Source organism: Kouleothrix sp. (assembly GCF_046328425.1).
Classification (GTDB): domain Bacteria; phylum Chloroflexota; class Chloroflexia; order Chloroflexales; family Roseiflexaceae; genus Kouleothrix.
In genome coordinates this window covers 54,449-112,119 of sequence record NZ_JAXLWP010000025.1, presented here as the reverse complement: position 1 = coordinate 112,119, position 57,671 = coordinate 54,449, and the positions used below count along the sequence as shown (strand labels likewise).

The window sequence follows — 57,671 nt, the reverse complement described above, 5'->3', positions numbered from 1 at the left end:
CCGCCGCCACTAGCGGGAACTGGCCGACCTGCTCGACCGGCGGGATCGCCAGCGCGCGGTTGTAGCCAAAGCCGGCCGCCAGCCCGGTGACGAAAAAGAATGACGGGCCGCCGATCGGGTAGTCGAGCAGCGCGTAGATAAACAGCGTTGGCGTTCCGCCGATCGGCGCGTACATGCCGTATGCCGCAAGCGCCAGCTGCTTGAGCTTGATGATCGCCGCGCCGTCGTACTCGTCGTAGGTTTCGCCGCCGGATGCGACGGTGGTGCGCAAAAACGCGCCGCCGATCTCGATCGCGCCGTTGCGGTAGTCGAGCCCGAGGCCGCGCAGATCGAAGCGCGGCGCGAAGTGATCGATCGGCGAGCCGACCGCCAGGCCCGCAAGCGCGAGCGACAGCCCGCCGATCGATAGCGAGGCGTCGAGCAGAAACCAGATCGCCTGGTTTTTGTACTGAAACCCAACACGGGCGAAGTGCACCGGGCCAAACGATTTCTGGATAGCGAACCACTTGGTGTCGTCGGCAACCACCACCGCCGTGTCGGCCGGCTGCGTGGCCGGCTGGGGCGCCGGGGTGTCGCCGCCCATCGGCAGCGCCAGCGGCTGGCGGCTCGGCCCCAGCTGCAGCGTCGCGCTGGCGTTCAGGCCGCGCTTGAGCACAACAGCCGCCGCGTCGCCGCTCGTGGCGCTGCCAGGCAGCCGCGCCACCTGAGCTGGCAGCTGCGCGTTGATCGCGGCGGCCTCGGCCTGCGATACCGCCCGTGAGGCCAGCACGATCTGCAGGTCGTCGACGGCCAGGCGCACGTCGGGCCCTAACTCCTGCCCGACCAGCGGCAGGTTTGCGAGGCTGATCGCCGCGCCGAGATCGACCCCAAACAGGCAGAGCGGGGTGTCGCCGGCACCGTATACAAACACCACGTCTTTGATGTCGATCTCGAACGTCGGCGGCACCAGCGCGGCGGCCTCGATCGACACCTCGGCGACCATGTCGTGCAGGCGAAAGGCGCGCGGGCCGCCGGCGTTGCTGAAGCAGGCGATCAGCCGCGAGGCGCTCTGGCCGTCGTGCTGCTCGCCGCTGAATGCCAGCACAAACGTATGCTTGCCGATCGCCAGCGTTCCGCCGACGCTGCGCGAGTAGCTGCCGGGGCCTTGGCTATGCAGCTCGATCACCAGCTCGGCGTCGAGCTGCCGCTCGGCCGAGAGCGGCAGGCGCGCCTTGCAGCTGAAGCGCAGATCGCTGGCCGGCTGGCCGCCGGTGGTGGTGCTGAACGTCAGGTCGATCCCCACGATCGCCAGCTCGCGCAGCACCGGCGGCAGGCCAAAGCCAAAGTGGCTGGCCAGGTCGTCGAGCGCTGCGCCGGCCGCCAGCAGGCCACCGCTGCTGCACGCAAAGCTCCAGCCGTCGCCGCGCTTTTCGGCGCTCAGCTCGAATACCAGCCCGCCGATCGCGATCTCGCCGCCGATCGTGCCGGTGATCGCGCGCCTGTTGGCGTCGAATGGGTGGGCGATCTGCACGGCCAGCGCCGGGTTGAGCAGCGCCAGCCCGGCCTTGCCGTCGTGGCCGGAGATGATGTCGCACTCCAGCTCGCTGCTGATGGCCAGCACTGCGCGCTCGATGCCCTCGCCCGGCCGGAACGTCAGCGTGAACTGGTCGAGATTCAGCTGCTTGAGCGTAAAAAAGCCGTCGGGCAGCCGGAGATCGCTTTTGGCCGATGCGTTGATCGGCAGGTTGTCGAGATGGTGCAGCGACTCAAACTGCGCCGAGCCGATCACGTCGATCTGCCAGGGCCCTTCGCCAACCACCGGGATCGCCACGGTAAGCCCGAGCTGGGTGGTCTGGCTGAAGCGCATGCGGCCAAACAGCGTCAGGCTGGCCGTGGCGGGGTCGCCAAGCATCGCCGCCAAGTTCAGGCCCACGCGCTCGATCGCGAGCTGCGTCGACGGCAGCGTGAACGGGTAGGCGCTCTCGATCGTGAACTCGATATACTCCGGCCGCACAGTGTCCGGGTCGAACTGCAGCTCGAAGTCGCGCAGAAACAGCGCCGGGATGGCGTCGTACAGCGCCTGCGGAAACACCGACTGCCAGCTGGCGATGCCAAGCTCGTGCGCGGCCTGGGTGCCCCCAAGAAACGCGACCATGTCGCGCAGGCCGTCGTTGAGCTGCAGCCCCGGTGCGCTGCGAAGCGCCCAGTAGCCGCCGGCGAGCGCGCCACCCAGCGGTATGTCGGTGATCGTTTCAACTGCGGTGCTGCCGAGCCTGGCAGTGGCGTGCAGCAAAAACGTGCCGGTGTTAAGCCGGTAGTGGCGCGCGAGCTCAAAGCCAACCCGCTCGAGCGCCAGCCCGGCCGGCTGGAGCATGTCGGCCTGGCGATCCGAGCGCAGCGCGCCAAAGTACAGCGTCTGGTCGTCGGAGTCGAACACCACCTCGACATGCGCGAACGGCTGGTCGAGCAGCGCGGCGAGCAGGCGCAGCCGGCCGGGTGGGAGGATCTGCCGGTCGATCAGGGTTTGCAGGCTCAGCGCAGCTATGCGGCCCGAGAACTGAAATTCGTAGGCGTCGTCGCTCGCCACGTCGAAAAACAGCTCCAGCTGCGTCACGGCCACGCCAAACAGCTCGGTGCTGCCAGTGACGAGGATGCTGCGCGAGTCGGCATCTTCGTAGGCGGCGGTCGCGCCGGCGATGCGCAGCTCGGCGGTGCCGAACAGCCCCAGCATCCGCGCGAACGCCGGCGCGTCGACCAGTGCGCTGCCGAGCGCCAGCTGGCCCTGCGGGTCGATCTTCAACTGCTCAAGCGTAGGCGCCTTCATAAGCCACCTGCCGATTCTACGATTCTTTCTTGATCACGCGGCGTTTCTTTTGCGGCCTGGCCTCGGCGGCGCGCCCATCGCCGGCGGGGTCGGGCGGATCTTCGGCTTTGCGCTTGCGCATGCAGTTGTACGGCAGGCTTTGCAATCGTAAACCAAGCACATTGCTGAGTGGCGTGTCGGGGTCGCGCGGCGGCGGGCCGAGGGTGTTGCGGATCAGGCCGGCGATCGTGTCGCGATCGTGAAAGCTGAGCCCGCTTGTCGAGGGCTGGTATGCCTGCGACGATGTGTCAAAGCCGCTATCGGGGTACGCCAGCCCAAAGATATCGCTCATCCACGATAATCGGCCAGGGTCGACGTGCGGGCCGCCGGCGGTGCTCTCGACTACCGACGGGTACTGCTGGCGAACAAACTCGATCCCCTTGGTTTCTTTCTTTTCCTCGTCGAGCTGCATCAAATTCTCGATCTCGGCCTGGCGTAGCTCGATTGCATTCTCGACTGCCGCTTTGAGATCGGTAGTAAGCTCTGGCAGCTGAGGAATGGCGGTGCTTTGCAGCTCTTCTTTGTGTGTTTTAGTGTTGTGGCTGACAAAGATCAGCCGGTGGCTGCCTTTATCGATCTCGGAGGTGTCCGCCGGCTTGGGCAAGATGGTGTCGGCGCCGCGCGACGGCACCACGACGACGATTGCGACCGGGCGCTCGCTGCCGGCTTTGAACACGTTTGAAAGCGCGCTGGTTTGCTCGGCCAGGTTGGTTTGCAAGGTTTTAGCGAGAAATGCGGTGAGATCGGCTTTTTTCGCCTTTTGCTTTTTTGCATACGATAGAGGTGGGTAGGCGCAGTAGTTGATAAACGCAACCGTCGTTAGCTTTTTGAGCTTGTCGATCTCGTCCTGAACCAGCTGGTGTTGCGCCGTGTTTGTTTGGGCGCCGCGCTTCGATTCCAGCGCGCTCAGCACCTGGCTGTATGGCTTGGTCTTCAGGTCGGCCAGCACGGTATCGCTGAGCTTCAGCGCGGTGTTGCGGTGCTGGCAGTACTCGCCGGCGCGCTGGAGAAACTCGGCGCCGGGCACGCCCTTCATCTGGTTGGCCGGCACAATGATCGTAGTTGGCTGAAGCTCGTCGAGAAAGCCAAGCCCGTTCTGGCTTTTGAACGGCTTCGTGTTTTTGCCGCTGGTTGTAGTGTCTTGATCCTCGCCTTTCGAACTGGTTTTTGCGACTTTGCGGCTCACCTCTTTTGGGTAGTTGTTGTGGTTGCTGCCGTGGTGTGTGGCTTTGAGCACGGTGATCGGCTTGCCGTTGGCGTTCAGGGTTTTGATCGTGTCGCGCAGGTAGCGCACCAGCGCTTCTTCGATATTGTAGTAGCGCATCAGGCTCAGGTCGCCGCTGAGGTCGCCGCAGCTGAAGTAGCGGAAATCGCCCCACTCGAGAATCATGCCGATCGACAGGTCGTTGGGGCTGACGTCCTGAAGCCACGTTTTTGTAAACTTCTCGAGATCGTGCTGCTCGGCGGTATTCAGCCCCGAGCCATCTTCGGGCTTGGCGTTCAAGCGCAAGATCCTGGTCTGGATGTTCTGGCGCAGCACGTTGGTGCCGTCGGCGAGAATGCCACTAGCGCAGTAGCAGGTGAGCCAGATGTTTGTGCCGGCGCCGAGCTCGATCTTCACCGGCCCTTTGCACGCGTCCTTTAGGCGCCCGGCCGCGTCGTAGTTCTCGTGCTTGATAAACGGCAGCTCGTGGCGCGAGGCTTTGCCCGCGATAACCTCGTTGTGAACGTACTGCTGGTATCGCGTGACCGAGGTGCTGTCTTGCGAGAGATCGCCCATTGGGTTGTAGGGATTGAACCAGTCAAGCCCGGCGGCATACCCGCCGATGTCGATAAACTTCTTGAACGTAATACCCGATTGCGCGAACCCGGCGATGTGGTCGTCGTGGTAGTGCGAGGCGATGATATAGTCGAACGAGCGATTGCCGAAAAAGCGCTTGAGGTATGGCCCGAGCCGGTACATCCCGCGGTCGTAATCTTCGCCCCCGGCGTCGATCAGCACCTTAAAGGTGATGTTCTCCCAGCCTTTGTCCGTCGGCTTGTCGAGGTCGCGCACGACGATTGCGGTTGAGTCGCCGCCGCTTATGCCGACGTGGTGGATCTCCAGGCTCAGGTTCATCGCGCGTGCTCCTCGCGTTGCTCACAGCTCCCAGGCCATCCAGTCGAGAAACAGCTCGCCGGGCAGGTTGGCGGTGCCGCTTACCAGCGCGACATTCACCGTCATGGCAGCTGGCGAGCAGGCCACAACGGTGGCGGCGTACACGCGGTTGCTGCGCGGCTGGTAGAGCGGGTTGTTGCCGGCCGCGTTGGCCGCGATATCGCGCGTGCCGACGACGGCCTGCGGCTCGTTGGTGAACGGCTCGGGAAAGGCGATCGACAGCGCGACGATGGCTTGCCCGGTTGCGCCGACGCGCACGCGGCCGCTCTGGATCTTTTTAAATGCTGCGCGGCTATTCACCGCGAGCGCGCTGGTTTTGAGCAGGCCGCCGACCTCAAGTGTGGCGCCCGGCGTGTCGGTGCCAATGCCCACCTGCCCACGGCTGTCGAGCACGAGCATCTTGGTGTTCCACGGCTCGCCGATGAAATACAGCTTGTTGCCGCTGGCATGGATGGCCCACTGCGCGCCATTCAGCGCCACAAAGTCGATCTGCGGCGCCGGCCCGCGCAGCGCCAGCAGGCCCGGCTGCTGCATGCGGTTGCCGGCGGCGCGCCCGCTGTTCGGCGCGGCTTCCACCACCAGCCGCTGGCCGGGCGCGTCGGTGCCGATGCCCACGCTATCGGCGCGGTAGAGCAGCGGCGACTTCTCGACGGTGCAGACAAGCTGGCCATTCCAGTAGCCGGGGATGTTGTGGTAGCGCACATACAGGTTGGCCGGGCCGCTGGGCAGCGACGAAACGATCGCGCTGAGCGACAGCTGGATCGCCTGGCCTGGCGCCAGCCCCTGCGCGCCCTGGCTGGTCACGACCCACTGGGGCGCGTCGGGCGCTTTGGCGACATTCCAGCCCGCACCGTCGGCGCTCGCGGCGACGGCCTGCGCCTGGCCGGCGGTGCTCAGGCCCCACTCGCGGTCGACGTCGAACGAGATCAGAAAGCGCGACTCGCGCGGGTGGCCCGCCGGATTCAGCGCCAGCGTTTCGTCGCCCGAGATGTTTGTGATGCGCAGGCGCAGGCTGTTGGCGGTGCGGCCGTCGTTCAGGATTGCGCTCGAGCCGACCAGGCCGGCGTGCAGCGGGATGCCGCGCTTGCTGCGCTGGCTGACGATCTCAAGGCTTTGCACGCGGCTGCCGCTAATCGCGAGCGACACGTCGCTCGCGTAGCGCAGCTGCTCGTAGCGCAGCTGCACGGTGGTGCCGCGCGAGCCGCCGCCGCCGTCGGCCCTGAGGTGCAGCAGCTGCAGGCGCAGCGGCTCGCGCGGCCTGAGCGTGAGCGCCGCCTGGCTCGAAAGATAAAACGACACGGTGCCGTCGGGCTGCGGCGTGGCCGGGCTGATCTGCCAGCCTGGTGTGGCCAGCGCGACCTGTGCGAGCGACGAGGGCGCCAGCACGCCGGGGCGAAACACCAGCTCGAAGTGGTGATCCGTGGCGGTGGCGCTGCCGAGCGCGCCCAGATCGAGCGCCAGGCGTGAAGCGTTGCTGATCTCGAGCCACAGGTCGTGGCCCGACGCTTCGTCGTCGACGTACAGCACCGGCTGGTCGTTTCCGTCGTATAAGCGCGTGTCGAGCGGGTAGCTCAGCCGGGCCTGTGCGAACGCGGCCCAGTCGCCACGCAGCTGAGCAGCCACTTCGTCGGCGGAAAGCGCGCGGCTGAAAATGCGCAGGTTCGCCACGCCCCCCTGGTAGCTGGCACGGGCATTCAGAAACGCGCTCACCGTGCGTGGCAGCGGCAGCATCTTGGCGGTGGCGCTATGCCAAAGCGTGCCGTTGCGGTAGATCTTCATTTCGCCGCGGCGCGCGTCTTTGGTAAAGGCCCAGTGCGTCCACGCGCCGCGGATCTCGTTTGGCTGGGCCGGCTTGGCGATCGTGTCGACGTTTCGCCCGTCGTTGCCGCACTCAAACACCACCGTGCCGTCGGCGCGCGGCAGCAAGATGTTCAGCGACGCCGGCCCGTACATGCTTTTGGCAAGGAATATATTCGCATCGCCCGCCAGGGCAGCGGCGCCGCGCGCCCATAGGCAGATCGAGATCTCGCCGCCCTCGGGCAGCGCCTGCGGCGGCATCTCGATATAGCCAGAGCCGGGCTGAAAAGCGGCGCACATCCCAAACACGTCGTCGGGCACCAGCGCGAAGGTGCCGCTGGCCAGCGCGTTGTTCGCGTTGCCGGATGTGTCGGGCAGCCTGCCGTCCTGGATCGTGTCGAAGCGCCAGTGCGCCCGCAGTGCCGGGTCGGCCGGCGAAGGGGTCGCTGCGGTCATGGGCTGCCCTCCTTGTCGGCCTGGCTGGTCTGAAGCTGCTCCTGGGCCTGCTGCTGGATCTTGCCGATCAGCTGGTAGACCTTGATATACGGCAGCTGGCCGAGCGCCTCGAGCACCATATTTGTTTCTTCGAGCGTCAGAGAAAGCTGAATTGGCTGCATCTGCGAACCCTTTACGCTTGTAGTTCCTAGCTTCCGCTTCGCGGCCATGCATGGCTTACGATTTGGTGGGGGTTTGGGGACGGCAAAGCCGCCCCGAATTTCTTTAGAGCCTGTTTGAAAAGGGGTGCGCGAGGGCTATGCCTCGCACCTTCTCTTCTGGCGGGTGGCGGCCACATTCGTGGCCGCCACCCGCCAGAAAAGGGAACTTGGAGGGACGAAGTCCCTCCAAACCACCCTTTTCAAACAGCTTCTTAGGAGTTACGCACTTGTGTACATCGGCTTCCTCACGGTACGCGATTGGGCCTTCGGCAGCATGGTACGTATTCATCTTCTGTGAGGGTTTTTCGCTCTGGGCGCGGAAAACCCTCACGATACGGAGCATAGTACCGCTCTGCCGAAGGCTGAGCACACCAACTGCGTAAGTCCTTTTCTGTTTTGTGTTGCACTGCGTGGCTTCACCACGCAGTGCAACGGCAGCCTCTGCAAAGAAGCGGCGCTAGTCCGCCTCGGGCGTGAGCTTGAGCCAGCCTTCGCGGATCTCCTGGCCGGCGCCAAAGCCGGCGCGCGCTCCGGCCGGCTCGATCTGCTCCTGGCCAAGGCCGAGTGCGAGCGCAATCGCGGGCTCGAGCCCGGCCAGCGGCCCGCTCAGCGTGCCGGCGCGCCGCTGATCGGCGGCCACAACCCAAGCGCGCGCCGGGTCGTGGCCGGCCGGGCGTAGCCATCCAACGTCGGCCTCAAGCAGGCCGCGCCAGACCTGCGCGGCCACGCCGGCCGCCAGCTCGTCGAGCAGCGCCTGCCGTGCGAGGGTCGCGACGCCGGGCCGCGCGAGGGCGGGCTCGATCAGCGGCTGCAGCGCCGCGAACTCCGCCCCGATCGCCGCGGCAGGCCGTCGGTCGGGCGCCACCACCCGCAGGCGTGCGGGGTCGCCAGGCACCGGCTCGAGCCAGCCAACCGTCGGCTGGAGCAAGCGCCGCACGATCTGCTCGGCCAGCAGCGCGCCAAAGCGCGCCAGCCGTATCGCCGGCGTGGTCGATACCTCCGCCCAGCCGCCCGGCACGGGCTGCAGCCACGACCAGGCGTAGCCCGGCTCCTGGGGCAGCGGCAGGCTGATCTTGCCGCGCTCGCTCAGGATCGGCGCGAACATAAATGTGGCCTCGATCGCCCGCAGCGCGGCGATGTACTGCTCGGGCGGGATGCCGATCGCCTTGGTGGGCACTACCCCGCTGGCGGCGTGAACCGCCGCGCGCGGGTCGACCAGCATCGCCAGCGTTTGCGGCGGCGCGGCCACCGCCTGGCACAGCGGGCCGCCGGCGTACGGCGTGATCTGCCCATAGGCATAGGGTGTGTGGAACTCATCGCCGTATGTGCCGCCGGCCTCTCGCCAGTAGCCGAGCAGGCCGTCGTTCAGCCGCCCCGCGTCGCCGAGACGGATCGGAAAGCGCACGTCGGTGAACGCGCCGGGGCCATCGTCAGTGTACTCAGGGCGCAGGCGATCCCAGCCCTGGTGCACCGCCGGCAGGCCGTGCAGCTCAAGCGCGAGCGACGCGCGTACCAGCGCGAACGGCCGCCCGACAAGCAGCGCCAGATCCAGGTGCTGCGCGTAGTTCTCAGGGTCGATCTGCGCGCTGGCCTCGTCGATCAGCGCCACGAAATCGGCCAGAAACGCCGCGCCGCGCCCGATCAGCCACTCGACCAGCTGGAGCAAATGCTGGTTCGAGATCGCCTCGTGGGCTGCCTTGGCGGGCGCGCCCGGCGCCGAGCGCCAGATTGCGCGCTGGTCTACGCGGCCCAGCGCCTGGCCGCTCGCGTCGTAGATCAGCAGGCTGCGGTCGAGCTCGTTGCCCAGCAGCCAGCCGCAGATCGGGCTGGTGGCCGGGTCGGCATTTGTTTCGCGCGTGGTGTCGTTTGCCGCCAGCCAGCGAAAATGCAGCAAGGCCGGCTGAGTCAGCCGCGGCGGCAGCCACACCAGCTGGTCGCTTCCCGGCGTGGTCAGGCGCTCGGCCGCCCGCACGACGCTGCAGTCGAGATCGCGGATCTGGCCGAACGTGTCGATCAGGCGCAGCCGCGTGAGCTTGAGCGCGCCATTGCGGATGGGGTGAAAGTTCTCGTAGGGCATTGGCGCGCTGCGGTTATGGTTGCCCACGCTTTCGCGCACCGCCTGCGTAAACGCCTGGTAATCGGCAAAGCCCAGCGGCTCGGCCGGGGCGAGCTGCATTGTCTGCTTGCGCATCAGCAGCGCGTCGTTGAAGCCGCTCAGCGATTGCGAAAGGCAGCCGAGCGTGCGCAGGTGCCGGTAGGCGCACAGCACGCTGTTTGTCGTGTCGGCAGCGCGCTCGGCCGGGGTGCCGTGCGGGGCGTGGTTTTCGTACCACTGTATCAGCGCGTCAATCTCGCGGTCGAGAAACGCTTCGACCTGCTCGTGCGGTGGTGGGGCGAGGTGATTGTCGGCACAGTACGCAGATACAATCGCGTCGCCGAGGTATGCTGCGAGCCGCTGGCCAAGCTGGAGGCTGGCGTGCGGCGTGAGGATGCTGGTGCCAAGGTAGGCGCTCGCGCCGCCGGCCAGCGCGCTGTGCTCGGGGCGAACCGCTAGGTCGGGGCCGTCGCCGGGGGGCGCGCAGATCTCGCAGACGAACTCGGGGTCGTAGCGGCCAGCCTCGGGCAGCAGCTTGCCGTTGCCGGCAAGCGGAAACACCATTGCCTCCCACTCGAGCAGCAGCGGGTTCCAGGGCTGGCAGCGGTAAACGTGAAAGCCGATCTGCTCGCCGCCGGCCGCGCCGATCTGGCCGATGCGCGTGCGCAGTGCGGCGATATCCCCCGGTATCAAGCTGTCGATGCTGGCATTCGCCAGGAGCTGGCATTCGAGCTGCCCGCCGGCGCGCAGGCGGCCATCCTGGCCGTGGCGCTTCGATGGCTGCGCCAGCGGGCCGCAGATCGTTACGGCCGGCTCACTTGGCTGCCAGTAGCGCGGTGCCGCCCTGGTCTTGAGCGCCAGCGCGGCCTGCGGCGAGGCGCTGGCATTGGCGCCGTCGAGCATGCGGATCAGCCCGTTCAGCCCGGTGGCCAGCTGCGCCGCCAGGCTGCTCGGCCGCGAAGCCGCTGCGTCGGCGGCGCGCAGCGCCCCGGCCTTGTCGAAGGCCAGCCGCAGCGTGCCGGCGCCGGCTAGCCTGGCGCGCAGCGCGGGGAGGTCGCGCGCTTCGATTCTATGCCGCAGGTCGTCGGCGTTGAGCGGGGCGGCGCCCTGCGAAGGGTAGGCGCACAGCATGTACTTGTACCAGTCGGCGAACAGCTGCTCGCGCATTGCCTCGATCTGGTCGATCGCGCGGTCGTAGGCGCCCTGGAGCCGGTTCAGCCCGTCGAGCCACTGGGCTGTGCCTTCGGGCAGGCGCACCCCAGCGCGCTCGCCCGCGTCGCTGGCTTTGGCCGCGCCGCTGGCGCTTTCGGCGCGCACGCTCCAAAGCGAGCCGCCGGGGATCGAGCGAAAGCCCTTCTCGTGGCGCGCCTCGCGAAACGTGTCGCCCACATCGAGGTGCTGGCCCTCGAAGTGCTGTATCATCTGCACAGCCTCGAGCTGGTCTTCGATGATCGACCTGTTGTCGGCGTCGATCATGCGCGCCAAGCAGGCCGCCAGCGCTTCGGTGCCGGTGTGCCCGACGGTAAGCATGGGATCGGGCTCGGCGAGAACAGGGTTGGGCGTGGCGGTGGCGCCAGGCGCGAAGCTCAAGCGCGCGTAGCACAGCATGCGTGTCGGAAAGCTTTGCCCCTTGGGGATCGCCACTGTCCACCCGGCCTGCTGCTGCAGCGCGTGTAGCAAGGCTTGGTCGCCGGGGGCGCGGTCGCCGTTGGCGCTCGTAGCCGCGGCGATCAGCCTGGCCAGCATATCCTGCGCGCCGTCGCTGTACCAGCCGACCACGTCGTACTGGAGGCCCGCCGCCGGGATCGTGGCCGCTTCGGCGTCGTAGAAGCCAAACACGCTGCGACAGCTTGGGTAAAACGCCGCAAATATCGGGTCGCCATACCCAACTGCGGTGAGCTTTGGCAGGAACTGCGCCTGCGGGTCGCGGGCGCGCCAGGCGTGCAGCGGCATCGCGCGGCCAAGCAAGCGAAACGGCCGCGCCTCGCCCTTGGCGCGGTTGGGGCTGGCCGGGAAGCTGACGCTGGCCGCGGCATCGCCTGCGCCGTCGGGGTACAGGTAGTCGCTCTCGACCACCCAGGCCTGCTCGATCGCCAGCCGGCTGTCGGGCGACGGGCTGCTTCTGATCACCAGCCAGCGATTAGGCACGGCCGGGAACTCCGTGCCTTCGGGCCGCTGCACGCCGCGAGTGAGCGCATCGGGCAGCGACCAGTGGAGGTGGACGCCGGCCTTGAGATACAGGCTCGGGCTTTGCAGCGGTTGCGCGCTGGCGGTTTCGCCGAGGTTGAGCGAGTCGGCATTCCAATCGCGCCGCTCGTCGGAAAACGGCAGACGCGAGAAGTCGGCGCGCGCGTCGGCCACCATGCGGTCGTGCTCGAGCAGCAGCGCGTCGAGGTGCACAGGCACAAGAAGCAGATTCGCCATGCAGTTGTAGCCGCGTATTTACTTTGGAAGTATCTTGAAAGAGCTTTACTATAGCATCGCGTATGGTGTGCGTCAAGCAGCAGCTGCGCCTGGCCAGGGCGCCGTCAAAGTTCGGCGTATGTTGCCTACCCCTGCCAGGGGAGGGGGCAAGCGGGTGGGGCCAAAGTACGTTGCACGTGCCCCGCAACCAGGGCCGGTGTATTTGCCCAAACCTGCGCGTAGCGGTAGTATAAGCGCGCCGGCCTGTAGATGCTCGACGGAGAGGCAGTATGCCCGACGCGTGGCTGCGTGACGCAATCGCGGCGATCAACGCCGACTTCACCCGCTCGGCCGATACGCACCTGGTGCCGGTGCCGCTGGCGGCGTTTCCCGGCATTCGGCTGTATATCAAAGACGAGTCGACCCACGTGACGGGCAGCCTGAAGCACCGGCTGGCGCGCTCGCTGTTTCTCTACGCTCTGTGCAACGGCTGGGTCACCCGCGATACGCCAATCATCGAGGCGTCGTCCGGCAGCACCGCGATCTCGGAAGCCTACTACGCGCGCCTGCTGGGCCTGCGCTTTATCGCCGTGGTGGCGCGCGCCACTTCGCCCGAGAAGCTGCGCCGCATCACCCAGTATGGCGGCGAGTGCGTGCTGGTGGACGACCCACGGCAGGATCGCGAGCGCGCGCGCGAGCTGGCCGCCGAGCTCGGCGGCCATTTCATGGATCAGTTTACGTTTGCCGAGCGCGCCACCGACTGGCGCGGCAACAATAATATTGCCGAGTCGGTGTTCAAGCAGCTTGCCGATGAGCCATTCCCCTGCCCAAGCTGGATCATCTGCGGCGCTGGCACTGGCGGCACCGCCGCTACGTTCGGGCGCTACATCCGCTACCGCAGCTATGCCACCCAGGTTTGCGTGGTCGATCCTGAGCGGTCGGTGTTTTTTTCATTCTTTCGCTCCCGCAGCTGCGGCCTGGCGGCGCCGGGCGGGTCGGGAGTCGAAGGCATTGGCCGCCCGCAGGTTGAGCCTTCGTTTTTGCCTGCGATCATCGACCACATGATCCGCGTGCCGAATGCCGCATCGTACGCCGCCATCCACGTGCTCGAAGCGCTCGTGGGCCGGCGCTACGGCGGCTCGACCGGCACGAACTTCTTTGGCGCGTGCTGCCTGATCGCCGACATGGCCGCGCGCGGCGAGCAGGGCGCGCTGGTGATGATCGGCTGCGACGCCGGCGAGCTTTACCGCGAAACCTACTACAGCGCCGAGTGGCTTGCCGGCCAGCAGATCGACATCGGCCCCTACTGCGAGCAGATGCGTACGCTACTTGGCCAGGGGCACTGGAATGTAGGCGCGATCGAGCGCGCGGCAGCTTCGGCACACAGATTGCCAGAGTAACGAGGTGACCATCCGAGTCGGAAACCGTCTACATTGGTGTATCAGCAAGCAGGAGGAACACAATGGCTCTCGATATGCTTCAGCAGTTTCTGGGCGGCAACCCGCAGCAGCAGCAGGATTACCTCGATTTTCTGAAGCGCTACCAGAACGACCCGAGCAGCGTCTCCGATGCCGAGGCGGCACGCCGCTACCGCGAGATGATGCAGCACGCCCCAGCCGGTGTCGCCGCCGATGCCCACGCTTCGGCGCTCGACCAGCTAACGCCCGACCAGCGCGCCAAGATGGCCGACCAGTATCAGCAGGCTCACAATGATCCCAACAGCCCGTTCGATGGCTACACCTACGCCGATTCATCCGACGCCGCCGACCCGGGCAACCTCGGCCGGATGGCGCACCAGGCCCAGCAGCAGGATCCGGATCTGTTCGACAAGATCTTCGGCCAGGGCTCGCCGATCGGCGGCACGCTTGGCAAGCTGGTGCTGGCCGGCGTGGCGGCCTACATGGCTAGCCGCGTGATGGGCGGCCAGAATCAGGGCCAGGGCTCGGCCGGCGGCGGGCTGGGCGGCCTGCTCGGCCAGCTTGGCGGCCAGGCCAACCCGCCGCAATCGAGCGCGCAGCCTGGCCTGCACGTGAAGGGCAATAAGTAGCGTCCTTGGCGCTACGAAGCCATGCGCCAGCGCGCTACACCCCTCGCCTATGCTGTCGGCGGCGCGCTGGCGCTGCTGGCGCTGGCGCTGCTGGCCGCCGCCGCGCTGCCGCAGCTGGCGCTGCCATATCGGCTCGCGCAGGCGCGCTGGCAGGCGCGCCGCCCGGCGCACTACCGCATCACCGTGAGCTGGAACGATCCTGTCGGCGCCCAGAGCCAGCTCAGCGCCGAGGTGCGCGACGGCCGGATTGTGGCGGTAGCCGATCGCGATGGCGCGCTGGTGCCGCTGGCTAGCCTTGGCGCCGACGCCGCTATGCTCAGCGTCGATCGGCTGTTCGAGGCGCTCGGCCGGCGCCTGGCCCCGGCGCCCGGTCTGCTGCAAGAGTTAGCGCGCTATCACCCGCTGATCGATCGCTGGCTGCAGCAGTGCGCCACGCGCCGGCCCGATGTCCAGTACGATCCGGCCTATGGCTACCCAGCGCTGATCCGCTATTACAGCAGCTCGTGCGAGGGCCGCCTGGCGTTTCGTACCGATACGCGCGTGCGCGTGCTCGAGTTTCGGCCGCTGCCCTGAGCGCGCCGGCCGAGTGTGGCTTATACGCTGTTCGCTTGATCACGTATAGATTGCATTGCACTACGTGGCGAAGCCACGTAGTGCAATGCAACACAATAAGAAATTTGTGTGCTGGGCAAGCACATGCTGCACATTGGTTATGGGGCGCGGCGAAGCCGCGCCGCACCATAACCAAGATTTCATGCGGGGCGGCGAAGCCGCCCCCGCGTCCCCACCATGCAGGGTGTATTTGCCCAATACAACAATAAGAATGGGGCGGCAAAGCCGCCCCCAAACCCCCACCCAAGTGTACGTAATCTAACGAATTTGGTATTACCCCGGAGATGCCATGAGCGACCTTTCCGCTGAGGCTATTCAGCGCGCCCTGCCGGCCCAGGTCGTCGGCCGCGCGGTGGAGTACTACCCGCAGCTCGGATCGACCAACGACCTGCTGCGGCAGCGTGCGCGCGCCGGCCAGCCCGAGGGGCTGCTGATCGTCGCCGACGAGCAGGTTGCCGGGCGCGGCCGGCTGGGGCGCGGCTGGGTCGCCCCGCCCGGCAGCAGCTTGCTGCTCTCGTTGCTGCTGCGCCCTGGCTGGCTGGCGCCGGCCGATGCCTTCGCGATCACGATGCTGGCTGGCGTGGCGCTGTGCGAAGCGATTGAGCAGGCCGTGCCGCTGCGCGCCGCGCTGAAATGGCCCAACGATCTGCTGCTGCCGGTTGGCGGCGCGCAGCACAAGGCCGCCGGCGTACTGAGCGAGATCGAGCTGCGCGATGGCGCGATCGACTGGGTGGTGCTTGGGATGGGGGTGAATGTCAACTGGGCGCCGCGCGGCGTTGTCGACGGGCGCGACCTTGGCGTGCTGGCCACCAGCGTTGGCGCGGCGCTTGGCCGGCCGGCCGACCGGCTGGCGCTGCTGCGCGCGCTGCTGTCGCGCCTCGATGCGCGCTACCTGGCGCTGCGCCAGGGCCAGCGCGCGGCGCTGTTCGCCGACTGGCGCGCCCGGCTCGCGACGCTTGGCCAGCCGGTGCAGGTGCGCCTGCCGCGCGGCGAGCTCAGCGGAGTCGCCGAGGATGTCGAGCCCACGGGCGCGCTGCGCGTGCGCGATGCAGCGGGCGCGCTGCATGTCGTGTTGGCCGGCGATGTCGGCGGCTAGCGCGCTCGCCGGCTACTTCAGCGCCTTTAGCGCCGCCTGCGCGTCGCTGCTGCCATTCTCGGCGGCCTGCTGGTACGCCTGGCGCGCGTCGTCGATCTTGCCAAGATCCTGCAGGGTGCGGCCAAGCCCGTAGTACGCGTCGGCGTAGCTGCTATCGAGCTCGATGGCGCGCTGGAACGCTGCCTCGGCGTCGTCGAGCCGCTTGAGCCAGTAGTAGCTCCAGCCCAGCCCATTGTGCGCCGATTCCTGCTCATCCTTGATCGCCAGCGACTCCTTCAACGTGTCGATCGACTCGTGGTACTTCTGCTGGTCGTCCAACACGTTCGCCTGGTCTTGCAGCACCCAGCCCAGCCCGGTCATCGCGTCGACGTAGCGGCCATTCAGCTCGAGCGCTTTGCGGAAGGCCTCCTCGGCCGCCGCGTAGGCGCGCTTCTGATCGTCGCTGCGCGAGGCCAGCGTGTTGGCGCGGCTGCGCTGCAGCCAGCCAAGCGTCGCAGCTACGCTGGGGCTGCGCGGCGCGGCCTCGGCGGCCTGGCTCAGTGCCGCAATCGCCTGGTTGTAGTCGGGCGGAGCCTGATGCTGGAACGCCCGGCTCTTGCCGATGTAGGCGTCGGCGTCGTCGGGGTTGAGCTTGATCGCCGCGTCGAACTCGTTCAGCGCGCCGCCGTAATCGCCGAGGTAGAACAGATTCCAGCCCAGGCCGGCGTGCGTATGGCCATACTGGTCGTCGGCGTCGAGCGCCTGCTCAAAAGCGGCTTTGGCGTCGTCGTGCTCGCCCTGCGCGTCGTACAGGTAGCCCAGGCTGGTGTGAAACAGCGCAATATGCCCTTGCAGCTCGGCCGCCTGCTTGAACTCGTCGACGCCGCTGTTGAGCTTGTCTTTGTCGCCAGTCAGCTCGAAGCTCTGGTAGTAGACATAACCGCGCGCGCTATGCGCCAGCGCCTGGATCAGCGGCTCTTCGGCTTTGGCCAGGTCGACGCTTTTATCGGCGTCGGTGTCGGCCTCTTCCAGCAGTGCAGTGTCGGTGCTGTCGTAGGCCATGTTTGCTTTGACGCCCGAGCGCGCGCCGTAGGCGAATGCCAGATCTTTGTTCAGCGACACTGCCTGGTTGGCGCTCTCGAGCGCCTCCTGGTACCGGCCCTGATTGCCCAGCGCCTCGGCCAGCAGCGCGTGCGCGAGCGCGGTGTTCGGTGCGCTCGCCAGCGCGGCGCGCGCCTCGGCCTCGGCCAGCTTGGGGTGGTCGCGCAGGGTGTAGATCAGCGAAAGCTGGTTGTGCGCCTGCAGATTGTTCGGGTCGGCATCGAGCACTTGCTTGTATGCTGCGATGGCAGCGTCGATGCCGCCTTTGCGCGCCAGCGCGGCCTGGCCGGCCTGCAATCCCTCGGCGATCTGCGGGTCGGGCCGGCGTAGCGCCGCCAAGCCGAAGGCCAGCGCGAGCGCCAGCACCAGCGCCAATGCGCCCAGCGCCACGAACAGCCCGCGCCGCGAGCGCTTACCGGCCGCGCCAGCGGCCGGCACTGGTGCGGCTGGCGTGGCGGGCAGGCTGCCAAACGCAGCCGGCTGCGGCGCTGGTGTTGCCGGCCGTGCCAGCACCACGGGCGGCGTGTTTCCGGCCGCCGGGCCAACCGGCTTGGCCGGGATGGTCGGCGCGCCATAATCGGGGCTGGTGGTCTGGGCCGGGGCAGTGGGCAAGCCCTGCGCTGGGCTGCTGGGCTGGGCCGGGGCGGCGGGCAAACCCTGCGGCGGGCTGGCCGGGCGCTGCTGGGGCGCGAATGTGCGCGTGCCCAGGCCAGCCGCAAGCTTCAGCGCCGCAACCATCTCGCCGGCGGTGGCATAGCGCGCCTCGGGGCGGCGCGCCAGCGCCCGCATGATCACATCCTCCACCGCCAGCGGCAAGTCGCCGCGGTAGTCGCGCGGCGGGCGCGGTGCATACTGCAGCCGCGCCACCAGCATGCCCATTGGCGTATCGGCCTGAAATGGCACTTTGCTGGTCAGCAGTTCGTACACCACCACGCCAAGCGCATAAATATCGGTGGCCGGGCCGATCGTCGGCAGCCCCTGGGCCTGCTCGGGCGACATATACTCAGGCGTGCCCATCACCGTGCCGGTCATCGTCAAGCCCTGCATGCCCTCGCCGCGCGCCAGGCCAAAATCGGTGAGGTACAGCCAGCCATTTGGCTCGGCCATCATATTCGAAGGCTTGATATCGCGGTGGATCAGGCCGTGGCTGTGCGCGTAGTCGAGCGCGTCGGCCACCTGCTCGATCAGCGCTACTGTCTGCGGCAGGCTGAGCGCGCCCGACCTCTGCGCCAGGTCTTTGAGCGTGAGGCCGGCGATGAACTTCATGGCGATGTAGTGAAAGCCACGCGCCTCGCCGATCGCGTAGATCGGCACAATATGCGGGTGCTCGAGCGCGGCGGCGCTGCGGGCCTCGTGCTGAAAGCGCTGCAGGTAGCTGGCGTCGCGCGAAAGCTCGGGCGGCAGGATCTTCAGCGCGACAATGCGCTGCAGGTCGGTCTGGCGGGCTTTGTACACGGTGGCCATCCCGCCGCGCCCCAGCTCCGAGATGATCTCGAACGCTCCGAGGGTTTGTCCGATCAGCTGCGATTCGGTCATGAGCTTCACCTGATGCGCTGAATGACACGAGTTACGCGGTCGCCTGCTCTATCGGCTTGTTCTGCCTGCGGCAGCATGGTACTTCGCTTTCGTTTGTGCTGAGATGTTGGCGCAAAGCGCCAACATCTCAGCACCATCCATGAAAAAGTACCGCTCTGCCGAAGGCAAAAAACGCGCACCGCGTAAGCCCTGTGAATGATTGCTAAACTATGGCCACGAGGTTAGGACGCGCCGCAAGACGGCGTGGTTCCGCACCGCGCATGAAATAAACGTTGCTCAGCGCATTGTATCGCAGATCGTTGCTGCCAGTGGCCGCGAAATACGGGCGGAAGCGGGCTAAAGCGCGCAGCGCGGGCTATGGTTCGTCGGCGGGGGTGGAGCCGGAGCGCATGATCTCGTAGCTGATGAACAGCATGCTGCTGCCAAGCAGGATCAGCAGCGCATAGCCGGCGAATGGCCGGATGATGCCGGCGGCCTCGCTCCAGAAGGGCTGGCTCTGCGGCACGGTGGCCGTGGTGGCTGGCCAGGTATCGGACTGCGCCACTGTGGAGGCGGCGATGGCCGGCCGGGGTGGCGTGGCCTGGCCTTCGGTGTAGCGCCATTGCAGCAGGTAGAGCCCGCAGCATACCAGAATCAGCAGCTGGCTGACGAAAAACACGGTCGTATTGCGCCAGATCGGGGCGTGAGTGTGCATGCCGGCCTCCTCTTCAGCACAGCCTACGCGGCTAGTGTAGCAAAAGGGCTACGCCAGCCGAATGATGCAAAGCTGAAAAGCAGGTGGTATGCGCCAACGCGGCGTGCGCGTTGTACCAATTTCGGTCTGCGGTACCTGCGCAGAAAAATGAAAATTTTGTTAATTTGTAGGAAGCGATGGGGCGGATCAGAGCGGGCCGCGTGGCGCAAATATAAAAAAAACGTCATCTTACTACTTGCACGCGTATGGTATCATAAAAGCCGTCAAGCCATGCCCGCATAAAACAAATATCTTCCCAGCCGCAATCGCACTTCGATCGCATCTGGCTATCGATGAGCGGTTGAGGCTGCTTTTTGCACGGTTGCGCATCGGCTGGGCAATCAGGCCGGGCGTGGCCGGAGCTTGCATCCGAAATGGCCGAACCACCCTGCCACGCCGCACGGGTTTAGAGAGAACGTTATGCGACGACGGATTACGCTTCTGATTACGTGTTTAAGCGTCGCGCTTGTGGCTGCCATATCGCCGCTGGCCCTGTTTGCCGAGCCAACGCCCCCGCCCGAAAGCTATACCGAACCAGCCGGGCTGCGCATGCCGCCTGGCCTTGCGCGCGCGTCGAGTGTCGTGTCGGTGATGCTCGAGCTCGACGAAGCGGCGCTCCCGCCTACCAGCGACCCTGCGCGTAGCCAGCGCGTCGCGGCCGCCCAACAGCAGCTGCTGGTGCAGCTGGCCGGGCTTGGCGCACAGGTGATGTTTCAAACCCGGCTGGTGCTGCCTGGCGTCGCGGTAACCATCCCGGCTGACCGGCTGAGCGCCCTGGAGGCCCTGCCCGGCGTGAAGGCGCGAGTTATTCCGCCAAAATCGTCGGCGGCGCCGGCTGCGCTTGGGCCAGATGCGCCGGCGATCGCCGGCGCGATCGCCGGAGCCACCGGCGCGGGCGTGCGGGTCGGCCTGATCGACCGTGGGATCGACTATACCCACGCCGATTTTGGCGGGCCTGGCACCGCTGCGGCCTATACGGCCAACAATCCCACCCTGATCGAGCCGGGCAGCTTCCCCACCGCAAAGGTGAGCGGCGGCTATGATTTTGCCGGCGACGCCTACGATGCCAGCAGCAGCGCCAGCGCAACCCCCAGCCCCGACGCCGACCCGCTTGAATGCAAGGCCGCGCCGGGTTTGAGCGCGCAGCCGCTGTACATGGGCCAGGGCACGCACGCCGCCGGCATGCTGGCCGGGTTTGGCGTCACCACCAGCGGCGCGACGTACTATGGGCCGTATACGCCTGCGCCCGATCCGCAGCTGATGAGCGTCAGCCCGGGCATCGCGCCCGAGGCCCAGCTGTATGCGCTCAAGGTGTTCGGCTGCTCTGGAACCACAACGCTGCTGATGGCTGCGCTCGAGCGCGCGCTCGACCCGAATGGCGACGGCAACCCCGCCGACCATCTCGATGTCGCGGTGATCATGCTCGGCACGCCCTTCGGCAGCCCCGACGACCCCGACGCGCTGGCGATTGATAATGCGGTGCGCGCCGGTATGGTGGTGGTGGTAGCCGCCGGCGATACGCTCAATACGTTCTATGCGGTCAACTCGCCGGCCAGCGCGCGCCTGGCGATCGCCGCCGGCGCCACCGACAACGGCGCTGGCGCGCTGGCTACCTCGTCGCGCGGGCCGGCGGTCGGCAACGCCGTGCTGAAGCCCGATATCGTCGCGCCTGGCGCGGCAATATCGTCGGCGGCGGTCGGCAGCGGCACTGGCGCGGTGGCGATGTCGGGCACGGTAGTGGCAGCGGCCCAGGTGGGCGGGGCGGCCGCGCTGCTGCGCCAGATGCACGCCGACTGGGCGCCTACGCAGATCAAGGCCGCGCTGCTGAGCAGCGCCACGCCGGGCAATCTGCCGCCCTCGCTGGCGGGCGCGGGCCGGCTCAACCTGAGCGGCCTTGGCACCTTGAGCATGCTGGCCTCGGGCAGCGATGGCGGCGGCTTGGTCTATGGCGCGCCCTGGGCGGCGGCCGGTGCTAGCGCGACGCGCACGCTTACCCTTGAAAATATGAGCGCCAGCGACCAGCTGGTGACACTGAGCGCCACAGCCGTTGCGACCGAGACGGGCGTGACCGTGCAGGTGCCCTCTGGCCAGCTGCGCGTCCCGGCGCACGGCAGCGCGCAGGCGACAATCGGGCTGGCGATCGATCCGCAGCGGCTCGACTTTTCGCCCGACCCGGCCACCGCCACGCAGCAGAACGGCCGCGCGCGCCACTACCTGGCCGAGCAGAGCGGCTATATCCAGGTGATCGGCGACCGTGGCGTGAATGGCGTGCGCGTGCGGCCGGCCCACGGCGCGCATTTCGACAGCGTCGATTTCTACCTCGACGACACCCTGCTCGACGGCAGCATCGACTCGCGTGAGGTGCAGGATTACATCACCGCCACCGCCGGGCTGCATCTTGTGAAGATCCGGCGCGTCGGCTCGTCGCCAAACTCGCGGCCGATCTTCAGCGCGCCGGTTGAGCTGCAGGACGGGCACGACTATACGCTCATCCTGGTGGGCCGGCCTGGCGCGCTCGGCGAGGTGACCGTCGACGAAACAGTGGCCTCGCCACCACCAGCCGGCCAGTCACTCATTCACTACGTCAATGCCAACCGCACCGAGCCAACTTGGAATATCGGCCCGCTCGACGTGTACCTCGACGGCGTGCTCCAGGTCGCGGCGCTGGCAGTTGGCCAGACCTCGGGGTATACGCCGATCGCCCCTGGGACGCATACCGTAGCGTTTTACCAGGCTGGCGCAAACCCGGCCGGGCCGGCGCATACGCGCAAAACGTTCACGATTGGCGCCGGCGAGGCGGTGCTGGCGGGCACTGGCCGCCACAACGACAACGACAACAACCTTAACGATTTCGAGCAGCGCGCCTTTGTCGGCCACAGCGCGCTGCGTATTGGCAATGCGCTGCTAGCGAGCGTGCCCTACGCGGTGTTCCCGACGGTCGCCGCGAGTAGCCACGCCGATAGCACCCTGCTGGTCGCTCCCGGCGCTGGCGCATTTACGCTGGCGCTGCACAACAGCGGCGCGCGCAACACTGGCCTGGTGAGCACGCCCGGCGCGCCTGGCACGCCCAAGACGCCGCTCGCTAGCGCGTTTGAGCTTGCGGCGGTAAGCCCGGCGATGCCCACGCTCGACCCAACGCTGCGGCCGGCCGACGTGCAGTACGTCGGCGTGACCAATAGCTACTCAATCACCCATAACCTCGACCAGTTTACGTATATCTACTTCGGCCTCAGCGCCTACGCGCCCTGGTCTACGCCTAACCAGGTTGAGTACCAGGTGTGGATCGACTCGAATCACGACGGGCGCGACGATTATGTGCTGGTGAATGGTAATCACGGCGAGCTGACCGGCGGCGCGGCCAGCGATGTGTTCATCAATGTGCTGTACCCGCTCAAAGCCGACGGCATCACGCCGATCGCGACCGACCAGTTCATCTTCTGGGGGTCGTTCGCCGCGCCGATCCAGTCGAGCATCGACCTGGCGCCGTTCAATAGCGCGGTGCTATTCCTGCGGGCGAAGGCTTCGGATCTGGCCCTGCCGCTGGACCCAGCCCGCCCGACCGGGCCGAAGGGGCCGACGCCGTCGAGCTTCTGCTACCACGTCGAGACGCGTGCGCGCGCGCTGAGCAATTTCCAGCAGCAGATCGACCGCGTGCCCGACGCCACGGCGGCGCCGCAGGCGGAGTGCGGCGGCCGCGCCGGCGTGCTGCTCTACGACATCACCAACCCCGCGATTGCGCCGATCAACACCAGTAACTTCATCTTCAGCGCGCCGATTGCGCCGCGCCCGATTTTCCTCGACACCGACGGCGGCGCGATCACCGGCCTGGCCCGCAGCGATGTGCTGGCCGCGCGCGGCGGCGCCAAGCTGCTGATCTTGCATCACCATAACGCGCCTTACCCCCAGGCTGAGCTTGTCGATGTGCGCCCGCTCGCGCTGGGATCGCCATAGGCGCTTTCTGCAAGGTTCACACCGCGGAAGACGAACGACCAACGGCGACCATGCTCGCGCTTGGTCGTTCGCTATTTCGACTCCCCTCCCTTTCTCTCGCACGCGGGAGAGCGGGCAGGTGGGCGAGGGCTTTGCCGCAACCCGTATAGCTACGCCGCGCATATGGTATACTCCTTGCTGCCATACGCCGCACCAGTGCCGTGCGCGCCCGCTGTGCCGGCACTGCAACCAGGCGAAGCCGTACATAATGCTGCCGAGAGGAGCAAACCGAATGGCGCTGACAGATCGCTCCCAATCCGCCGCCGGAACAGGCGGCCTGCGCCGGAATGTAGCCCTGGCGCTTGGCGACTTTCTGGCCTTCAATATCGTCACGACGATTGGGCTGATGAACCACGGCGAGCTGACCGGGCTCGACCGCGTAGTTGAGATTGTGATCATCGCCGCACCCTTTGCGGCCGGCTGGTTCGTAGTCTCGCCGGTGATGGGCACGTTCAAGCCCGCGATCGTGAGCCAGCCCAGGCAGATACTGCCGCGCACCGCGCTGGCCTGGCTGCTGGCGCTGCCGATCGGGCTGCTGCTCTGGTCGATCGTACGCCAGCGAACCGTGCAGCCGTCGTTCGCCGTCGTCACGTTTATTACCAACCTGGTAGTGCTGCTCGGCTGGCGTGGCGCATTTGCCTGGCTGGCGAGCCGCGGCCGGCGCTAGCGTACGCCGCCAGGCCCCGCGCCAGGGGCGCGGGGCATTGAGTGGCTAGGATGAGGGGCGAGTGGCCGAGCAGCACACACAGCCGATCGCGCTTGCGGTATACACCTTCGCCGACGACGACTTGTTCGCCGACCTGGCGCCCGATCAGCGCGCGCGGGTCGAGGAGCAGATCAGCTTCGCCAGCTATCCCTCCGGCACGATCTTCTATGCTCCCGAGGAGGAAGGCGACCGGCTGTACCTGCTGCGGCGCGGGCGCGTGCGCATCTACAAGCTTTCGCCCGAGGGCCGCGCGCTGACGCTGCTGATCCTCGAGCCCGAGTCGATCTTCGGCGAAATGGCGCTCAACGCCGACTCCGCGCACGATAGCTTCGCCGAAACCATGAGCGATGCGACGATCGGCGTGATCCGGCGCGACGAAATGCGCCGGATCTTGAACCGGCACCCGGTGGTCGCGCTGCGCTTCATGACGATCATCAGCCAGCGGCTGCGCGCGCTCGAGCGCAGGCTGGCCGATATCGCGTTTAAGAGCGTGCCGCAGCGCCTGGCCACCGTGCTGCTCAACCTGGCCCAGCACGACAGCGCCGCGCCCGATGGGCCGCCGCTGGTGACGCGCTACACCCACCAGCAGCTGGCCGAGATGATCGGCTCGTACCGCGAGACCGTCACCAAGGCGATCGGCGAGTTCCGCGAGGCCAGCCTTATCCGCGTTGAAGAAGATGCGATCTACCTGACGAACCTGCCGCGCCTGAATGATCTGATGAGCGGCAAGTCGTAAGGAGCTGCTTGAAAAAGGGAAGCGCAAATGGCATCGCTCTGCGCACTGCCCCGTTTCATGCAGGCTCGGAGATCGCGACGTAAGCGGTTGTTACGAAACCTGTAATACATTTTACTTGCACCGCCAAAGCCGGATAGTGTACAATGGCCGCGTGGAAGCCGCAAAACCGGCGGCGTCGATCAGTATGCGGCGGCTGGGATTAATATACACCGGCCTCGCACCAGATACCAACAACATGGCAACAATCGAAGCCGCCCCGCGGGTTGCGCCGCCCGCACAGAGCACGCCATTAACCGGGCGCCGCGCCCGCTTCGCACCAACATTCGAGCAGCTGGCCTATGCCGGTCTGCTCGTTTTCGCGCTGCTGACCCACCTGTGGGGTCTGGGCGACCGATCGCTGCACCACGACGAAACGCTGCACGCCGCGTACTCGTGGCGGCTGTACATGAACCAGGGCTTCATCCACGACCCGCTGCTGCACGGCCCGTTTCTGTACCATGCCGTCGCGCTGATGTATTTTCTGTTCGGCGATAGCGACTTTACGGCGCGGCTTAGCGTGGCGCTGTTCGGCACCGCGCTCGTGGCCATGCCCTACCTCATCCGGCGCGAGCTTGGCCGGCTGGCCGCGCTGCTGGCGGCGACGTACCTGGCGATCTCGCCGGCATTCCTGTATATCGGCCGCTTCATCCGCCACGATACCTACGGGGTGGTGTTCGAGCTGCTGACGATCATCAGCGTGGTGCGCTACGCCAGCACCCGCCGCGCGCGCTGGCTGTATATCGGCGCCGCGGCGCTTGGCTGCATGATCAGCAACATGGAGACGTTCTACCTGTTCCTGGCGATCGTCGGCTCGCTGCTCGTGTTGATCTTGCTCTGGCGGCTCTGGCGCCCGGGCCTGCTGCTCGCCGGGGCGGTGGGCATCCTGGTGGTGGCGTCGGTGTTTGTGCTGCCCGGCAAATCGCAGCCAGGTGTCGGCGAGGGCGCGCTGCGCGCGAATGGCCCGTATGTCTGCCCGGCCGCCGGGCAGCCGCTGCCGCCCGACAACCCGATGGTGTTCGCGCCTGGGCCGCTGTTTGGCTTCGCGCCGCTGGCCACCGCCGATAACGACTACGCGCTGTGTGTGCGCAACCAGTACGACGATAACCTGCCGATCTATTTTGTGAAGCTCGGCCAGTTCTTCGGCCACCCGGCAGTGCTGCTGGCGATTGCCAGCGGCCTGGGCGGCCTGGCCGCGCTGTACCTACTTATCGGGCGGCGGCGCGGCCGCGATGGCCTGACGCCGTGGCAACGCGCGCGCGCCAGCGGCGACGATTTCGTCGATATTTTCGCGAGCCTAGGCTCCGGGCGCCGGGTGTGGCTGGCGCTGGCGGTATTTCTGACGCCCTACACGCTGCTGTTTACCGCATTCTTCGGCCATCCCTCGGGCGTTGTCAGCGGCGCGGCCGGGTCGCTGCTCTACTGGCTGGCCCAGCACGGCGTACAGCGCGGCAGCCAGCCGGATTACTACTACCTGGTGCTGCTGATGGTCTACGAGCCGCTGGCGCTGCTGTGGGGGGCGCTGGGCCTGGGAATGACGGCGGCCCTGCTGGTGCGCCGGCTGACACGGCGCGGCTGGACGGCAGGGATCCTCGATTGGGAGCTGGCCATGCCGGTGCTGCTTAGCTGGTGGTCGATCACCACGCTGGTGCTGTACTCGTGGGCCGGCGAAAAGATGCCCTGGCTCACCGTGCATGTGGCGCTGCCGCTGGTGCTGCTGGGCGCCTGGGCGCTGGCGTGGGTGTTGCGCTGGTGGGCGCGCACCGCGTTCGAGCGCGAGCCGCAGGCCGAGGCTGCCGTGAATGGCGCTGGCACGCGCCCGCGGATCTGGGATGGCGCGCTGCGCCTGTACCTCGCGCTGTTCGGCGTGCTGGCCGGGCTGCTATTCCTGATGGTGGCGATCGTCAGCCAGGCCGCAGCTGGCCAGCAGTACTCCGCGCCGTTTATCTTCCCCGGCGCGCTGCTGCTGGTTGGCGCGCTGACGCTGTTTGCCGGGCTGACGCGCGGCTGGCGCTGGGCGCTGGGCGCGCTGGCGCTGGCGCTGGCGATCTATGGCTCGCTCTTTAGCATCCGCAATGCCTACCAGCTCAGCTACCGCTACGGCGACGACGCGCGCGAGCTGATGATCTTTGTGCAAACCTCGCCCGACGTGGCGCGGATTGTGCGCCAGCTCGAAGATGCCGCCACGCGCCGCAACGGCAACCTGAAGGTCTGGTACGACAACGAGACGATCTGGCAGTGGTACATGCGCAACTTCAAAGATGCCCAGCAGCAGCCGCCTGCGTTGCCGGCCCCCGGCGACGATGTGATGGCGGTGGTGCTGCTGCAAGAGAACATCGACGCTAACCCGCAGAACCTGCAGTCGCTGCAGGGCTTCCGCATCCAGCGCTACCCGCTGCGCTGGTGGAACCCCGAGTATGAGCTGTACCGGCTGCCGCCCGACTGGACCACCGCGCAGGTGACGCCGAACTCGGCGCTGCTCATGCGGCTGCTGCGCAACCCGCTCGACGGCCAGGCCGTGAGCCAGTTCTGGCAGTATATGCTATACCGCGAGCTGCCCGCGCCGCTCGGCTCGACCGATTTTGTGCTGGCGGTGCGCCCTGAGCTGGCCGACGAGATCGGCCTGGGCACTGGAACCGAGCAGAAATAGCTGAGCCAAAATGCCGCATTCGCGCGGTGTAGCGCGAAGCGCGCGGGCGCCGCTTGTGCTTTTTTAGTACCTTGAGGAATATATGGCCGCCATTCCGCGTGAGACGCACGACTACACCGCGCCCAAGCTGCTCGATCGCGCGATCGACTTTTCGTGGCTCAACCTCGAGTTGCTGGCGTTTGGCCTGCTGGTGCTGCTGAGCATTATTGCGCACCTGTGGGCGCTCGGCCACATGGCCATGCACCACGACGAGTCGGTGACGAGCTGGATGAGCTGGCGCTACTACACCGGCGCGAGCGGCTTTACCTGCGCCGGCGGGCGCGTGGCGCCAAGCTACTGCTACGACCCGGTGTACCACGGCCCGGCCTACTACGTGCTCTCGCTCGCCTCGTTCTTTCTGTTCGGCGACGGCGAGGCCCAGGCGCGGCTGCCCGAGGCGATTGCCGGTATTCTGCTGACTGCGTCGGCCTGGATGCTGCGGCCCTACCTGGGCCGGCGCGGCACGTTTGTGGCCGCCGCGCTGCTGGCCTTCTCGCCCGCGCTGCTGTACTTCACGCGCTTTTCGCGCCACGACGCCCTGATCGTGCTGTGGGCCTTCTGGATGGTGGCCGGCCTGTTCCGCTACGCCGACACCGGCCGCCCGCGCTACCTCTACCTGGCCAGCGCGGCGACTGCCCTGGCCATGGCCACTCACGAGCTGTACTACATTCTGTTCTTTCTGTTCGGCACCTTTGTGCTCGCGCGCATCGCCTACGAGCGCCTGCCGCGCCGCCAGGTGACGATCGGCATAGGCGTGGCGCTGCTGGTGGCGGTGGTGATGATGCTGCTCGACCCGCCGATCACCGCGCGGCTGCGCGGCGGCGGCATTGGCCTGCTGTTCAGCAGCGTGCTGGGGATGGCGCTGCTGCTGATGCGTGTGTGGCCGGAGGAGCCGCGCTTCAGCGATCGGGTGATTGCGCTCTGGCGCGACGAGCGGCCGGTGCTGTGGACGGCGCTGGGCATTCTGGCCGGCATCTTCGTGCTGCTCTTCAGCAACTTCTTCACCGATATGCGCGGCGTGCTGGATGGGCTGTACCAGGGCCTGGCCTACTGGCTTGGCTCGCAGCACGAGTACGCCCGTGGCAAGCAGCCCTGGTACTACTACCTGATGCTGCTGCCGGTGTACGAGCCGATCGCGCTGCTCGGCTCGTTTGGCGCGGCGTCGGTGCTGTTCGCCTGGGGCCGGCCGCGCCTGGCCGCGCTGGTGTGGATGCTAGTCGGCGCGCTGCTGATCTATGCCGCTGGCCTGTTTGGCACGGTTGGCCTGCTGCTGGGCGCGGCGCTGGTGGGCCTGGTGGCCTACCTGGCGCTCAGCGGGTGGTGGCGGGGCGAGCCTGCGCCGGAAATCACGCCAAACGCCGCCGCAGACGCTCTGCCGCTGGCGCCGATCGATGGCGCGGCCGCCGAGGATGCGAATGGTGTGGCAATCGCGGCCGCGCCAGCCGCCGAGGAGGCCACTGCCGCCGCGCGGCCCGTGCCCAACCCCGCGCCGCTGTTCCCGCTGTTTCTAACGTTCTGGTTCATCGGCGCGCTGGTGGCGTTCTCGTGGGCCGGCGAGAAGATGCCCTGGCTGGTGACGCACATCGCCTTGCCGGGCAATCTGCTGGCGGCCTGGGCGATCGGCCGCATGCTCGACGCGATCGAGTGGCGCAAGCTGCCCGACCGGCGCGCGGCGCTGATCCCCGTCGCGCTGGTGCTGGCGCTGGTGGCGATCAGCGTGGCGCTCTGGCGCTTCTCCACTGCCGGCGAGGGCCAGGCCGGCCAGTCGGCGATGCTTCAGGCGATCGTGCCGCTGGTGATCGCCGGCCTGCTGATCTTTGGCCTGCTGACCATCGGCCAGCGCGTGGGCCGCGCAGCAACCCTGGTGATCGTCGCGCTGACGCTCTTCGGCCTGCTGGCGGCCTACAGCGTGCGCGCCAGCTGGATGGTGGTGTACGATCACCCCGACACGCCGGTCGAGATGCTGATCTATGTGCAGAGCCCGCCCGACGTGCCGCTGATTGTGCGTGATATACGCACCCTGGCGATCAACCTGACGCGCAACCAGCGCACCGCCGACGATCCGACCGGCGGCCACAGCATGCCGCTGATTCTTGACGCCGGCGACGAGAGCAGCGAGGGCAGCCTCTCGTGGCCCTACCAGTGGTACCTGCGCGATTTCCAGCGGATCGAGAGCCGCAAGGCCGATTTCTTCGCCAATGCCACCGCCGACTCGTTCCTCGTGCCGGTCGACCGCAACCAGCCCGACGGCGAGAAGCAGATCGCGCCGGTGGTGATGGTGTATGTACCCCACATCACCGACGCGACGCGCCAGGCGCTTGAGGAAAACTATGTCAAGCGCTACGACTCGAAGCTGAACTGGTACTTCCCCGAGGGTGACCTGAGCGGCTGCGACCCGACTCAGCCAGGCTACAAGCGCTTCTACTACAACAGCAGCACGCGCGCCCAGGCTAAGGCCGACCCGCAGTGCCAGAGCCTGAACATCGACAGCCTGCCCTACGAGCCGTTCTACGCGCCGTTGGTGTGGCCGTTCCGCCCCGAAAATCTGACGAAGGTGAAGAACTACCTGCTGTATCGCGAGCTGCCCGACCCGCTGCAGATCTACGGCCGCGATATGCAGGTATGGGTGCGCAAGGATCTGGTCGCCAGCGGCGAGCCAGCCGCCGGCGGCACCAGCACCAACGGCGCGGTGAAGCTCGTGTCCGAGCAGGTGATCGGCAGCCCCGGCAATGGCGCGGGCCAGCTGACCGACCCGCGTGGCATTGCCGTCGACGCCCAGGGCAATATCTACGTGGCCGATACCGCCAACCACCGCATCCAGGCCTTCGACGCACAGGGCAAGCCGAAGTTCGCGGTTGGGTCGGTGGGCAATGGCCCCGGCCAGTTTAACGAGCCGCGCGGCGTAGCAGTCGACGCTCAGGGCAATATCTACGTGGCCGATACCTGGAATGCGCGCGTGGTGAAGCTCGACGCGTCGGGCAAGTTTGTGAAGAGCTGGGGCACGGGCAACGACATCGGCAATGGCCGCAGCGCCATGATGACCGACGGCACCGAGGCGGGTAATAACGCTGCGCCGCTCGGCTTCTACGGCCCGCGCGGCGTGGCGATTGACTCAAAGGGGAATATCTATATCGCCGATACCGGCAACAAGCGCGTGGTGGTCACCGACAGCGAGGGCACATACCTGTACCAGTGGGGCCACGGCGGCAATGAGCCGGGCGCGTTCAACGAGCCGATCGGCATCGCGATCGATGCGCAGGACGACGTGTATGTGGCCGATACCTGGAATGGGCGCGTGCAAGTGTTTGGCCGCGACGAGAGCGGCAAAGTGATCGCTACGCCGAAGGCTACCTGGCGCGTGCAGGGCTGGCAGCCCAACACCTACGACGATCCGTTTATCGCCGCCGGCGCCGATGGCCAGGTGTTCGTGAGCGTGCCCAGCCGTAACCAGGTGCTCTATGCTACCATCGCTGGCGAGCAGCTGCTGCGCTGGGGCGGCAAAGGCTCCGACTTCGCCTCGCTGACGCTGCCCAGTGGCGTCGCGGTGAGCGCCAAGGGCGAGGTGTACGTTGTTGATCGGGGCAACAACCGCGTGATGCGCTTCAAGATGCCGAATTCGGGCGGCTAGCCTCGGAAACGCGGCGGGGCGCCTCGCAGATCCGCCCCGCCAAGCAGGATGATTATAAAAGGTGTGCGCGAGGGCTATGCCTCGCTACCTTTCAGGCAGGTTTACAAGAAACTGCTCAAACGAAGCTGGTATTATACCAAATTTGCTTGATTACTGACCCTTTGGTGGGGTTTGGGGCGGCTTCGCCGCCCTTTCTTTTTGTGTTGCACTACGTGGCGAAGCCGTAGTGCAACATATCTATAAGTAGTCAAGCGAACAGCGTATTAGCCGCGCGTAAGCGTGGTGACGCACTCGATATGCGCGGTCTGCGGAAACAGATCGACCGGCTGCACCGACTCGACGTGGTAGCCGCCCTCGACCAGCGCCTTCAGGTCGCGCGCCAGCGTGGCCGGCTGGCACGAGATATACACGATCCGCGCGGGCGCCAGTTCGAGCAGATATGCGATCGCCTGGGGGTGGCAGCCGCGCCGTGGTGGGTCGAGCAGCACCGCATCGACCGGGCCTTCGACGCGCGGCAGTACGGCTTCGACCCGCCCGGCCAGAAAGTGTACATTCGCGATGCCGTTCAGCGCGGCGCTGGCGCGGCCATCTTCGATCGCGCCGCCAAACTCCTCGATGCCCACCACCTCGCGCGCCTGTGCCGCCAGCGGCAGCGTAAACGCCCCGGCGCCGCAGTACAGGTCGAGCAGCCGCTCGGCGCCGCTCAGGCCGAGGCTAGCGCGCGCCAGGTCGAGCAGCGCGTTGGCGGCCGGCAAGCTTACCTGGAAGAACGTGGCCGGGCGCAGCTGAAAGGCCACGCCGCCAAGCTCTTCGATCAGCTGGCTGGCGCCGAACGTCGCGGCGACACGACTATCGGCCAGCAGCGTTACTCCGGCAAGCGCCGGGCAGCGCGCGCGCCAGCGCGTAGCCGCCCAATCGGGCGCGCCGCGCAACGCCGCCAGCGCGTAGCCGTGCGTCTCGCTGGCGCGCAGGACGATCTCGGTGGGCGCGCCGGTGGCCTGCGCCACGGCGCTCAGGTCGGCTAGCGCCTGGTTCAGCACTGGCAGCAGCAGCGGGTCTTCGTCGATCGCGTGCAGGTTGCGGGTGTTGGCGATGTAGTAGCCAATCTGCTGGCCGTGGCCATGCAGCCGCGCGCTGTTGCGGTAGTTCCACGGTGGGCCGGGCGCGAGCGTCTCGGCCACAGGCGCCTCGGTGATGCCGCCAATTTTGGCGAGCTGCTCGGCCACAATCTGCCGCTTGAAGCGCAGCTGGGCCGGGTAGGCGATATGCTGCCAGGGCATGTGATCGGCGCCGGGCATGCGCGGCGCCACGCGCTCGGGCGAGGGCGATAGCACTTCGGCCACGCTGCCGCGCGCGTAGCTGTCGCGCAGCTCGTGCAGGCGTACCAGCGCGCGCTCGCCGGGCAGCCCGCCCGCCGCAAATACCACCCGCTCGTTGAAGCGCCCAACCGCCTCGCCGCCCTGCGCGATCCCGTCGAATGTTAGTTCCAGTGTTTCTGGCCAGCTGGTTGTGGTCATGCGTCCCGTCGATCTACTGTGCGTGTCGGCGGGCAGTATAGCATGGATCGCGATCGTGTGGCGTGCGAGCGCACGCCGCGGGCGCCGTCAAAGGCCTGCGCTATTTGCCCTGCCTCAGCTCCTGGGTCGGTTGAAGGCAGAGGGTGATCGGAGCGACGTTCGCTTCGCCCTGAGCACGCGCCCCTAGCCGACGCGCCCGCTGATATATTCTTCGGCGCGCGGGTCGCTCGGCCGGGTGAACACCTGCGCCGTCGGCCCGCATTCCACCAGTTCGCCCAGCGCCCTGGCGGCCTCGCGCTCGACCGTAAAGACGGCGGTGGTGTCGGAGATGCGCGCGGCCTGGTGCATGTTGTGCGTGACGATGATCACAGTGTACAGCTTGCGCAGGCTGTCCATCAGCTCTTCGATCTTAAGCGTGGCGATCGGGTCGAGCGCCGAGCAGGGCTCGTCCATCAAGATCACTTCGGGCTCTACCGCCAGCGTGCGCGCGATGCTCAGGCGCTGCTGCTGCCCGCCCGAAAGCGCAAGCCCTGAGTGATCAAGCTTGTCTTTGACTTCGTCCCATAGCGCGGCCGCCTGGAGCGAGCGCTCGACGCGCTCGGCCAGCTGCCGCCGGTCGCGCATGCCGGCCAGCCGCAGGCCGACTGCCACATTCTCGAAGATCGAGCGGGTGCGCAGCGCGATCGGCTGCTGGAAGACCATGCCGATGCGGCGGCGCACCAGCGTCGGGTCGATGCCCGGCGCGTAGATGTTTTCGTCGCCCAGCAGCACCTCGCCCTGTGCGCTGGCGCCCTCGATCGTCTCGTGCAGGCGGTTCAGGCAGCGCAGCACCGTCGATTTACCGCAGCCCGACGGCCCGATGATCGCAGTGATCTGGCGCGCCTCGAAGGCCATGCTCACCGGCTTCACCGCCGGTGCGGCGCCGTAGAATGGCTTCAGATTTTTCAGCGTAATCGTTTGTGGGGTCATCCTGCTACCTTTTACGCCCGCGCGTGGCCAGCCGCACGAGGATGTTGATCAGCAGCACAGTGGTCATGAGCACAAAGGCCGTTCCCCAGGCCAGGGTGTTCTCGCTGGGGAATGGCGACTCGGTATAGCGGTAGGTCAGCAGCGGCAGCGCGGCGATCGGGCCGAGCATGTTGAATGTGATCGTGTTATTGCCCAGCACCGTCAAGATCAGCGGCGCCGTCTCGCCCGCGCCGCGCGCAAACGCCAGCAGTACTCCGGTGACAATGCCGGTGAGCGCCGAGGGGATCACCACTGTGAAGGTTGAGTACCATGTTGGCGCGCCCAACGCCAGCGCGGCCTCGCGCGTGCTGTGTGGCACCAGCTTCAAGATCTCCTCGGTGGTGCGCGTGATTGTCGGCACCATAAGTATGGTGATCGCCACGCTGCCAGCCAGCCCCGAAAACGCCTGAAAGCGCTGCACCAGCAGAATGTACGCAACTACGCCGGCGATGATCGAGGGCGCGCCGCTCAGCACGTCGGTGCAAAAGCGCACCACGGTTGCCAGGCGGTTCTTGGGGTATTCGGCGAGAAACACGCCGGCGAGCAGGCCGATCGGCAGTGCCATCAGCAGCGCTACGCCGGTTATCAGCAGCGTGCCGATGATGCCATGCAGCACGCCGCCGCGCGCCACAACATCGGTGGCGGGCGCCGCTGTGTCGCTGGCGCTCGCGGCCTGGGCTGGCGCGCTCGTGCCATCCGCTGCCGGAGATGGCTCGGCGTTTGCGCCAGCGAGGGCGCCGACATCGATAGTGGCGAAGGGGTCAGGCGTGGCGGCGGCGTCTGCTGCTGCAGGTGTGGCGGCGGCACTAGCGTCGCCGGAAGTGGCGCCGGCAAGGGCACCGACATCGATAGTGGCGAAGGGGTCGGGCGTGGCGGCGGCGTCTGCTGCTGCAGGTGTGGCGGTGGCGCTAGCGTCGCCGGAAGTCGCGCCGGCGAAGGCGCCGATCGTCAGCGGCGGCAGGTATGCCTGGGTGAAAAAATCAAGGTTCAGCGCGCGGCCGCCGACCACCAGCACGTAGCCGATGATCAAGACCAGCGGCACCACGGCGACCGCCGTACACAGCACCATCACACCGCGCATGAGCCGATCGCCGGCTTTGCGCAGCGCGTAGTTTGGCGTCGCGCTTGTTTTCAGGCTCATATGCGCGCCCCCGCCGGCCCGCGCGAAACCTGCCACACCAGCAGGCGCGCAAACAGGTTTAGCATCAGCGTAATGCCGAATAGCACCAGCGCCACCTCGATCAGCGCGCTTTCGTGCAGCGGGCTGTTGGCATTGGTCAGCTCGCTTGCCACCAGCGAGGCGGCCGTCACGCCGGGCGCGAAGAGCGAGCTGCTCAGGCGCTGGCTATTGCCGATCAGCATGGTCGCAGCCATGGTCTCGCCCAGCGCGCGCCCCAGGCCCAGCATCACGCCGCCGATCACGCCGGCGCGCGCGTAGGGCAGCACCGACTGCCAGATCACCTCCCAGCGTGTCGCGCCGAGCGCCAGCATCACCTCGCGCTGGGTGTTAGGCACTACCGCCAGCACGTCGCGGGTAATGGCCGCGATCGTCGGCAGGATCATGATCGCCAGCACTACGCCGGCCACCATCATGCCCCGGCCCACCGCCACCGGCCCGGCCAGCGCCGGTATGACCTGGCCAAGCGAGCGCGACACCGGCTTGGCCACTGCGTCGCGGAACACCGGCGCAAACACCGCCACGCCCCACAGGCCATAGATCACGCTGGGGATGGCGGCCAGCAGCTCGACGGTGAACGAGAGCGGGGTGCGCAGCCAGCGCGGGCACAGCTCGGATAAGAAAATGCCGATGCCGATGCCGATCGGCGCGGCCAGCAGCACGGCGATTGCGGCCGAAACCAGCGTGCCGTACACCGCCGGCCAGGCGCCAAACGTCGCCGGGCGCACGTCGGTGTCGACGGGCTTCCACTCGCGGCCGGTCAAAAAGCTCAGGCCAAACTCCGAGCGCGCCAGCGCCGAGCCGTTAAAGGTAACCAGGCCAATCGCGGCCACCATGCCGATCACCACCAGCGCGAAGAGCAGCGTGCCAAGGTAGAACAGGCCATCGCCGTGCTGTGTTCGGCGGCTCAGGCGGCGCCAAAAGCCTGTGTTCAGCGCTTCTGATTGAGCCATACATTGTCCTTACGCAGAAAAGCCGCGAGCGTTCAGGGCGCGCTGCGCGCCCTGAACGCCGCCGGCAGCTTGGTTTACTTGACCGGGCCGCTGAAGATCTGCTGGCCCTTCACGCTGATCTTGTAGAGCTGCTTCATCGCCAGGTAGCGCGCCTCGGTGGGCAGCGGGGCATAGCCCAGCCGAACCGACGCGCCCTGGCCCTCGGTCAGGCCCCAGTAGATAAAGTCGGCCAGCGCCTTGGCCTTGTCGGCGTCGGTGTAGGTGTTGGCGCGCACCAGGATGTAGGTGAAGCCGGCGATCGGGTAGGCGGTGGCGGCGGGCGCATTCGTGAGCGACACCGCCAGGCTGGCCGGGTAGGTCACGCCATTGGCCGCGTCCGACACACTGCTGAGCGACGGAGTGATGAAGTTGCCCGAGCTGTTCTTCACCGGCGCGGCCGGCAGCTTGTTCGCCAGCGCGTAGATCAGCTCGACATAGCCGATCGCGCCCTCGGTCTGCTTCACCGTCCCGGCCACGCCGGCGTTGCCTGGCGCCCCGATGCCTACCGGCCAGCTCACCGTCGTGCCCGAGCCGACTGTGGTTTTCCAGTCGGTGCTGATCTTGGCCAGGTAGTCGGTCCAGATCGAGGTTGTGCCCGAGCCGTCCGAGCGGTACACCACGGTGATGTCGGTGTCGGGCAGCTTCACGCCGGGGTTGTCGGCGGCGATGGCCGGGTGATCCCAGCGCGTAATGTTGCCCAGGTAGATGTTCGCCAGCGTGGCGGGCGAGAAGCGCAGGTTGCTGATGCCTGGCAGGTTGTAGGTGGCCACTACCGCGCCCATCACCATGGGGATGTGCAGCGCGTCGGGCGCTTCGGTCTTCACGCGCGCCTCGGCGATTGCCGCGTCGGTGCCGCCAAAGTCCGTCAGGTATTTGATGAAGTCCGAGATGCCCTGGCCGCTGCCGACCGACTGGTAGCTGATCGCGACGTTCGGCACTGTCAGCTTGTACACCTGGATCCAGGCCTGGTAGAGCACGTTCGGGAAGCTGGCGCCCGAGCCTTTGAGCGTGGCGCTCAGCTGGCGTGGCGCCCACGGCGGGATGGGCGTGGCGGTGGCGGTAGGCTTGATTGTCGTTTTCGGCTTAAGGGCCGGCCGCACAGTGGGGCGCACCGTCGGCTTGGCGGTTGGCTTCGGCGTGGCGGTAGCCGCTAGGTCGGCTGTGGCAGGCTCGCTGGCCGCCGCGCCGCCGGGCAGCAGGGCCAGGCTGAGCACAATCAGCGGCAGCACGATCAGCGAGAACAGCCAGGGGAACCGCGAGCGATGGGCAGGTGGACGCATGATCAACTCTCCTTTAGATCTTGCCCGGCTATTGGCAGGTGTGGCAGCGCATTGGCTTCGAGCGAGCAACCAGCCGTGCGGCGCGCTTGGGTACTGGCCGGCTGGCTTTCGTAGCCATGCTAGCTGGCGGAAATTAAGCCCTTGCGGTGCGGTCGTTAAACTTCGGTTAGCTATTCGTGCCGCGAGAGTCGGCGCTGGCGCGCTGCGGCAAAAGGGGAGCGAGGCATCAGGGAGCGGTTGGCCGCAGTTTCTCTCGGCCAATCAGAAGCGAGGAAAGCTTAATATTGCGCTGGTGAGGCAGCTGGCCGGCGGGCCAGTGCGGGCCTATGGGGAGGCAGAACAAGAAGCTAGCCGTGGGCCTGGCGCTTTCGCTCGATGTAGCCAACCAGGTCGCGCCGGCGCAGCACGCCCAGCAGCAGCGCGCCGTCGATCACCGGCAGCTGCTCCTCGCCGCTCTCGAGCAGCGTGCGGAACGCTTCGCCGGCTGGCATCTCGGGCGCCAGCAGGCGCAGGCGGTGGATCGGCGTCATCGCCTCGCCGACGCGCGTGCCGGCCCATTCGTGAAACTGGAAACGCCGCAGGTTGTGCACGGTGATCATGCCCAGCAGCGGCTGCGGCGCATCGGCCTCGGGGATCTGGAGCACCGGAAAGCCCTGGTCGACCTGGCTAAGCACATAGCTGCCGACGAACTGGTCGAGCGGCAGCTCGGGCGCCACGGCACGAAACGCGCGCTGCATCAAATCCGAAACCTGCACATTGCTGAGCATGCGCTGCACCACGAAGCGGCGGTGGCCAAGCGTGGCGCTGCGCACCAGGAAGTAGCCGATCAGGCCCATCCACGCGCCGCTCACCACGTCGCCCGCGCCCAGGGCGTACAGCAGCCCGGCGGTCAGCAGCACCCAGCCGCACGCCCGCCCGACAAACGCGCCCACGCGGGCAGCGCCAAGCTCGTCGTCGCTCAGGTAGCTGAGCACGGCCCACAGCACGCGCCCGCCGTCGAGCGGGTAGCCCGGCAGGAGGTTGAAGATCGCCATTGCGCCATTGGAGAGCGCCAGGTGGAGTACCAGCAGCGCCAGCCGCTGCGCGGGCCAGAGCCACCAGGCCACGGCGAACAGCAGCGCCAGCGCCAGGCTGATCAGCGGGCCGGCCAGCGCCACCAGCATGTCGCGCACCGGGTTGGCTGGGCCATCGCCGATCTCGGTGGCGCCGCCGAGCGCGAACAGCGTGATGCCGCCGACGCGCAGGCCATACTGCCGGGCTACCAATGCGTGCCCCAGCTCGTGCAGCAGCACCGAGGCCCACAGCAGCACCGCCGCGAGCGTGGCCAGCACCCAGGCGCCGAGCGCGCCGCCTGCCGAAGGCAGGTACAGCCAATGCAGCATCGCCGCCACAAACGCCAGCATCGCCAGCCAGCTCCAGTGGCAGCGGATGGGGATACCGGCGACTCTGCCGATGGTGAAGGCGCGCGCGAACATCGAATCGCTTCTCGTTTGAATCAAAGCGGCTGGCCCGTGCGAGCCAGCCGCAGCATATCAGACAGCCGGGCGCCTACCAGCGGGTGCTGGTGGTGCGCCGCTGCTGCTGGAAGCAGTCCGAGCAGTAGACCGGCTTGTCGCCGCGCGGCACAAACGGCACCTTCGCCTCGCGCCCGCACGACGCGCAGGTGGTGACATGCATCTCGCGCGAAGCGCTACTGTAGCTGCCCCGGCTACCGTAGCTATCCTGGTCGCCGTAGCTGCTGCGCTCGCCATAGCTGCTGCGATCGCTGTAGCCGCTGCGCCCGCCGCCACTGGCCTTGCGCTGCTGCCGGCACGACGGGCAGCGGGTGGGCTCGTTGGTGAAGCCCTTCTGCGCGTAGAACTCTTGCTCGCCGCTGGTGAACACAAAATCCGATCCGCAATCCCGACAGGTGAGGGTCTTGTCCGCGTAGCTCATCGCTCGCCAACTCCTTGTAGTGAAGAAATATCGATGTCCAGCTGGCTTGGGAAACGATGAGTAGGGAACACACATCCTGGGGCACAGGCGGGATCTTGAGGCATCGCGTAGCAACCAAACCGTTTGAACATACGCGCATAGTAGCACAGATCAGCGCGCGTTTCAAGAGGCGCTTAGCCTGGGTCGCCAGTCATGCGGCGGCGCGTCTCCTGGCGCGATGGCGTTTCGTCGCTGATGCGCTCGCGCGAGGTGAGCGCCAGCACCAGAATAAACGAATTGAACAGCACGCCGGCCAGCAGCACGGCCCAGGGTGGAACTGGCCCAATGCGCATACGGCCCACCAGATCGCTGAGGGTGGCCGGCGTCTGCGGGTGGATGACGATCTTGACGCACCAGCTGATCACCAGCACGCCGAAGATCCAGATGTAGTTGCGGCGCAGGCGGCGGCCGAGCGCCTGCCAGAGCGTGATGCTGAAGCGCGGGTGCAGCAGGTCGCTCGCCAGGATCTGGCGCCAGTTCTCAAGCTCCTCGTGGCGGTCAGGCGTCAGCATCTCGGCGAAGAACTCGGTTTCCATGAGCCGCACCCGCGTGCGCCATAGGTCGTAGAACATATAGCGCCGCGCCTCGATGTACATGAAGTAGAAGATCAGCAGCGAGTTGATCAGAATCATGACGTGCGTGTTTTTTTCGCTGCTGAATGCGAACGAGAGCGTGGCGCCGGTGGTAAGCACAGCCCAGTTGGTGGTGCCGTCGAGGCGCGTGCGCCAGGTGTTGGCGCGGCCGACTTCGCCGCGGTAGAGGTGCACCATCGCGGTGTTGAACTCGGTGGCGGTAAGCGGGCGTACTGCAGGGCCGACGATTGGTGGCCGCTCGGGGGCGCTGACGTGGCGGGTTTGGTCTTCGGTGGAGATGGTCATGGCGAGAACAGCAGCCTGAGCGCGGCATAGATCGCCAGCGCCAGCGCCGCCACGATCAGCAGCAGGCTCCAGATATTCAGCTGCACCACAAACACGACATGCAGGCGGCTCCAGATCAGCCAGCCGGCGATCAACACTGCAATGGCCAGCAGCCAGCGGTTACGCCTCCAGTGGTTCATGGTGCCTCGTTATGCCAAAAACGATGTGGCGGGTATTATACCAAATCCGGCTGATCGCTTGGATTATGGTGGGGGTTCGGGGGGCGGCGGCCGCCCCTGAATTCTTTTCTTGTGCGGCGCCCGGAAAGCCGGGCGCCGCACAAGAAAACCCAAGTAATCAAACGGAATTGGTATTATACAGCGCCGTGTAGGGCTTGTCCACCACTCTGCCGGGCGCTGTGCTATAATCACGCTTCGCCCCGATCGGCACGCCCGTAATGTGCTATAATCTCGCGGCACTTGAAATCGTGAAGCGCTGTCGTGGGACCGTCGCATGTCTCTGACCGCGTCTGCAACAGAGCCGGTTGGCACCATGACACAGTCCTCGATGGCATTCGAGGCCACAGCTGCCGTGCGCCCGTTTGTGAAGTGGGCCGGCGGCAAGGGCCAGCTTCTGCCCGAGCTATCGCGCCGCCTGCCGCGCCAGTTTCGGCGCTACCACGAGCCGTTCGTAGGCGGCGCGGCGCTGTTTTTTTTCCTGCACAATGCCGGCCGGCTGCGCTACGGCGCGACGCTGAGCGACTACAATCCCGAGCTGGTGCTGTGCTACCGCGCGGTTCGCGACGATGTCGAGGCGCTGATTGTGGCGCTGAAGGAGCACGAGCGCTTCCGGCTCGATCGCGATTACTTCATGGCCGTGCGCGGCTGGGATCGCCAGCCCGATTTCGCCCACCGCAGCGCTGTCGAGCGCGCCGCCCGCACGATCTTCCTCAACCGCACCTGCTACAACGGCCTGTACCGCCTGAACAACAAGGGCCAGTTCAACGCGCCGTGGGGCTACTACAAGAACCCGCTGATCTGCGACCCCGAGAACATGCGCGCCGCCAGCGCCGCGCTTCAGCAGGTCGAGCTGAGCGTGGGCGATTTTGGCGACGTGGCGGCGCGCGCCGAGCCCGGCGACCTGGTGTACTTCGACCCGCCGTACGTGCCCATGAGCGCCACCGCCTCGTTTACGCACTACACTGGGCAGACGTTCGGCCCCGACGACCAGCGCCGGCTTGCGCGGCTATTCGACGACCTGATGGCGCGCGGGGTGTACGTGATGCTCAGCAACTCGCACACGCCGCTCTCGCGCGAGCTGTACGCCGCCCACGCCGTGCGCTCCGACGTGGTGCTGGCGAGCCGCAAGATCAACTGCGATGGCCGCAAGCGCGGCAGCGTCGAAGAGCTGATCGTGTGCGGCTATGCGCCAGGGACGTAAGCGTGAGCAGGCTATGCCAGTACGCATTCTGATTGCCGACGACCACCCGATCGTGCGCGAGGGGTTGAGCGCGGTGCTCGAGACCCAGCCGGATTTCGCGATCGTCGGGATGGCCGCCAGCGGCGCGGCGGCGGTGGCCCAGGCGGCCGAGCTGCGGCCCGACGTGATCCTGCTCGATCTGGCGCTGCCCGAGCTGGATGGCGTGGCCGCGCTGCGCGCGATCCGCGCGCATACCCCCGACGCGCGGGTGCTGATCTTCACTGCCTTCGATACTGACGAGCGCATTCTGGCGGCGGTGCAGGCCGGCGCGCAGGGCTACCTGCTGAAAGGCGCGCCGCGCGACGAGCTGTTTCAGGCCATCCGGGTGGTGCACGCGGGCGGCTCGCTGCTGCAGCCGGTTGTGGCGGCGCGGCTGCTTCGCCAGGTGAGCGGCCCGCCCGAGGCGCTCACCGAGCGCGAGCTTGAGGTGCTGCGGCTGCTGGCCAGGGGCCGGCAGAACAAAGAGATCGCCAGCGAGCTGGTGATCAGCGAGCGCACGGTGAAGTTCCACGTGTCGGCGATTCTGGCCAAGCTCGGCGTCGGCAATCGCACCGAGGCGGTCGGCAAGGCCGCGCAGCTTGGCTTGATCGAGCTGTAGCGGCCAAGATTGAAAAGCGAGAGCGAGGGGCATCGCCCCTCGCTCTCGCTTTTCCGGCGGATCGCGGCTACGCAGGATGGCCGATTGCTCTACGCTCCACGCTTAATCGCTCTGCGCTCTGCTATCGTCGCCGCCGATCACGGCAACGGCTTCGATCTCTACCAGCATCGCCGGCACGATCAGCTCGGCGCGCACAAGGGTGGTGGCCGGTCGGATGCTGCCGAACACCTCGCCATGCGCGCGCGCTACTGCTTCCCAGTCGGCGATGTCGCGCACGAACATCCGCGTCCGCACTACGTCGCCGAGCGAGGCGCCAGCCTCGGCTAGCGCCGCGGCGATCTTGTTCAGCACGTAGCGCGCCTGCCCAGCCGCATCGCCGGGGTGCTGCACGGCGCCGCTTGCGTCGGCCGCGGTGGTTCCCGCAACATACACATGGTTGCCGACACGCACCGCCCGTGAGTAGCCGGCCAGCGCCTCCCAGGGCGTGCCGCTCGATATGTTCTGGCGTGCCATCGCTTTCCTCCAAATACCAAGAGTCGCGAGCCGCCTCGCAGCGGTGCCGGCTCGCGATGCTCGGCGGCTGGGCTGCCTGATCTGCGGCTACTCGACCACGTAGAGCTCCTGGAAGCCGCGTGTCAGCGGCTCGCCGGCGCTCTCGCCTACCACCACCACATCTTCAACGCGGCAGCTGAGCTGGCCCGGCAGTGTGATGCTCGGCTCGACGGTGAAGCACATGCCTGTGCGCAGTGCCGTGTGGTCGCTGGCAGTCAGGAATGGCGGCTCATGCACATCCATGCCGATGCCGTGGCCCAGGCGGTGCCGGAACGCCTCGCCGTAGCCGGCCTCGGCGATCACGGTGCGCGCGGCGGCGTCGGCCTGCGCGCAGCTATTGCCGGCGCGCAGCGCGGCGATGCCGGCGGCCTGCGACGCCATGATCAGCGCGTGCACGCGACGGTACTCGGCGCCAGGCTCGCCGAAGAACACCGAGCGCCCGAAGTCGTAGCAGTAGCCGTCGTACACCGCGCCAAAGTCGAACGAGATCGCCACCGGCGCGTCGAGCGGCAGCAGCAGCGTCTCGTCGCGGTTGTGGAAGTCGAACGGGTGGGTCGGGCCCATGTTGTAGAAGCTGGTGACAAACGAGGGCGCGGCCGAGCCGTGGCGCTTGAGCTGGTAGTTTACCTCGCTGATCAGGTCGAGCGTGGTCATGCCGTGGCGCAGCTTCGGCAGCACATCCGCGAACGCAGCCTCGGTGATCGCGCCGGCCTGGCGCATGGTCGCCAGCTCGTCGGCGTCTTTGATCAGCCGCAGCGGCCGCATGATCGGCGCGGCCGACACGAGGCGCGCGGCCGGGCGCAATGCCTGGATGCCCAGCAGGGTCTCGGCCCAGGCGCGGTCGTCGAGCGCGACCGTGGCGGCGGCCGGTACGCCGAGCGCGGCCAGCACCTCGGCGGCCAGCGCGGCCGGGTCGCCGGCGTCGGGCAGCACGCGCACATCGTAGCCGGCGATCTCGAGGTGAAACGCGGCCAGCATGCGCGGGATGGTGAGGATGGGCGCGCCCTGGGGCGTGATCCAGGCGCCGGACAGCCACTCGCCAGGGTACATGGTGTTGCCGAAGTTGGGCTCTTCGCGCGGGATGCCGGTGAGATAGTGCAGGTTCGCCGAGCGCGGCAGGAACAGCAGATCGGCGCCTGTGGCGGCCATGCGCTCTTGCACCCGCGCGAGGCGATGGGCGTAGTCGGGCATGCGGTGTTACCTTTCGGGGCTAGACGGGCGGCCAGGGAATATTGCGCCCTGGGCCGGGGTCGGGGTGCTTGCCGCTGTCGATCAGCCGGTCGAGCCGCCGCCGTAGCGCGCGCAGCTCGTCGGGGTCCAGCAGGCTGGCGAACATATCGGCCGTGGCGCCGCCAAGGTTCGCGCGCAGGCTGCGCAAGTCGGCCAGGATGTCAGGGCGCAGCGGCTTGCCGGCGTAGTCCCACAGCACGGTGCGCAGCTTGGGCTCGGCGTGAAAGCAGATGCCGTGGTCGATCGCCCACAGCCGGCCGTCGTGGCCTTTCAGGCAGTGGCCGCTCTTGCGGTCGGCGTTGTTCGCCAGCACGTCGAACGCGGCCAGCCGCTCGATCGTCGCTTCAAAGCCGCCCTCTTTCTGCATGGTAAAGAGGTGCGCCTCCTGGTCGGCGTCGATAAACAGCTGCACCGAGCCGATGCCGTACGGCCCGTCGCGCAGCACCGTCGGCGGCACGAGATCCCAGCCCAGCGCGGCGTTCAGCAGGTAGGCCGCCACCTCGCGCTGGCAGAGCGTGCCGCGCGGGAAATCCCACAGCGGGCGCTCGCCACGGCGCGGCTTGTATACCGCGAGGCCCTGCAGGCCATTGTTGCGCACGGTGGTGAGCAGGGTGTAGTTGCTGCTCCAGGGCAGCATACCCTGCACGTCCAGCTCGCCGTGTGCCAGCAGCGCCAGCACGTCGGCCACATTCAGCTCGTTTGGTTGCGCGTCTGTCATGTTTATTCACTAGCGCGTAGCGCGTAGCTCGTTGTACGAGTCTACGTACTACGCACATCGCATGATCTGTGCGAACGAGTGCGCCACTGCGCCTGCGGCAGCAAGGTCCTTTAAGCTTCACTTGTGCTCGTATGTTGCGCCACGCGCCACATACGAGAACCTATGTTGGAAAGTTTGGCTTTGCCGAAGGCGAGACTGTGGCGCGCCGCGCACGCCAACGCCGCGCAGGGCTAGTTCATCTGCGGGCAGAAGTGCCCCGACGCGTCGATCGGCCGGCCGCAGTTGCCGCAGATCCTGCGGCCTTTCGACACCACCTGCGCGGCGTGCTCGCTGAGCGCGCGCATCTGCTGGCGCGTGGCCGCGAAGCGCGCGGTTGGCGCGGTTTCGTCCTCTTCTTCGGTGCTTCCCTGCATCACCAGAATGATCAGGTCGCGCTCGGCGTCGTAGCCAATGCCCATCTGGGCGATGCGGAAGCGCGACTCGAGCGGCTCTTCCAGGCTCATATCGCTTGCCAGCACCAGCATGTCGTCGCTCGACGAGAGCAGCGGGTTTTTCTCGGCTATGTCTTCGAGCAGCTGGTTGATGTGGTGCGCCAGCGCGCGCACCTGCTCTTTTTCGCAGATCAGCGACACGAGCTCGCGCTCGCGGCGGGCCTGCAGGTAGAACACGCGCTTGCCCGGCTCGCCGACGGCGTGGGCGGTGATGCGTGTGACCGGGTTCAGATCATAGGTATAATCGGACATGACCCTCTTGCGTCCCTTTAAAACGTTACTTGATACTCGCCTGGCGCCCCGTGGTCGGCGCCGTTGGCTGTGGCGTGGGCCGGCGCGCTTTCGGCCTCGGCTGGAGCTTCGGGCTTGGCTGGCGCGCTTTCGGCCGGCGTGGGTGTGGTCTCGGCCGGCGAGGTCTCGGCCGGAGCTTCGGGCTTGGCTGGCTCCTCGGGCTTGGGCTTCAGGTACTCGAGCCCGCCTACGTGGTTATAGGCCAGCAGGCGCGGCCCCATACGCGTGAAGGCCAGCGCGGTGAGCGAGCAGGGCATGATCTCGAGCCGCTGGAACAGGTCGACGTGCAGCCCGGCGTAGTAGGCGATCGCCAGCTTGATGATATCGGCGTGCGACACCACCGCAATAATGCCTTTGGGGTGCTGCGCGCGCAGCGCGTCGAGGGTGGCGACCATGCGCACCTGCGCTTCGCCAAGCGTTTCGCCGCCGGGAAAGCGCGTGCCGCTGGGGTAGAACTGCACGCCGGGCCACAGCTCGTGCTTGTACAGCTCTTTCAGCTCAGCGCCTTGCCACTCGCCATATTTCACTTCGCCCAGGCCCTCGATCAGCCGCAGCGGCATGTTGCGCGGCCCGGCGATCGCCTGTGCCGTCTCGACGGTGCGATCGAGCGGGCTGGTGTAGATCGCGTCGATCGGCAGAAACGCCAGGCGCTCGGCCAGCGCCGCAGCCTGAGCGCGGCCCTCGTCGTTCAGGTGTACGCCCGGCGTCCAGCCGGCCAGCCGCCCATGCACCCAGTCATTCGTCCCGTGGCGAATCAGCAGCAGCAGCGTCACGATCGCTCCTTTGGCAATGGTTGATGCAGCGCGTATGATACCACAACCGCCAGCGGTGTGCTTTCTGGCGCCACCCGTTTCGTGGCTGCCGGCTGTTGCGGAAAGCCGGCACCCGCCCCCGACCTGTGCTATAATCTTGTACCCATTCAGGAGTGTGCGCATGGCCCGCTTTGATCTCAAAACCTTTGTGCTGATCTTCGGCGCTGCGCTGCTCGGCGCCGGCTGGGCGATCGTCAACCGTGGGGCCGCGCCCGATCTGGGCATCGACGAACGGCTGCGCGCCCAGACATGGGTGATCTTCGCCACGCCCTTCGCCACCTTCTGGGGCTGGTTCTTCGCGCGCCGCGGCGAGCGGCTGTGGGCCGCCGGGGTGTGCTTCTGCATCTACTTCTTCGCGCCGTTCCTCGCCGCGCGCTACGAGTCGTGCGCGGTGGTGTGGGGCCAGCACGGGCCGCTCGGCTGCTTCACCGCCACCGCCGAGGCCCGCGACCTGGCGAACAGCGCCAAGCACGCAATCTACTTCCAGGCAGTCGTCGTCGTCCACATCGCCGCCGCGCTGGGGCTGGCTTTGCAGCGCGCCCTGAGTCGTAGTACAATTCCAACACCAAGTATTCAGGAGCCAGGAGTCAGGCTACCGTAAGCCGGTCTTCCACCATCACCCGGTGCTACTCGCGTATGCCTGGTCTGCTACCGAGCTTCTGACTTCCGATTTTGACTCCCGACTCCGACTTCCAGGAAACGCCATGCCCGATCTGCGCCCGACTCATGCCGGAATTCGTGAGCGGCTCGAGGCCGATGAGCACGAGCGGCTTTCGCCGCTGGCGGCGTTCAGCGATACGGCGGCGCGCGACCAGCCCGAGGACGAGTCGCCGGTGCGCACGCGCTTTCAGCGCGACCGCGACCGGATCTTGCACTCCAAGCCGTTTCGCCGGCTCAAGCACAAGACGCAGGTGTTTATCGCGCCGCTGGGCGACCACTACCGCACGCGCCTGACGCATACGCTTGAGGTGACACAGATCGCTCGCACCGTGGCGCGCGCGCTGCGCTTGAACGAAGATCTGGTCGAGGCGATCGGGCTTGGCCACGACCTTGGCCACGCGCCGTTTGGCCACGCCGGCGAGGCCGCGCTCTCGCACGCGCGCGGCCACTCGTTTCGCCACAACGAGCAGAGCCGCCGCGTCGTCGAGGTGCTCGAGAAAGATGGCCAGGGCCTGAACCTGACATACGCGGTGCGCGAGGGCATCTACCTGCATTCCAAAGCCCGCCGCGACATCATGGCCACCGCCTGGGGTGTGGCCAGCACGCTCGAGGGCCAGATCATCAAGATCGCCGACTCGATCGCCTACATCAACCACGACATCGACGACGCGCTGCGCGCCGGGCTGCTGCACGCCAGCGACCTGCCGCGCGACGCCGTGGCGGCGCTCGGCGATACGCACGCCCAGCGGATCAACACCATGGTCTGCGACCTGATCGACTATAACTGGTGGGCCGGCGGCGAGGGCGCGCCGCCCGACCCGCCGCTGCTGGCCATGAGCCCGCACACGCTCGCGGCCACCAACCAGCTGCGCGAGTTTATGTACCAGAACGTGTACCTCGGCTCGCGCGCCAAGGCCGACGACGCCAAGGTGCGCCTGATGATCGACCTGCTCTATCGCCACTTCCTCGCGCACCCCGAGCAGCTTCCCGCCGACTTGCTGCGGATCAACGCGGCCCGCGGCGAGCCGACCGAGCGCGCGGTGGTGGACTTTGTGGCCGGCATGACCGACCGCTACGCGATCAAGGTGTTCAACGACCTGTACGTGCCGCGCACGTGGGGAGCGTAGCCAGGTTCTGCGCTTCGCGAGCTCCGGCGCAAAACCTAAAGGTCAAAACGATATGTCGAATGTAACCGACCAAATCAAAGAGCGCATCGACGTGGTCGAGTTCATCGGCCAGCACGTGAACCTGCGCAAATCGGGCCGCAACTACGTCGGCTTCTGCCCGTTTCACCCGAATACCAAGACGCCGGCGTTCTACGTGTTTCCTGAGACGCAGAGCTACCACTGCTTCGGCTGCAAGGCCTCGGGCACCGTGTTCGACTTCCTGATGCAGCGCGAGGGGCTCGACTTCCACGGCGCGCTCGAGCAGCTGGCCCAGCGCGCCGGCGTGCAGCTCAAGGAGCGCACCGAGGAAGATAACCAGCAGGAGCACCAGCGCACGCGCCTGCTCGAGATCAACGCGGCCGCCGCCACCTTCTTTCAGCATATGCTGCTGAAGTCGCCGCGCGGCGAGGGCGCGCGCGCCTACGTCGCCAAGCGCCAGATCGACCAGGCCACGCTTGAGTCGTTTCAGCTGGGCTACAGCCCCGACGAGTGGAGCGCGCTGCTGGGCTACCTGACCGACCGCAAGGGCTTTGAGCCCGAGGAGATCGAGGCCGCCGGCCTGGCGATCAAGCGCGACCAGGGCGGCTACTACGATCGCTTCCGCGGCCGCCTGATGTTCCCCATCCGCAACGCCAAGGGCGAGATCATCGCGTTTGGCGGGCGCGCGCTTGGCGACGCCCAGCCCAAGTACATGAACTCGCCGCAGACGCCGCTGTTCGACAAGGGCCGCGTGCTGTACGGCCTCGACCTGGCGCGCGAGGCCGTGCGCGCCAGCCAGTCGATCGTGATCGTCGAGGGCTATGTCGACGTGATCATCGCGCATCAGTACGGCTTCCGCAATGTCGTGGCGCCGCTCGGCACCGCGCTGACGAGCGAGCACGTGGGCGTGGTGAAGAAGCTGCAGACCCGCCGCGTCTACCTGGCGCTCGACGCCGACGCGGCCGGCGTCAAGGCTACGCTCAAGGGCCTGCAGACCCTGCGCGAGAACCTCGACGGCCACGAGGTGCCGGTGCCGACGCCGCAGGGCTACATCCGCTGGGAGCGCGAGATCGAGGCCGAGGTGCGAATCATCGCCATGCCCGACGGCAAGGACCCCGACGAGGTGATCGGCGGCAACCCCGCCGAGTGGCGCGCGCTGGTCGAGGCCGCTCGCCCGGCGATGGAATTCTACATCGGCGCGCTCACCGCCGACCTCGACCTGGCCAGCGCCAAGGGCAAGGCCGAGGCGGTGGCCCGGCTGGGGCCGCTGCTGGCTCAGGTGGTGAATCCGGTCGAGCAGGCGCACCATATTCAGCAGCTCGCGCGTTTAGTACAAGTAGAAGAGCATATCATCCGCCAGGGTCTGCCGCGCCCCGAGCGCAAGGCGGCGCCGCCAAAATCGATCATCGGGCTGGCCAGCGCGCCACCCAGCCAGGAAGATCACATGCTCGGCTGGCTGCTGCGTTACCCGGCGGTGCGCACAGCGGTACAAGAGAAGATCCGGCGTGACCTTTTACCGTTCCCACTCGTCGGAGAGATCATCCAAGGAACACTGAGCGAGCTTTTCGGGCGCGTCGATAACCGGGCGATCTGGCAGGCCTGGCAGCAGGAGCCGGCCGCCACCAGCCCGGCCGAGTGGGCCGCCGCTCTCGATAGCCCGCTGCGCGAGCAGGCCGAGCGCGTCCTTGGGCTCGAGCTGCCGCAGTCGCAGGCCTACCGGCTTGTGAACGATGCGCTGGAATGTGCTAGAATGCTGCAGCTCGATCTTGCACGCCGCTGGAAGAATTCGATCAAGCATACGCTTCTCGATGTGGACGAAAGCCAACAACTTGCAGCGCACGAGCGCCATAACCAGCTGATTGGATACATTGACGCGCTGAGTGTCCCGAAACGTAGTTCAGCCTACGACGATCTTCACAGCCTGCACGTGGTCTGAGGAGCGCTGCTATGGAAAAATACAAGGACGCCATGATCGACGACGATATGCCTTTCGATGACCTGGGCGACGATGCGGCCGAGCCTGCGCGGCCCCAGGAGCCGGAAGAAGAACAGAATACGATCACGAGCCTGCAAGATCTGATCGCGCAGGGCAAGCAGCGCGGCTTCGTCACCGAGGGCGAGATCCTTCAGCTGGTGCCTAACCCCGAAACCGATATCGATAAGCTCGAGGAGATCCAGCGCGCGCTGGCGCAGGCCAGCATCAGCACCCGCGACGAGATGATCGCCGGCGGCGCTGAGGTCGAGGGCATGTTCGACGAAGAGGCCGACCTTGAAGATGGCCTGAACGTCGATGGCATCAGCGTCAACGATACCGTGCGCATGTATCTGCGCGAGATCGGCCGCGTGCCGCTGCTCACCGGCCGCCAGGAGACCGACCTTGCCGAGAAGATCGAGGTCGGCGAGTACCTCAACACCTACAAGGTGCAGTACGGCCCGGATTGGAAGCCCGCGATGGTGCCCGAGATCGGCGCGACGCTCTACAGCCGCTTCCAGAAGAACTGGCCGGTGGTCGAGGATGGCCTGCGCCTGCTGTATTCGGTGGCCGAGCTGCCCACGCCCGACCCGATCACCTACGGCAGGGTCAACGATATCCTCACGCTGCAGGATCGGCTGAGCTTTGAGCTGCGCCAGGGCTATGAGCGCCGTCGCCTCGAGATCGCCAAGAAGCGCGGTCTTACCGCCGAGCAGTACGACCAGTCGATCGCCCACGCGATGGTGATCTACGGCCTGCTGCCCAAGGATGTGCAGGCGCGCTTGCTGCAAGGCGGCGAGTGGCCTTCGGTTGAGCAGGTTCAGGACGCGTTCACCACCCAGCGCGACCAGATCTGGCGCGATTGGCTGGCCGCGCTCGACGCCGGCGAGATGGCCCGCAAGTACCTCACCGAGGCCAACCTGCGCCTGGTGGTGTCGGTGGCCAAGAAGTATATCGGCCGTGGCCTGCAGCTGCTCGACCTCATCCAGGAGGGCAATGTCGGCCTGATCCGCGCCGTCGAAAAGTTCGACTACCGCAAGGGTTTTAAGTTTAGCACCTACGCGACCTGGTGGATCCGCCAGGCAATCACCCGCGCGATCGCCGACCAGGCGCGCACCATCCGCATTCCCGTGCATATGGTCGAGACGATCAACCGCCTCATGCGCGAGAGCCGCCGAATGCTCCAGGAGCTTGGCCGCGACCCGAGCGACGAGGAGCTGGCTAAGGTCATGGGCATCCCGGTCGAGAAGGTGCGCTCGATTCGCAAAACCTCGCTCGAGCCGGTGTCGCTCGAGACGCCGGTTGGCCAGGAGGAAGATAGCCAGCTCGGCGATTTCATCGAAGACTCGAAGGTGCTTGCGCCCTCCGACGCGGCGAGCCACCAGATGCTGCGCGAGCAGGTCGAGCAGGTGCTGAACCAGCTCACCGAGCGCGAGCGCCGGGTGCTGCAGCTGCGCTTTGGCCTGGAAGATGGCCACAGCCGCACGCTCGAGGAGGTCGGCAAGGAGTTTGGTGTGACGCGCGAGCGCATTCGCCAGATCGAAGTTAAGGCGCTGCGCAAGCTGCGCCACCCACGGCTGGGCAAAAAGCTGCGCGATTATCTTGAGTAAGTTTTGAGTTTTGAGCTTTGAGCTTTGAGTTCGCCATATATGACTTGTAGCTGTGAACTCAAAGCTTGGGGCTCCCCGGCGGGGCAACTGTGTCCGATTTTGAACACCTGGACTACTACGAACTGCTTGGTGTATCACGCTCGGCATCGTTCGACGAGATCAAACGCGCCTACCGGCGAGAAATTTCGAAATTTCACCCCGATCGCTTCGTCAATGCACCACCCGACGATCAGGCGTATGCCAGTGAACGTAGCCAGCGCCTGACCGAGGCCTACGCCATTCTGAGCGATTTCGCGGCGCGGAATGCCTATAACCGTGGGCAGCCGGCCGAGCGCGGCGCGCGCCCGCCCCGCCCAAGCACGCCGCCGCAGCAGCGCGATTACCAGGCCGAGCTGTACGATCAGGCGATCTCGCACCTGGGCGCCGGCCGGCAGCTCCAGGCGATTGGCGCGCTGCGCCAGCTCCAGCAGATCAACCCGTTCTACCGCAATAGCGCCGAGCTCCTGGCCCAGATCGAGGCCCAGCTGAACCATCGCGAGGAGCGCCCGCCCCGGCGCTTCCGCCCGCTGGTGATCGCTGGCACGATCACTGGCGGTATCGTGCTGGTGGCTCTGGCGGCCTGGGCGATCGGGTTTGGCCGCAGTACGCTCGCCTCGCGGCTGCCGGCGAGCACGGCCGCGCCAGCCGCCGCGCTCGCCACGGCCGCGCCGACCAGCGCGCCGGAGCCGACCGCGCCGCCCACGGCCGCGCCGACCAGCGCGCCGGAGCCTACCGCGCCGCCCACGGCTCCGGCTGGGCAGGTTCTGCTGGCCGATGGCTTCAACGAATCCGGCTGGGCGACGCTGAGCGGCCCAAGCTGGCAGGTGGGCTACCAGGGCGGCCGCTACCGCGTGCAGGGCGATGCCGGCAGCGGCGCGATCTGGAGCTACCGCGTTGCGCCAGCATCCGACGTGAGCATTGGCGTCGATATGCAGGTGCTCAGCGGCGAGGGCGGCTTGCTGCTGCGCTTCCTCGACGCGAACAACTACCTCAGCGTGGTGCTCAACCCCAGCCAGACGAGCTACCGTGTCGAGCAGCAGCGTGGCGGCGCGCTGAATGCGCTTGCCGGCGGCCAGAGCGAGGCGATCAATGCCGGCGCCGACGCAAGCAACCGCCTGGTGGTGCGCGTGCGTGGCGATGCGCTGCAGGTGTTCGTGAACGGCCAGCAGCTGGCCGATGTCGTGGCTACCAGCGCGCCCGACGCCGCGCGCTATGGGCTGCTGGTGATCGCCAAAGATACTGCTTCGGAAGCGCTGTTCGATAACCTTGAGATCCGCGCGGCCGAGTAGCCGCTGGCTCAGTAGCACCCGCGATAATCGAAAAGGCCCGCTCATGAAAACACCCATTGTCGCCACGTTCTCGATCGCCGCGCACGACCCGCGCAACGGCGACCTGGGGGTGGCGGTCGCGTCGAAGTTCCTGTCGGTTGGATCGGTGGTGCCGTGGGCGCAGGCCGGCGCCGGCGCTGTGGCTACCCAGGCGATGGCCAATATTAGCTATGGCCCGCGTGGGCTGGCGCTGCTGGCTGCGGGCCAACCCGCCGATGCGGCGCTCGCCGCGCTGCTGGCCGACGACGCCGATCGTGAGCATCGCCAGGCTGGCTTGGTGGACGCGCGCGGCCACGCCGCAGCGCATACCGGCGCCGCCTGCATGGACTGGGCCGGCCATGTTGTGGGTGCGGGCTTCGCCGCTCAGGGCAATATCCTCGCTGGCCCTCACGTGGTCGACGCGATCGTCGCGGCGTTTGGCGCCGCCGAGGGCGAGCTTGCCGACCGGCTGCTGGCCGCGCTGGCGGCCGGCGACGCGGCCGGCGGCGACCGCCGCGGGCGCCAGAGCGCCGCGCTGTATGTGGCCCGCGCCGGCGGCTCGTATGGCGGCCTGCTCGACCGCTACATCGACCTGCGCGTCGACGACCACCCCGCCCCAGTGGGCGAGCTTGGCCGGCTGCTGCGGCTGCACCGCTTCTACCTCACCCCGCCGCGCCCCGAGGAGCTGCTGCCAATTGACGCCGCGCTCGCCGGCGAGATCCAGGCGCTGCTGGCGCGCGCCGGCTACTACACCGGCCCCGTCGGCGGCGGCTACGACGACGCAACCCACGCCGCGCTCGAGCGCTACGGCGGGGTCGAGAACCTCGAGGAGCGCCTGATCAGCCGCAGCGCGATCGACCCGCAGGTGCTGGCGTATATGCGCGAAAAGATCGGCTGAGTCGAACTGCGCATGAAACACCTGATCGCCTGCGCGCTGCTGTGCATGCTGCTGTGCTTCGCCGCCGCCTGCGGCGCACCCGCGCCAGCAGCAAGCGAGGGCCTGCCGGCCGTGGCCGCGCGCGGCGAGCAGCTGCTCGCCGGCCGGGCTGTGCTTGAGGTGCGCGGCGTCAACTATATTCATCCCACCAATGCCGACCTGGCCAAGTGCTCGGCGCTGCAGTTTGGCGCCGACGGCAACTGCCCATGGGAGCTCGCGCCGATCGCCGCCGACTTCGAGCACCTGCGCGCCCTGGGCGTCAATACCGTGCGCGTCTTTCTGAACTACTACGTGTTTGGTGGCGCGCGCGCGGCCGACCCGAACTACAGCATGGCCCAGCCGCTGGCGCACCTCGATGAGCTGATCGCCGAGGCCGGCAAGCGCGGCATCTACGTGCTGCCGGTGCTGCTCGCCAAATATCCGCAGGATCGCTTTCACCCCAACGATTACGCCACCGCGCTCGATCTGCATGTCCGCCCTGTCGTACAGCACCTGGCTGGCAAGCCCGGCCTGCTGGCCTGGGATCTGTTCAACGAGATCGACCTGGGCGGGCCGGTCGATCAGCGCTGCTGGGATTGGGACAACGCCGACTTTCCGCTCTGCTTCCCGCTGGCGAACGAGCGGCTGCACTTCATCAAAGCCATCCACGACGAGGTCAAGCGCCTCGACCCGGTGCGCCTGACGACGGTGAGCCTGGGGTTTGGCAAGAACTACTTCCGGCCCGAGCGCGCCGACCTGCGCCTGGCCGACGTGGTGGACGTGTTTTCGTTCCACTACTACGACGACGACCCCTACGACAGCGGGCGCTACGCCGCGCACTGGTACTACGGCCAGGGCTTCCCGGCCGACCTGCGCCGCGCGCTCGACGAGCTGCGCGCCCTCGGCCTGGCTAAGCCGATGCTGGTGAGCGAGCTGGGCTTCCCCACCGGCGCAGGCGCCAAGCGCGGCTCGGCCGAGCTGGCGCGCGATCTGCAGCTGGGCCTGCAGACGGCGCGCGACGCGCAGGCCAGTGGCGTGGTGCTGTGGCCATTCCAGGCCGACTACACCCTGCTGCCGGGCGATATCTTTACCCCCAGCGCGCGCTAGCATGAGCCGGCGGCTCATTCCGATTGCGCGCCGGATGTGTATGCAAGCACGCGCGCCGATGGTGGCGCACAGTAAAAATACCGCTTCACAAAGCCGCGAGATCCCTGTACCATGCACCTGAAACGAACTGGCCAGCGTAGATGGGGAAACACATGGCGAAAGAATACGTGCCATTCAAAATTGAATTTATCGATCTCGATAGTGCGCGCGCGAATGTGATAGTGCGCTGCGACCTGGTAGGCGGCGACGCGCGCGGGGTATTTGTTTCGCCCTCCGGCGACCCGGCCTTCCAGCAGCTCGTCGACCAGCTGCAGAACTTTCAGACCGACGAAGATATGTTGACGGAGCTTGGCCGTCGGCTGTTCGGCGCGCTCTTCCAGGGCCAGGTGCGCGACGCGTATATCACCGCGCGCAGCAAGCTGCGCCCCGACCAAGGGCTGCGGCTGCGGCTCAGCATCGAGCCGGCGCAGACGGCGCTGGCGGCGCTGCCGTGGGAGTTTCTGTGCGACGAGGAGCATCAGCCGCTGGTGCTGCTCGATACGCCGATCGTGCGCTACCTGCCGCGCTTCAGCAACCCGCCCGTGCTCGACACGCCGCGCCCGCTCAAGATCCTGGTGACTACCGCCATCACCGAGCCGAAATTCGACCCGGCCAGCCAGCTTGCCGAGCTGCGCGCGACCGTGGCGAGCGCCGAGCAGGCCGGCGTGGTGCAGCTGCACGTCGAAGAGCACCTGACGCGCCGCCGCTTCAACCAGCTGCTGCGCCAGGGCTTTCATATCTGGCATTTCATCGGCCATGGCAAGCTCAACCGCGATGGCACCAGCGGGCAGCTGGTGTTTGAAGACGCTGGCGGAGTGCCCGACGCGATCGGCGCGCGCGAGCTGGGCATCATCCTCAGCGACAGCATGCTGCGCCTGATTGTGCTGGAGGCGTGTAATAGCGCGCAGCTCACCACCCAGCCGTACCGCAGCATCGCGCCCGCGCTGATGCTGGCAAACATCGGCGCGGTGATCGCCATGCAGTTTAAGGCGCCACAAGAGGCTACCCGGCCGTTTGCTGACGAATTCTATCAGGCGCTGGTCGACGGCGAGCCGATCGACGCCTGTGTAGTGCGTGGGCGGCGCGAGGTCATGTTCGCGTCGGGGCTGCGTAACCCCGACTGGGGCATTCCCACCGTTTACACCCGCGCCCCCGACGCGCGCCTGTTCGCGCCGGCTGCCGCCACAGCGCCCACGCCTGGCCAGCCGGGCACGCCGCAGCCCGCCCAGGGCGGCATCAGCGTGTCGATCGGCAACAACAACCAGTTTGGGAACTCGCCGATCAACATCAACGCCGGGGGCGGCGCAGCCGAAGGCGCGCGCTACGACGACCGGCTGAACGAGCTGAATCGTCAGCTGGCGGCCACGCGCAGCAAGCGCGCGATCCTGCAGGACAAGAAAGCCAAATTGCAGGCCGGCGTTGGCGAGCTGATCTTGCTTGAGGAGACCGAGAGGGAATATGCCGACCAGCGCAGGCAGCTGCTGGTGCTGCGCAAAGAGCGGCTGGAAGAGCTGCGGCAGCGCGCGGATCAGCCGGCCAGCCAGGCGCTGGACGGCCAGATCGCCGAGCTGACGCTGAGCGTGCTCGAGGAAGAGATCGACCTTACCCAGAGCGATGTATACAAGCTCGAAGATCTGCGGCGCATCCAGTCGAACGACCGCGATCGCCAGAAGGTGCAGCAGCAGATCGATGCGAAAAACGCCCAGATCGCCGAGCTGAGGCGCCAGCTTAACGCCATGCGCTAGCGCCCCAGCGCCGCTAGCGCGCTGCGTCGGCCCCTAGCACCACCACAATGTCGGCGCCGGCAGCCGCGCCCTCGGGCGCGCCCTGGCGCAGCTCGGCCTTGAGCAGCTGGGCCAGCCGCTGGCTGGTGCGCGGCTTGCCCGTCACGTCGTACACAATCGTCTTCGGCACGTCGCTGCTGGGCGCGTTGCCGGCCGGCGCCATGGTGAAGCCGGCCTTCTCGATCTCGAGCGACTTACGGCCGGCTAGGCCAGGCGCTTCGGTGCCGTTGAGCACCTGCACCGTGGCCGCCTCGGCTGCCTCACTCGGGCGCGTCAGAAACGCGTCGACGACCTTCTGCACATCGTTCGGGTCCCAGATTAGATCCGAGCCTTCTTCGCGGTAGTTCGGCGCCGACTCGGGGCTGAGCCGCGTCTGCCCGATCTCGTCGGGGCGAATGCCGCTGCCGACCCACCCCAGGCCCGCCAGCACGTCGAGCCGCGCGATCGGCAGCGTGGTCTTCACCGCGCCCTCAAGGCTGCTCAGCAGGGTTGGCGCGAACAGCAGCTGGCCCAGCGCGCCGCGCGCGCGCAGCTTGGCGGCGATCGCGCGTAGCACCTGCTGCTGGCGCTCGGCCCGCCCGAAGTCGCTGTCGGCGTGGCGGGTGCGGGCGTAGATCAACGCGCGCTCGCCATTCATCTCCTGCACGCCTGGCTGAAACTCCACCCGCATGATCCCGAAATCGGGCGTGGGGTATGCATCGTCGACAATCGCGTTTGGCACGTCGATCGTGACGCCGCCGAGCGCGTCGATCAGCTTGGCGAAGCCGTCGAAGTTGATCTGAGCGACTGCGCCGATCGTCTGGCCGCGCTGGCGCAGCTGCAAGAGCTGCTCGGCGGTCTGCGCCGCCAGCGCCATTCCGCCCTCCTGCGGCGTGGTTCCCGAGCCGTACAGCGCCTCGGCGGCGGCGTAGCCCTGGCCATACGCGGCATTGATTTTGGTTTCGCCTATGCCGCGCACATTCACGCGGCTGTCGCGCGGGATCGAGAGCAGGCTAGCCCAGCGGCCGTTTGCGTCGAGGTGCGCGACAATCAGCGTGTCGCTGCGCACGCCTTCCTCAGGGTGGTCGGGCCGCTCGTCAACGCCGACGATCAGCACGTTCATACCGCCGAGCAGCGGTGCCACCACTGGCGCGTTTGGCCGGACGTCGCGCACCACGATCTGGCTGCTCACGGCGCGTAGCCGCAGGTAGAAGATTAGCGCGGCCGCCAGCGCCAGCACTACCAGCGCCAGCAGCACGCGCACGATGATCTTGCCCGGCGCGCGCCGCCGAGCTGG

General features: G+C 67.0%; 40 protein-coding genes and 2 pseudogenes (2 of these 42 running past the window's edge). 20 read left to right on the top strand and 22 right to left on the bottom strand.

What is annotated here, in order from left to right; translation table 11 throughout:
• From U0177_RS21735 to U0177_RS21715, 5 genes are all read right to left on the bottom strand, one after another.
• Positions 1-2,803 carry the 5' portion of a DUF6603 domain-containing protein gene (locus U0177_RS21735; RefSeq protein ID WP_409572765.1) on the bottom strand. The gene continues 1,736 nt to the left of window position 1, outside the view, so only the first 2,803 of its 4,539 coding nucleotides appear in the window; it begins with the start codon at positions 2,801-2,803; the stop codon falls past the left edge of the window.
• A gap of 16 nt (positions 2,804-2,819) precedes the next feature.
• A complete protein-coding gene (locus U0177_RS21730; protein WP_409572764.1) occupies positions 2,820-4,961 on the bottom strand; it encodes an MBL fold metallo-hydrolase in 2,142 nt (713 codons plus the stop codon).
• A 21-nt stretch (positions 4,962-4,982) separates the two neighbouring features.
• A complete protein-coding gene (locus U0177_RS21725) occupies positions 4,983-7,253 on the bottom strand; it encodes a LamG domain-containing protein (protein ID WP_409572763.1) in 2,271 nt (756 codons plus the stop codon).
• Positions 7,250-7,414, bottom strand: coding sequence for a hypothetical protein (locus U0177_RS21720; RefSeq protein ID WP_409572762.1), 165 nt, complete (start codon positions 7,412-7,414; stop codon positions 7,250-7,252). The genes U0177_RS21725 and U0177_RS21720 overlap by 4 nt, the downstream gene beginning before the upstream one ends.
• 496 nt (positions 7,415-7,910) lie before the next feature.
• Positions 7,911-11,972, bottom strand: coding sequence for a hypothetical protein (locus U0177_RS21715; protein WP_409572761.1), 4,062 nt, complete (start codon positions 11,970-11,972; stop codon positions 7,911-7,913).
• Positions 11,973-12,241: 269 nt separating this feature from the next.
• Between U0177_RS21715 and U0177_RS21710 the strand changes: the two genes are divergently transcribed.
• The 4 genes from U0177_RS21710 (at position 12,242) to U0177_RS21695 (ending at position 15,706) form a co-directional block, all read left to right on the top strand.
• Positions 12,242-13,351, top strand: a complete 1,110-nt coding sequence (locus tag U0177_RS21710; protein ID WP_409572760.1) for a PLP-dependent cysteine synthase family protein — start codon at positions 12,242-12,244, stop codon at positions 13,349-13,351.
• A gap of 62 nt (positions 13,352-13,413) precedes the next feature.
• Complete coding sequence (locus tag U0177_RS21705; RefSeq protein WP_409572759.1) at positions 13,414-13,998, top strand: hypothetical protein; 585 nt, start codon at positions 13,414-13,416, stop codon at positions 13,996-13,998.
• 21 nt (positions 13,999-14,019) lie between these two features.
• Entirely contained in the window at positions 14,020-14,571 is a 552-nt protein-coding gene (locus U0177_RS21700) for a hypothetical protein (RefSeq protein ID WP_409572758.1), read from the top strand.
• 328 nt (positions 14,572-14,899) lie between these two features.
• Entirely contained in the window at positions 14,900-15,706 is an 807-nt protein-coding gene (locus U0177_RS21695; RefSeq protein ID WP_409572757.1) for a biotin--[acetyl-CoA-carboxylase] ligase, read from the top strand.
• A 12-nt stretch (positions 15,707-15,718) separates the two neighbouring features.
• Here the strand turns inward: U0177_RS21695 and U0177_RS21690 are convergent, their stop codons facing one another.
• Both U0177_RS21690 and U0177_RS21685 read right to left on the bottom strand, forming a co-directional pair.
• Positions 15,719-18,322 carry a protein kinase domain-containing protein gene (locus U0177_RS21690; RefSeq protein ID WP_409572756.1) on the bottom strand — a complete coding sequence of 868 codons (2,604 nt, stop codon included), beginning with the start codon at positions 18,320-18,322 and terminating at the stop codon, positions 15,719-15,721.
• A gap of 355 nt (positions 18,323-18,677) precedes the next feature.
• Positions 18,678-19,016 (bottom strand): hypothetical protein, encoded by a 339-nt coding sequence (locus tag U0177_RS21685; RefSeq protein WP_409572755.1) that lies wholly within the window; start codon positions 19,014-19,016, stop codon positions 18,678-18,680.
• Positions 19,017-19,475: 459 nt separating this feature from the next.
• Here U0177_RS21685 and U0177_RS21680 point away from each other — a divergent pair, with 459 nt between their 5' ends.
• From U0177_RS21680 to U0177_RS21660, 5 genes are all read left to right on the top strand, one after another.
• Positions 19,476-23,006 carry a S8 family serine peptidase gene (locus U0177_RS21680; protein WP_409572754.1) on the top strand — a complete coding sequence of 1,177 codons (3,531 nt, stop codon included), beginning with the start codon at positions 19,476-19,478 and terminating at the stop codon, positions 23,004-23,006.
• Positions 23,007-23,277: 271 nt separating this feature from the next.
• Positions 23,278-23,712, top strand: coding sequence for a DUF3054 domain-containing protein (locus tag U0177_RS21675; RefSeq protein WP_409572753.1), 435 nt, complete (start codon positions 23,278-23,280; stop codon positions 23,710-23,712).
• Between the two features lie 61 nt (positions 23,713-23,773).
• Positions 23,774-24,487 carry a Crp/Fnr family transcriptional regulator gene (locus U0177_RS21670; RefSeq protein ID WP_409572752.1) on the top strand — a complete coding sequence of 238 codons (714 nt, stop codon included), beginning with the start codon at positions 23,774-23,776 and terminating at the stop codon, positions 24,485-24,487.
• Positions 24,488-24,722: 235 nt separating this feature from the next.
• A complete protein-coding gene (locus tag U0177_RS21665; RefSeq protein WP_409572751.1) occupies positions 24,723-27,173 on the top strand; it encodes a flippase activity-associated protein Agl23 in 2,451 nt (816 codons plus the stop codon).
• An 82-nt stretch (positions 27,174-27,255) separates the two neighbouring features.
• On the top strand, positions 27,256-30,840 hold the full coding sequence (locus U0177_RS21660; RefSeq protein WP_409572750.1) for a flippase activity-associated protein Agl23: 3,585 nt from the start codon (positions 27,256-27,258) through the stop codon (positions 30,838-30,840).
• Between the two features lie 263 nt (positions 30,841-31,103).
• On the opposite strand, the gene rlmD is transcribed toward U0177_RS21660, so the two are convergent.
• The 9 genes from rlmD to U0177_RS21615 all read right to left on the bottom strand — a co-directional run bounded on the left by rlmD (position 31,104) and on the right by U0177_RS21615 (position 39,845).
• The gene (gene rlmD / locus U0177_RS21655; RefSeq protein ID WP_409572749.1) at positions 31,104-32,357 is read right to left on the bottom strand and encodes a 23S rRNA (uracil(1939)-C(5))-methyltransferase RlmD; all 1,254 of its coding nucleotides are present in this window, start codon (positions 32,355-32,357) and stop codon (positions 31,104-31,106) included.
• A gap of 183 nt (positions 32,358-32,540) precedes the next feature.
• Positions 32,541-33,326: a phosphate ABC transporter ATP-binding protein PstB gene (gene pstB / locus U0177_RS21650; RefSeq protein WP_409572748.1), complete on the bottom strand. Its 786-nt coding sequence runs from the start codon at positions 33,324-33,326 to the stop codon at positions 32,541-32,543.
• 4 nt (positions 33,327-33,330) lie between these two features.
• The gene (pstA, locus tag U0177_RS21645) at positions 33,331-34,506 is read right to left on the bottom strand and encodes a phosphate ABC transporter permease PstA (RefSeq protein WP_409572747.1); all 1,176 of its coding nucleotides are present in this window, start codon (positions 34,504-34,506) and stop codon (positions 33,331-33,333) included.
• Positions 34,503-35,495, bottom strand: a complete 993-nt coding sequence (gene pstC, locus U0177_RS21640) for a phosphate ABC transporter permease subunit PstC (protein ID WP_409572746.1) — start codon at positions 35,493-35,495, stop codon at positions 34,503-34,505. The genes pstA and pstC overlap by 4 nt, the downstream gene beginning before the upstream one ends.
• A gap of 74 nt (positions 35,496-35,569) precedes the next feature.
• Entirely contained in the window at positions 35,570-36,814 is a 1,245-nt protein-coding gene (pstS, locus tag U0177_RS21635) for a phosphate ABC transporter substrate-binding protein PstS (RefSeq protein WP_409572745.1), read from the bottom strand.
• 347 nt (positions 36,815-37,161) lie between these two features.
• Entirely contained in the window at positions 37,162-38,289 is a 1,128-nt protein-coding gene (locus tag U0177_RS21630) for a M50 family metallopeptidase (RefSeq protein ID WP_409572744.1), read from the bottom strand.
• Between the two features lie 73 nt (positions 38,290-38,362).
• Complete coding sequence (locus U0177_RS21625; RefSeq protein ID WP_409572743.1) at positions 38,363-38,749, bottom strand: zinc-ribbon domain containing protein; 387 nt, start codon at positions 38,747-38,749, stop codon at positions 38,363-38,365.
• A 173-nt stretch (positions 38,750-38,922) separates the two neighbouring features.
• Positions 38,923-39,666, bottom strand: coding sequence for a DUF2270 domain-containing protein (locus tag U0177_RS21620; RefSeq protein ID WP_409572742.1), 744 nt, complete (start codon positions 39,664-39,666; stop codon positions 38,923-38,925).
• A complete protein-coding gene (locus tag U0177_RS21615) occupies positions 39,663-39,845 on the bottom strand; it encodes a hypothetical protein (protein ID WP_409572741.1) in 183 nt (60 codons plus the stop codon). The genes U0177_RS21620 and U0177_RS21615 overlap by 4 nt, the downstream gene beginning before the upstream one ends.
• Before the next feature lie 352 nt (positions 39,846-40,197).
• Between U0177_RS21615 and U0177_RS21610 the strand changes: the two genes are divergently transcribed.
• Together U0177_RS21610 and U0177_RS21605 are read left to right on the top strand one after the other, a co-directional pair.
• The gene (locus U0177_RS21610; RefSeq protein ID WP_409572740.1) at positions 40,198-41,085 is read left to right on the top strand and encodes a DNA adenine methylase; all 888 of its coding nucleotides are present in this window, start codon (positions 40,198-40,200) and stop codon (positions 41,083-41,085) included.
• A 13-nt stretch (positions 41,086-41,098) separates the two neighbouring features.
• Positions 41,099-41,722, top strand: coding sequence for a response regulator (locus tag U0177_RS21605; protein ID WP_409572739.1), 624 nt, complete (start codon positions 41,099-41,101; stop codon positions 41,720-41,722).
• A 102-nt stretch (positions 41,723-41,824) separates the two neighbouring features.
• Here U0177_RS21605 and U0177_RS21600 read toward each other — a convergent pair whose 3' ends face one another.
• The 5 genes from U0177_RS21600 to U0177_RS21580 all read right to left on the bottom strand — a co-directional run bounded on the left by U0177_RS21600 (position 41,825) and on the right by U0177_RS21580 (position 45,777).
• Complete coding sequence (locus U0177_RS21600; RefSeq protein ID WP_409572738.1) at positions 41,825-42,235, bottom strand: RidA family protein; 411 nt, start codon at positions 42,233-42,235, stop codon at positions 41,825-41,827.
• 87 nt (positions 42,236-42,322) lie between these two features.
• Positions 42,323-43,465 carry a M24 family metallopeptidase gene (locus U0177_RS21595; protein WP_409572737.1) on the bottom strand — a complete coding sequence of 381 codons (1,143 nt, stop codon included), beginning with the start codon at positions 43,463-43,465 and terminating at the stop codon, positions 42,323-42,325.
• Between the two features lie 19 nt (positions 43,466-43,484).
• The gene (locus U0177_RS21590) at positions 43,485-44,222 is read right to left on the bottom strand and encodes an SCO1664 family protein (RefSeq protein ID WP_409572736.1); all 738 of its coding nucleotides are present in this window, start codon (positions 44,220-44,222) and stop codon (positions 43,485-43,487) included.
• Between the two features lie 230 nt (positions 44,223-44,452).
• On the bottom strand, positions 44,453-44,965 hold the full coding sequence (locus tag U0177_RS21585) for a DUF3090 family protein (protein WP_409572735.1): 513 nt from the start codon (positions 44,963-44,965) through the stop codon (positions 44,453-44,455).
• 17 nt (positions 44,966-44,982) lie between these two features.
• Positions 44,983-45,777, bottom strand: a complete 795-nt coding sequence (locus U0177_RS21580) for an MSMEG_4193 family putative phosphomutase (RefSeq protein ID WP_409572734.1) — start codon at positions 45,775-45,777, stop codon at positions 44,983-44,985.
• A 160-nt stretch (positions 45,778-45,937) separates the two neighbouring features.
• Between U0177_RS21580 and U0177_RS21575 the strand changes: the two genes are divergently transcribed.
• The 9 genes and pseudogenes from U0177_RS21575 to U0177_RS21535 all read left to right on the top strand — a co-directional run bounded on the left by U0177_RS21575 (position 45,938) and on the right by U0177_RS21535 (position 56,356).
• Positions 45,938-46,417, top strand: a complete 480-nt coding sequence (locus U0177_RS21575; protein ID WP_409572733.1) for a hypothetical protein — start codon at positions 45,938-45,940, stop codon at positions 46,415-46,417.
• Positions 46,418-46,520: 103 nt separating this feature from the next.
• Positions 46,521-47,603 carry a deoxyguanosinetriphosphate triphosphohydrolase gene (locus U0177_RS21570; protein ID WP_409572732.1) on the top strand — a complete coding sequence of 361 codons (1,083 nt, stop codon included), beginning with the start codon at positions 46,521-46,523 and terminating at the stop codon, positions 47,601-47,603.
• A gap of 52 nt (positions 47,604-47,655) precedes the next feature.
• Positions 47,656-49,557 (top strand): DNA primase, encoded by a 1,902-nt coding sequence (dnaG, locus tag U0177_RS21565; protein WP_409572731.1) that lies wholly within the window; start codon positions 47,656-47,658, stop codon positions 49,555-49,557.
• Between the two features lie 11 nt (positions 49,558-49,568).
• Positions 49,569-49,982 (top strand): annotated as a pseudogene (locus U0177_RS21560) (RNA polymerase sigma factor region1.1 domain-containing protein); the annotation flags it as partial.
• Between the two features lie 522 nt (positions 49,983-50,504).
• A pseudogene (rpoD, locus tag U0177_RS21555) lies at positions 50,505-51,203 on the top strand (RNA polymerase sigma factor RpoD); the annotation flags it as partial.
• An 89-nt stretch (positions 51,204-51,292) separates the two neighbouring features.
• On the top strand, positions 51,293-52,531 hold the full coding sequence (locus tag U0177_RS21550; protein WP_409572730.1) for a DnaJ domain-containing protein: 1,239 nt from the start codon (positions 51,293-51,295) through the stop codon (positions 52,529-52,531).
• Between the two features lie 43 nt (positions 52,532-52,574).
• Positions 52,575-53,447 carry a DUF1028 domain-containing protein gene (locus U0177_RS21545; RefSeq protein ID WP_409572729.1) on the top strand — a complete coding sequence of 291 codons (873 nt, stop codon included), beginning with the start codon at positions 52,575-52,577 and terminating at the stop codon, positions 53,445-53,447.
• 12 nt (positions 53,448-53,459) lie between these two features.
• The gene (locus U0177_RS21540) at positions 53,460-54,572 is read left to right on the top strand and encodes a cellulase family glycosylhydrolase (protein WP_409572728.1); all 1,113 of its coding nucleotides are present in this window, start codon (positions 53,460-53,462) and stop codon (positions 54,570-54,572) included.
• Between the two features lie 152 nt (positions 54,573-54,724).
• Positions 54,725-56,356, top strand: coding sequence for a CHAT domain-containing protein (locus tag U0177_RS21535; protein ID WP_409572727.1), 1,632 nt, complete (start codon positions 54,725-54,727; stop codon positions 56,354-56,356).
• Between the two features lie 13 nt (positions 56,357-56,369).
• Here the strand turns inward: U0177_RS21535 and U0177_RS21530 are convergent, their stop codons facing one another.
• Positions 56,370-57,671, bottom strand: partial view of an LCP family protein gene (locus U0177_RS21530; protein WP_409572726.1) — the 3' portion only. The gene runs 177 nt beyond the window's last position; 1,302 of the gene's 1,479 nt are visible here — the last part of the coding sequence; its start codon lies off the right edge, out of view — the gene reads right to left on this strand; it ends in the stop codon at positions 56,370-56,372.

What these genes read in the sequence shown, in the direction of transcription:
- U0177_RS21730 (WP_409572764.1), bottom strand. Translation starts at nt 4,961, where the DNA reads ATGAACCTGAGCCTGGAGATCCACCACGTCGGCATAAGCGGCGGCGAC.
- U0177_RS21725 (WP_409572763.1), bottom strand. Translation starts at nt 7,253, where the DNA reads ATGACCGCAGCGACCCCTTCGCCGGCCGACCCGGCACTGCGGGCGCAC.
- U0177_RS21720 (WP_409572762.1), bottom strand. Translation starts at nt 7,414, where the DNA reads ATGCAGCCAATTCAGCTTTCTCTGACGCTCGAAGAAACAAATATGGTG.
- U0177_RS21715 (WP_409572761.1), bottom strand. Translation starts at nt 11,972, where the DNA reads ATGGCGAATCTGCTTCTTGTGCCTGTGCACCTCGACGCGCTGCTGCTC.
- U0177_RS21710 (WP_409572760.1), top strand. Translation starts at nt 12,242, where the DNA reads ATGCCCGACGCGTGGCTGCGTGACGCAATCGCGGCGATCAACGCCGAC.
- U0177_RS21705 (WP_409572759.1), top strand. Translation starts at nt 13,414, where the DNA reads ATGGCTCTCGATATGCTTCAGCAGTTTCTGGGCGGCAACCCGCAGCAG.
- U0177_RS21700 (WP_409572758.1), top strand. Translation starts at nt 14,020, where the DNA reads ATGCGCCAGCGCGCTACACCCCTCGCCTATGCTGTCGGCGGCGCGCTG.
- U0177_RS21695 (WP_409572757.1), top strand. Translation starts at nt 14,900, where the DNA reads ATGAGCGACCTTTCCGCTGAGGCTATTCAGCGCGCCCTGCCGGCCCAG.
- U0177_RS21690 (WP_409572756.1), bottom strand. Translation starts at nt 18,322, where the DNA reads ATGACCGAATCGCAGCTGATCGGACAAACCCTCGGAGCGTTCGAGATC.
- U0177_RS21685 (WP_409572755.1), bottom strand. Translation starts at nt 19,016, where the DNA reads ATGCACACTCACGCCCCGATCTGGCGCAATACGACCGTGTTTTTCGTC.
- U0177_RS21680 (WP_409572754.1), top strand. Translation starts at nt 19,476, where the DNA reads ATGCGACGACGGATTACGCTTCTGATTACGTGTTTAAGCGTCGCGCTT.
- U0177_RS21675 (WP_409572753.1), top strand. Translation starts at nt 23,278, where the DNA reads ATGGCGCTGACAGATCGCTCCCAATCCGCCGCCGGAACAGGCGGCCTG.
- U0177_RS21665 (WP_409572751.1), top strand. Translation starts at nt 24,723, where the DNA reads ATGGCAACAATCGAAGCCGCCCCGCGGGTTGCGCCGCCCGCACAGAGC.
- U0177_RS21660 (WP_409572750.1), top strand. Translation starts at nt 27,256, where the DNA reads ATGGCCGCCATTCCGCGTGAGACGCACGACTACACCGCGCCCAAGCTG.
- rlmD (WP_409572749.1), bottom strand. Translation starts at nt 32,357, where the DNA reads ATGACCACAACCAGCTGGCCAGAAACACTGGAACTAACATTCGACGGG.
- pstB (WP_409572748.1), bottom strand. Translation starts at nt 33,326, where the DNA reads ATGACCCCACAAACGATTACGCTGAAAAATCTGAAGCCATTCTACGGC.
- pstA (WP_409572747.1), bottom strand. Translation starts at nt 34,506, where the DNA reads ATGAGCCTGAAAACAAGCGCGACGCCAAACTACGCGCTGCGCAAAGCC.
- pstC (WP_409572746.1), bottom strand. Translation starts at nt 35,495, where the DNA reads ATGGCTCAATCAGAAGCGCTGAACACAGGCTTTTGGCGCCGCCTGAGC.
- pstS (WP_409572745.1), bottom strand. Translation starts at nt 36,814, where the DNA reads ATGCGTCCACCTGCCCATCGCTCGCGGTTCCCCTGGCTGTTCTCGCTG.
- U0177_RS21630 (WP_409572744.1), bottom strand. Translation starts at nt 38,289, where the DNA reads ATGTTCGCGCGCGCCTTCACCATCGGCAGAGTCGCCGGTATCCCCATC.
- U0177_RS21625 (WP_409572743.1), bottom strand. Translation starts at nt 38,749, where the DNA reads ATGAGCTACGCGGACAAGACCCTCACCTGTCGGGATTGCGGATCGGAT.
- U0177_RS21620 (WP_409572742.1), bottom strand. Translation starts at nt 39,666, where the DNA reads ATGACCATCTCCACCGAAGACCAAACCCGCCACGTCAGCGCCCCCGAG.
- U0177_RS21615 (WP_409572741.1), bottom strand. Translation starts at nt 39,845, where the DNA reads ATGAACCACTGGAGGCGTAACCGCTGGCTGCTGGCCATTGCAGTGTTG.
- U0177_RS21610 (WP_409572740.1), top strand. Translation starts at nt 40,198, where the DNA reads ATGACACAGTCCTCGATGGCATTCGAGGCCACAGCTGCCGTGCGCCCG.
- U0177_RS21605 (WP_409572739.1), top strand. Translation starts at nt 41,099, where the DNA reads ATGCCAGTACGCATTCTGATTGCCGACGACCACCCGATCGTGCGCGAG.
- U0177_RS21600 (WP_409572738.1), bottom strand. Translation starts at nt 42,235, where the DNA reads ATGGCACGCCAGAACATATCGAGCGGCACGCCCTGGGAGGCGCTGGCC.
- U0177_RS21595 (WP_409572737.1), bottom strand. Translation starts at nt 43,465, where the DNA reads ATGCCCGACTACGCCCATCGCCTCGCGCGGGTGCAAGAGCGCATGGCC.
- U0177_RS21590 (WP_409572736.1), bottom strand. Translation starts at nt 44,222, where the DNA reads ATGACAGACGCGCAACCAAACGAGCTGAATGTGGCCGACGTGCTGGCG.
- U0177_RS21585 (WP_409572735.1), bottom strand. Translation starts at nt 44,965, where the DNA reads ATGTCCGATTATACCTATGATCTGAACCCGGTCACACGCATCACCGCC.
- U0177_RS21575 (WP_409572733.1), top strand. Translation starts at nt 45,938, where the DNA reads ATGGCCCGCTTTGATCTCAAAACCTTTGTGCTGATCTTCGGCGCTGCG.
- U0177_RS21570 (WP_409572732.1), top strand. Translation starts at nt 46,521, where the DNA reads ATGCCCGATCTGCGCCCGACTCATGCCGGAATTCGTGAGCGGCTCGAG.
- dnaG (WP_409572731.1), top strand. Translation starts at nt 47,656, where the DNA reads ATGTCGAATGTAACCGACCAAATCAAAGAGCGCATCGACGTGGTCGAG.
- U0177_RS21545 (WP_409572729.1), top strand. Translation starts at nt 52,575, where the DNA reads ATGAAAACACCCATTGTCGCCACGTTCTCGATCGCCGCGCACGACCCG.
- U0177_RS21540 (WP_409572728.1), top strand. Translation starts at nt 53,460, where the DNA reads ATGAAACACCTGATCGCCTGCGCGCTGCTGTGCATGCTGCTGTGCTTC.
- U0177_RS21535 (WP_409572727.1), top strand. Translation starts at nt 54,725, where the DNA reads ATGGCGAAAGAATACGTGCCATTCAAAATTGAATTTATCGATCTCGAT.